This window comes from Afipia felis ATCC 53690 (genome assembly GCF_000314735.2).
Lineage (GTDB): Bacteria > Pseudomonadota > Alphaproteobacteria > Rhizobiales > Xanthobacteraceae > Afipia > Afipia felis.
Genome location: NZ_KB375270.1, coordinates 2,825,506 through 2,881,194 on the forward strand (window position 1 = coordinate 2,825,506; position 55,689 = coordinate 2,881,194).

At 63.1% G+C, this 55,689-nt stretch carries 54 protein-coding genes (2 of these 54 cut by a window edge); 24 read left to right on the plus strand and 30 right to left on the minus strand.

The features are described from left to right. The 6 genes from dapB to dnaK form a co-directional block, all read right to left on the minus strand. A protein-coding gene (gene dapB, locus HMPREF9697_RS13365; protein ID WP_002717763.1) for a 4-hydroxy-tetrahydrodipicolinate reductase crosses the window boundary here: on the minus strand, positions 1-653 show its 5' portion. The gene continues 160 nt to the left of window position 1, outside the view; 653 of the gene's 813 nt are visible here — the first part of the coding sequence; its start codon is at positions 651-653; the stop codon falls past the left edge of the window. A 101-nt stretch (positions 654-754) separates the two neighbouring features. Further along, the gene (pyrF, locus tag HMPREF9697_RS13370) at positions 755-1,462 is read right to left on the minus strand and encodes an orotidine-5'-phosphate decarboxylase (protein ID WP_002717764.1); all 708 of its coding nucleotides are present in this window, start codon (positions 1,460-1,462) and stop codon (positions 755-757) included. Between the two features lie 9 nt (positions 1,463-1,471). Then, entirely contained in the window at positions 1,472-2,041 is a 570-nt protein-coding gene (locus tag HMPREF9697_RS13375) for an NADPH-dependent FMN reductase (protein WP_002717765.1), read from the minus strand. A 57-nt stretch (positions 2,042-2,098) separates the two neighbouring features. Then, positions 2,099-2,695: a class I SAM-dependent methyltransferase gene (locus tag HMPREF9697_RS13380; protein ID WP_002717766.1), complete on the minus strand. Its 597-nt coding sequence runs from the start codon at positions 2,693-2,695 to the stop codon at positions 2,099-2,101. Between the two features lie 96 nt (positions 2,696-2,791). Then, complete coding sequence (dnaJ, locus tag HMPREF9697_RS13385) at positions 2,792-3,925, minus strand: molecular chaperone DnaJ (RefSeq protein ID WP_002717767.1); 1,134 nt, start codon at positions 3,923-3,925, stop codon at positions 2,792-2,794. Positions 3,926-4,021: 96 nt separating this feature from the next. Beyond that, positions 4,022-5,935 carry a molecular chaperone DnaK gene (gene dnaK / locus HMPREF9697_RS13390; protein WP_002717768.1) on the minus strand — a complete coding sequence of 638 codons (1,914 nt, stop codon included), beginning with the start codon at positions 5,933-5,935 and terminating at the stop codon, positions 4,022-4,024. Between the two features lie 298 nt (positions 5,936-6,233). Between dnaK and HMPREF9697_RS13395 the strand changes: the two genes are divergently transcribed. Further along, complete coding sequence (locus HMPREF9697_RS13395; RefSeq protein ID WP_002717769.1) at positions 6,234-7,193, plus strand: hypothetical protein; 960 nt, start codon at positions 6,234-6,236, stop codon at positions 7,191-7,193. A gap of 16 nt (positions 7,194-7,209) precedes the next feature. On the opposite strand, the gene grpE is transcribed toward HMPREF9697_RS13395, so the two are convergent. Then, positions 7,210-7,809 (minus strand): nucleotide exchange factor GrpE, encoded by a 600-nt coding sequence (gene grpE / locus HMPREF9697_RS13400; protein WP_002717770.1) that lies wholly within the window; start codon positions 7,807-7,809, stop codon positions 7,210-7,212. Between the two features lie 98 nt (positions 7,810-7,907). After that, on the minus strand, positions 7,908-8,999 hold the full coding sequence (hrcA, locus tag HMPREF9697_RS13405; RefSeq protein ID WP_040308276.1) for a heat-inducible transcriptional repressor HrcA: 1,092 nt from the start codon (positions 8,997-8,999) through the stop codon (positions 7,908-7,910). A gap of 155 nt (positions 9,000-9,154) precedes the next feature. Here hrcA and rph point away from each other — a divergent pair, with 155 nt between their 5' ends. Genes rph through hemW form a run of 3 tightly spaced genes read left to right on the plus strand, consistent with a single transcriptional unit; the run spans position 9,155 to position 11,656 of the window. Beyond that, positions 9,155-9,871, plus strand: coding sequence for a ribonuclease PH (rph, locus tag HMPREF9697_RS13410; RefSeq protein WP_002717772.1), 717 nt, complete (start codon positions 9,155-9,157; stop codon positions 9,869-9,871). Further along, positions 9,871-10,509, plus strand: coding sequence for an RdgB/HAM1 family non-canonical purine NTP pyrophosphatase (rdgB, locus tag HMPREF9697_RS13415; RefSeq protein WP_002717773.1), 639 nt, complete (start codon positions 9,871-9,873; stop codon positions 10,507-10,509). The genes rph and rdgB overlap by 1 nt, the downstream gene beginning before the upstream one ends. Further along, positions 10,499-11,656 (plus strand): radical SAM family heme chaperone HemW, encoded by a 1,158-nt coding sequence (gene hemW, locus HMPREF9697_RS13420; protein ID WP_002717774.1) that lies wholly within the window; start codon positions 10,499-10,501, stop codon positions 11,654-11,656. Before rdgB ends, hemW begins: the two co-directional genes overlap by 11 nt. Positions 11,657-11,664: 8 nt before the next feature. Here hemW and HMPREF9697_RS13425 read toward each other — a convergent pair whose 3' ends face one another. Next, complete coding sequence (locus HMPREF9697_RS13425; RefSeq protein ID WP_002717775.1) at positions 11,665-12,873, minus strand: penicillin-binding protein activator; 1,209 nt, start codon at positions 12,871-12,873, stop codon at positions 11,665-11,667. Positions 12,874-13,067: 194 nt separating this feature from the next. Between HMPREF9697_RS13425 and rsmI the strand changes: the two genes are divergently transcribed. From rsmI to olsB, 8 genes are all read left to right on the plus strand, one after another. Then, entirely contained in the window at positions 13,068-14,003 is a 936-nt protein-coding gene (gene rsmI, locus HMPREF9697_RS13430) for a 16S rRNA (cytidine(1402)-2'-O)-methyltransferase (RefSeq protein WP_040308277.1), read from the plus strand. Next, positions 14,000-14,395 carry a YraN family protein gene (locus tag HMPREF9697_RS13435; protein ID WP_002717777.1) on the plus strand — a complete coding sequence of 132 codons (396 nt, stop codon included), beginning with the start codon at positions 14,000-14,002 and terminating at the stop codon, positions 14,393-14,395. Before rsmI ends, HMPREF9697_RS13435 begins: the two co-directional genes overlap by 4 nt. Before the next feature lie 32 nt (positions 14,396-14,427). Further along, positions 14,428-15,369 (plus strand): glutathione synthase, encoded by a 942-nt coding sequence (gene gshB, locus HMPREF9697_RS13440; RefSeq protein WP_002717778.1) that lies wholly within the window; start codon positions 14,428-14,430, stop codon positions 15,367-15,369. 115 nt (positions 15,370-15,484) lie between these two features. Then, positions 15,485-16,303, plus strand: coding sequence for a hypothetical protein (locus HMPREF9697_RS13445; protein ID WP_002717779.1), 819 nt, complete (start codon positions 15,485-15,487; stop codon positions 16,301-16,303). A 102-nt stretch (positions 16,304-16,405) separates the two neighbouring features. Further along, positions 16,406-17,944, plus strand: coding sequence for a YifB family Mg chelatase-like AAA ATPase (locus HMPREF9697_RS13450; RefSeq protein ID WP_002717780.1), 1,539 nt, complete (start codon positions 16,406-16,408; stop codon positions 17,942-17,944). 86 nt (positions 17,945-18,030) lie between these two features. Then, complete coding sequence (locus HMPREF9697_RS13455) at positions 18,031-18,510, plus strand: hypothetical protein (protein ID WP_002717781.1); 480 nt, start codon at positions 18,031-18,033, stop codon at positions 18,508-18,510. 120 nt (positions 18,511-18,630) lie between these two features. Further along, positions 18,631-20,856: an ATP-binding protein gene (locus HMPREF9697_RS13460; protein WP_002717782.1), complete on the plus strand. Its 2,226-nt coding sequence runs from the start codon at positions 18,631-18,633 to the stop codon at positions 20,854-20,856. Between the two features lie 123 nt (positions 20,857-20,979). Continuing rightward, positions 20,980-21,942 (plus strand): l-ornithine N(alpha)-acyltransferase, encoded by a 963-nt coding sequence (gene olsB, locus HMPREF9697_RS13465; RefSeq protein ID WP_002717783.1) that lies wholly within the window; start codon positions 20,980-20,982, stop codon positions 21,940-21,942. A gap of 1 nt (position 21,943) precedes the next feature. Here the strand turns inward: olsB and coaA are convergent, their stop codons facing one another. The 7 genes from coaA to hisB form a co-directional block, all read right to left on the minus strand. Further along, positions 21,944-22,900, minus strand: coding sequence for a type I pantothenate kinase (gene coaA / locus HMPREF9697_RS13470; protein WP_002717784.1), 957 nt, complete (start codon positions 22,898-22,900; stop codon positions 21,944-21,946). A 72-nt stretch (positions 22,901-22,972) separates the two neighbouring features. Further along, positions 22,973-23,302: a phosphoribosyl-ATP diphosphatase gene (locus HMPREF9697_RS13475; protein WP_002717785.1), complete on the minus strand. Its 330-nt coding sequence runs from the start codon at positions 23,300-23,302 to the stop codon at positions 22,973-22,975. Positions 23,303-23,380: 78 nt separating this feature from the next. Further along, on the minus strand, positions 23,381-24,157 hold the full coding sequence (gene hisF / locus HMPREF9697_RS13480) for an imidazole glycerol phosphate synthase subunit HisF (protein ID WP_002717786.1): 777 nt from the start codon (positions 24,155-24,157) through the stop codon (positions 23,381-23,383). Continuing rightward, a complete protein-coding gene (gene hisA / locus HMPREF9697_RS13485) occupies positions 24,157-24,894 on the minus strand; it encodes a 1-(5-phosphoribosyl)-5-[(5-phosphoribosylamino)methylideneamino]imidazole-4-carboxamide isomerase (RefSeq protein WP_002717787.1) in 738 nt (245 codons plus the stop codon). Before hisA ends, hisF begins: the two co-directional genes overlap by 1 nt. Further along, complete coding sequence (hisH, locus tag HMPREF9697_RS13490) at positions 24,891-25,541, minus strand: imidazole glycerol phosphate synthase subunit HisH (RefSeq protein WP_002717788.1); 651 nt, start codon at positions 25,539-25,541, stop codon at positions 24,891-24,893. The genes hisA and hisH overlap by 4 nt, the downstream gene beginning before the upstream one ends. Then, positions 25,538-26,029 carry a DUF2628 domain-containing protein gene (locus tag HMPREF9697_RS13495; protein ID WP_002717789.1) on the minus strand — a complete coding sequence of 164 codons (492 nt, stop codon included), beginning with the start codon at positions 26,027-26,029 and terminating at the stop codon, positions 25,538-25,540. The genes hisH and HMPREF9697_RS13495 overlap by 4 nt, the downstream gene beginning before the upstream one ends. A gap of 29 nt (positions 26,030-26,058) precedes the next feature. After that, positions 26,059-26,652: an imidazoleglycerol-phosphate dehydratase HisB gene (hisB, locus tag HMPREF9697_RS13500; protein WP_002717790.1), complete on the minus strand. Its 594-nt coding sequence runs from the start codon at positions 26,650-26,652 to the stop codon at positions 26,059-26,061. A gap of 192 nt (positions 26,653-26,844) precedes the next feature. Between hisB and hslV the strand changes: the two genes are divergently transcribed. From hslV to hslU, 3 genes are read left to right on the plus strand one after another with little or no spacing between them, the layout of a single operon-like run. Continuing rightward, complete coding sequence (hslV, locus tag HMPREF9697_RS13505) at positions 26,845-27,396, plus strand: ATP-dependent protease subunit HslV (RefSeq protein WP_002717791.1); 552 nt, start codon at positions 26,845-26,847, stop codon at positions 27,394-27,396. Next, entirely contained in the window at positions 27,393-28,001 is a 609-nt protein-coding gene (locus HMPREF9697_RS13510; RefSeq protein ID WP_002717792.1) for a DUF2585 domain-containing protein, read from the plus strand. Before hslV ends, HMPREF9697_RS13510 begins: the two co-directional genes overlap by 4 nt. A gap of 39 nt (positions 28,002-28,040) precedes the next feature. Beyond that, positions 28,041-29,342 (plus strand): ATP-dependent protease ATPase subunit HslU, encoded by a 1,302-nt coding sequence (gene hslU / locus HMPREF9697_RS13515; RefSeq protein ID WP_002717793.1) that lies wholly within the window; start codon positions 28,041-28,043, stop codon positions 29,340-29,342. A gap of 3 nt (positions 29,343-29,345) precedes the next feature. Here the strand turns inward: hslU and HMPREF9697_RS13520 are convergent, their stop codons facing one another. The 3 genes from HMPREF9697_RS13520 to HMPREF9697_RS13530 are packed head-to-tail and all read right to left on the minus strand — an operon-like array spanning position 29,346 to position 32,024. Then, complete coding sequence (locus HMPREF9697_RS13520) at positions 29,346-29,954, minus strand: Smr/MutS family protein (RefSeq protein WP_002717794.1); 609 nt, start codon at positions 29,952-29,954, stop codon at positions 29,346-29,348. After that, positions 29,951-31,342, minus strand: a complete 1,392-nt coding sequence (mltA, locus tag HMPREF9697_RS13525) for a murein transglycosylase A (RefSeq protein WP_040307948.1) — start codon at positions 31,340-31,342, stop codon at positions 29,951-29,953. Before mltA ends, HMPREF9697_RS13520 begins: the two co-directional genes overlap by 4 nt. Continuing rightward, positions 31,320-32,024, minus strand: coding sequence for a Tim44/TimA family putative adaptor protein (locus HMPREF9697_RS13530; protein ID WP_002717796.1), 705 nt, complete (start codon positions 32,022-32,024; stop codon positions 31,320-31,322). Before HMPREF9697_RS13530 ends, mltA begins: the two co-directional genes overlap by 23 nt. A 266-nt stretch (positions 32,025-32,290) precedes the next feature. Here HMPREF9697_RS13530 and secB point away from each other — a divergent pair, with 266 nt between their 5' ends. Then, complete coding sequence (gene secB, locus HMPREF9697_RS13535) at positions 32,291-32,767, plus strand: protein-export chaperone SecB (RefSeq protein WP_002717797.1); 477 nt, start codon at positions 32,291-32,293, stop codon at positions 32,765-32,767. Positions 32,768-32,817: 50 nt separating this feature from the next. Here the strand turns inward: secB and dnaQ are convergent, their stop codons facing one another. Genes dnaQ through HMPREF9697_RS13555 form a run of 4 tightly spaced genes read right to left on the minus strand, consistent with a single transcriptional unit; the run spans position 32,818 to position 35,618 of the window. Then, the gene (gene dnaQ, locus HMPREF9697_RS13540) at positions 32,818-33,510 is read right to left on the minus strand and encodes a DNA polymerase III subunit epsilon (RefSeq protein WP_002717798.1); all 693 of its coding nucleotides are present in this window, start codon (positions 33,508-33,510) and stop codon (positions 32,818-32,820) included. Positions 33,511-33,545: 35 nt separating this feature from the next. Beyond that, positions 33,546-34,145: a dephospho-CoA kinase gene (gene coaE / locus HMPREF9697_RS13545; protein ID WP_002717799.1), complete on the minus strand. Its 600-nt coding sequence runs from the start codon at positions 34,143-34,145 to the stop codon at positions 33,546-33,548. Between the two features lie 9 nt (positions 34,146-34,154). After that, entirely contained in the window at positions 34,155-34,763 is a 609-nt protein-coding gene (locus tag HMPREF9697_RS13550) for a Maf family nucleotide pyrophosphatase (RefSeq protein ID WP_002717800.1), read from the minus strand. Between the two features lie 3 nt (positions 34,764-34,766). Continuing rightward, entirely contained in the window at positions 34,767-35,618 is an 852-nt protein-coding gene (locus HMPREF9697_RS13555; protein WP_002717801.1) for a pyruvate, water dikinase regulatory protein, read from the minus strand. Positions 35,619-36,153: 535 nt separating this feature from the next. Here HMPREF9697_RS13555 and hemJ point away from each other — a divergent pair. The 3 genes from hemJ to HMPREF9697_RS13570 all read left to right on the plus strand — a co-directional run bounded on the left by hemJ (position 36,154) and on the right by HMPREF9697_RS13570 (position 39,459). Then, a complete protein-coding gene (gene hemJ / locus HMPREF9697_RS13560; protein ID WP_040307949.1) occupies positions 36,154-36,576 on the plus strand; it encodes a protoporphyrinogen oxidase HemJ in 423 nt (140 codons plus the stop codon). Positions 36,577-36,849: 273 nt separating this feature from the next. Further along, positions 36,850-38,115, plus strand: coding sequence for a transcription termination factor Rho (gene rho, locus HMPREF9697_RS13565; RefSeq protein WP_002717803.1), 1,266 nt, complete (start codon positions 36,850-36,852; stop codon positions 38,113-38,115). Positions 38,116-38,244: 129 nt separating this feature from the next. Next, positions 38,245-39,459: a glycosyltransferase family 87 protein gene (locus tag HMPREF9697_RS13570; RefSeq protein WP_002717804.1), complete on the plus strand. Its 1,215-nt coding sequence runs from the start codon at positions 38,245-38,247 to the stop codon at positions 39,457-39,459. Here the strand turns inward: HMPREF9697_RS13570 and HMPREF9697_RS13575 are convergent. Both HMPREF9697_RS13575 and HMPREF9697_RS13580 read right to left on the minus strand, forming a co-directional pair. Further along, on the minus strand, positions 39,456-40,148 hold the full coding sequence (locus HMPREF9697_RS13575; protein ID WP_002717805.1) for a methyltransferase domain-containing protein: 693 nt from the start codon (positions 40,146-40,148) through the stop codon (positions 39,456-39,458). The genes HMPREF9697_RS13570 and HMPREF9697_RS13575 overlap by 4 nt on opposite strands. Then, a complete protein-coding gene (locus HMPREF9697_RS13580; protein WP_002717806.1) occupies positions 40,145-42,199 on the minus strand; it encodes a thioredoxin domain-containing protein in 2,055 nt (684 codons plus the stop codon). Before HMPREF9697_RS13580 ends, HMPREF9697_RS13575 begins: the two co-directional genes overlap by 4 nt. Before the next feature lie 102 nt (positions 42,200-42,301). Between HMPREF9697_RS13580 and mnmE the strand changes: the two genes are divergently transcribed. The 5 genes from mnmE to HMPREF9697_RS13605 all read left to right on the plus strand — a co-directional run bounded on the left by mnmE (position 42,302) and on the right by HMPREF9697_RS13605 (position 48,369). Further along, positions 42,302-43,624, plus strand: coding sequence for a tRNA uridine-5-carboxymethylaminomethyl(34) synthesis GTPase MnmE (gene mnmE / locus HMPREF9697_RS13585; RefSeq protein WP_002717807.1), 1,323 nt, complete (start codon positions 42,302-42,304; stop codon positions 43,622-43,624). Between the two features lie 173 nt (positions 43,625-43,797). Beyond that, positions 43,798-45,672 (plus strand): tRNA uridine-5-carboxymethylaminomethyl(34) synthesis enzyme MnmG, encoded by a 1,875-nt coding sequence (gene mnmG / locus HMPREF9697_RS13590; RefSeq protein WP_002717808.1) that lies wholly within the window; start codon positions 43,798-43,800, stop codon positions 45,670-45,672. 105 nt (positions 45,673-45,777) lie between these two features. After that, positions 45,778-46,461, plus strand: coding sequence for a 16S rRNA (guanine(527)-N(7))-methyltransferase RsmG (gene rsmG, locus HMPREF9697_RS13595; protein WP_002717809.1), 684 nt, complete (start codon positions 45,778-45,780; stop codon positions 46,459-46,461). After that, complete coding sequence (locus tag HMPREF9697_RS13600) at positions 46,458-47,306, plus strand: ParA family protein (RefSeq protein ID WP_002717810.1); 849 nt, start codon at positions 46,458-46,460, stop codon at positions 47,304-47,306. Before rsmG ends, HMPREF9697_RS13600 begins: the two co-directional genes overlap by 4 nt. A gap of 172 nt (positions 47,307-47,478) precedes the next feature. Next, positions 47,479-48,369, plus strand: coding sequence for a ParB/RepB/Spo0J family partition protein (locus HMPREF9697_RS13605; protein ID WP_002717811.1), 891 nt, complete (start codon positions 47,479-47,481; stop codon positions 48,367-48,369). 51 nt (positions 48,370-48,420) lie between these two features. Here HMPREF9697_RS13605 and HMPREF9697_RS13610 read toward each other — a convergent pair whose 3' ends face one another. The 5 genes from HMPREF9697_RS13610 to HMPREF9697_RS13630 form a co-directional block, all read right to left on the minus strand. Beyond that, positions 48,421-50,139 carry a glycosyltransferase family 39 protein gene (locus HMPREF9697_RS13610; protein WP_002717812.1) on the minus strand — a complete coding sequence of 573 codons (1,719 nt, stop codon included), beginning with the start codon at positions 50,137-50,139 and terminating at the stop codon, positions 48,421-48,423. A gap of 123 nt (positions 50,140-50,262) precedes the next feature. Further along, positions 50,263-51,291 (minus strand): DNA polymerase III subunit delta, encoded by a 1,029-nt coding sequence (gene holA, locus HMPREF9697_RS13615; protein WP_002717813.1) that lies wholly within the window; start codon positions 51,289-51,291, stop codon positions 50,263-50,265. Positions 51,292-51,299: 8 nt separating this feature from the next. After that, complete coding sequence (gene lptE / locus HMPREF9697_RS13620; RefSeq protein ID WP_002717814.1) at positions 51,300-51,854, minus strand: LPS assembly lipoprotein LptE; 555 nt, start codon at positions 51,852-51,854, stop codon at positions 51,300-51,302. Further along, complete coding sequence (leuS, locus tag HMPREF9697_RS13625) at positions 51,841-54,462, minus strand: leucine--tRNA ligase (protein WP_002717815.1); 2,622 nt, start codon at positions 54,460-54,462, stop codon at positions 51,841-51,843. Before leuS ends, lptE begins: the two co-directional genes overlap by 14 nt. A 106-nt stretch (positions 54,463-54,568) precedes the next feature. Then, a protein-coding gene (locus HMPREF9697_RS13630; protein WP_002717816.1) for a sensor domain-containing diguanylate cyclase crosses the window boundary here: on the minus strand, positions 54,569-55,689 show its 3' portion. 571 nt of this gene lie beyond the right edge of the window; only the last 1,121 of its 1,692 coding nucleotides appear in the window; the start codon falls outside the window, past its right edge — the gene reads right to left on this strand; it ends in the stop codon at positions 54,569-54,571.

Genomic DNA, 55,689 nt, shown 5'->3' on the forward strand with positions numbered 1-55,689 from the left:
TGATCACCGGTGACGGTGCCGCCACGCAGCGTCGCGAAACCGATGTCGCCGCGGTTGCGCGCGCCGGTGTAACCGTCGCGCGACCGCACGGACTTGTCATCGAGCGCGATGCCGCGCCCTTCCGCCGCCGCCTGGCCGAGCAGATAGGCCGTGCCGGACGGCGCATCGATCTTGGCGCGGTGATGCATTTCCAGAATTTCGATGTCGAAATCGTCGTCGAGCGATTTTGCGACCTGCTTCACCAAGGCGGCCAGCAGGTTTACGCCAAGGCTCATATTGCCGGACTGCACTACGATGGCACGCTGGGTCACGCTCTTGATCACCGCGTTGTCGGACGCCGACAGGCCGGTGGTGCCGATGACATGCACGATACCGCGTTCAGCTGCGATCGCGACATTGGCGATGGTCGCCGCAGGCACCGTAAAATCGAGAATGCCATCGGCATCCTTCGACAGGGTCCACAAATCGGCTGACAGCGGAATGCCGTTGGGCGCAAGCCCGGCCAGCACGCCGGAATCCTGGCCGAGCAGTTCAGAGCCCGGCGCTTCCAGCGCGCCGACAAGCGTTGCGCCTTCGGTCTCCGCCAGCGCGCGGATAAGCGTACGGCCCATCCGGCCGCCTGCACCCGCAACGATCAAACGCATATCCGACATCTTACGGCCTCACATTGCTTTCGGGGTATAGCGGGGGCGGGCTGCGGCGGCAATCCGCTATCCGGTCCAAGGACTTCCGGATCAGGGACTTCAGGATGGCCTCAGGAGGCTGCTGCGATCTCCGCAACGATGGCCTGCGCCGCCGCTTTGGGATCCGCCGCTGCAACGATGGGTCGGCCGACCACAAGGTAATCGGACCCGGCAGCGATGGCGCGGCCGGGCGTCATCACCCGCTTCTGGTCGCCGAGCACGCTGCCCGCAGGGCGGATACCCGGCGTCACCAATGCGATGTCGCGGCCCAGGATGGCACGCAGATTTTCTGCCTCCTCGGCCGAGCAGACGATGCCGTCGACGCCGAGCGCCTGCGCCTGCCGTGCGCGCTGCGCCACCATGTCGGCCACGCCGAGCGCGTAACCCGCTTCCTTGAGATCGCTCTCATTGTAGGAAGTGAGCACCGTCACCGCGAGAATCTTCAGACCGGAGCCACGGCTCGCCTCGACCGCGGCCTTCATGGTCTGCGGATAGGCATGCACGGTGAGAAACGTCGCGCCGAGTTTGGCGATACCGGCCACACCGTTCGCCACCGTGTTGCCGATGTCGTGCAGCTTGAGATCGATGAACACCTTCTTGCCGGCGCGGATGAGATCGTGCGCCATCGGAAGCCCGCCCGCATAAGCGAGCTGATAGCCGATCTTGTAGAACGTCACGCTGTCGCCGAGCGTGGCGACAAGCTTTTCCGCTTCCGCCACGCCGGGCACGTCGAGGGCCACGATCATCCGGTCACGCGGATCGGTCGGTGTCTGCGTCACGTCATCTCCTCACATCATACGTTGCGCGGCGTCGATCAACGCCCGCACCAAAGCCTGCATTCCGGCAAATTCGTTATCGTCCTGCAGACGATCCATTCGGTCGAATGCATCGTTGCCGCGCGCGACGATCAGTTGCGGCGCGATCACCTCCGCACCGAAGCCCGCCGTCAACATCTGACGCAGCGTGACGGCTGCATAGATGCCGTCAGCGCGTTCCGATATGGACGCGATGGCGAACGGCTTGCCGCGAAAGGCGTGCTGCGGCGGCTCGTTGCGTTCGCGCACCGACGCCAGCCAATCGAGCGCATTGAGAAGCAATGGCGGCGGCAGCGCATGCCGCTCCGGCGTCACCAGCATCACCGCGTGATGCGCGCCAATCATGCGCTTGAGATCGAGCGCAACGGAAGGTGTCGTGCTTTCGCCGTCCTCGTGCAGCGGCAATGCGAAATCGGCGAGTGAAATCCGCGTCGCCTCGTGGTCGGCGAGCGCGATCTCCTTGACGATGGCAGCGGCGAGGCGCACGTCGGCGGCGCTTTCGCGAACCGAGCCCGGAATGACGAGGATTTTGACTGCTGCCATGCGCGCAGTCCTAAAACGCTTTTATGGATGGGGAAAATTGAACGGAGCGCAGCCGCGTCATGCCTTGCGATAGACCCAGACGCGTGCCGGCGGCACGTTCATCCAGATACGCTCGGAAGCCTGAGTCAGAACACCCGGCAGGGATTTCGGAATCGGCGGCGCAACGGAATAAGTGAACTGCACGAAGGGCGCGCCGGGAATCAACTTCATGAAGGCTTCGCGCATCAGCCGCAGCCGCGTCAGCATCGGCTTGGTGACCAGCGGCAGACCTGACACCACCGCGCTCGCGGGTTGCGCGATCGCAGCGAGCGTCTTGTCGAGTTGATAGGCATCACCCTGCACCACAGTCGCCTGCGGATAACGCTCGCGGAGCAGCGCGCAGAAACCGGGATTGAACTCGACAAGCACGAGGCGCTTCTGCTCGACGCCGTGCGCCACCAGCGCGTCGGTGATCGCGCCGGTGCCCGGCCCAAGTTCGATGACGGGTGCCTCGGATTGTTTGTCCACGTAGCTCGCCATGGTGCGCGCAAGCATTTTGCCCGAGGGCATCACCGCGCCCATGTGCAGCGGCTTTTCGATCCACGAACGAAGGAAGCGAACCTCATCGTCGAGGCGAAGAGGTTTTTTGAGGACGCGCGCGGACTCTAAAGCCATGGCGGGGGTACCAGCGGGGAGCCCGACGAGCCCGGGCTTTTTCAATTTTTCTTCACAAAGACGTACATAGGCAAAGTTAAACGGTCAAGTTTCCGCTCAGGCCGTTCCAGCCCGGTTGCCGAAGAAGTCCTTGACCATCTTGAAGAAACCCGCAGCCTCGGGTTGGGTTTCACCGGAGGAGAGTTTTTCGAACTCCGCCAGCAATTCCCTTTGTTTTTTGGTCAGATTCTGTGGTGTTTCGACCACAACCTGGACGTACATGTCGCCGGTCTGACGGGACCGCAACACCGGCATACCCTTGCCTGAAATCCGGAACCGGCGGCCCGACTGGGTGCCGGAGGGAACCTTGACCCGGGCCTTGCTGCCGTCGATCGCGGGAACCTCAAACTCGCCGCCAATCGCCGCCGTCACCATCGAGATCGGCACCCGGCAGTGGAGGTCGGCGCCGTCGCGCTGGAAAAGCTGGTGCGAGCTGACGGACAGGAAGATGTAGAGGTCACCCGACGGGCCGCCCTGCACGCCCGCCTCGCCCTCACCGGAGAGGCGGATGCGGGTGCCGTCCTCGACACCGGCGGGAATATTCACAGACAGCGAACGGTCCTTGGTGGCGCGCCCCTGACCCCCACAGGCCGTGCACGGTGTGTCGATGCTCTGGCCGCGGCCATGACAGCTCGGGCAGGTGCGCTCCAGCGTGAAGAAACCCTGCGCCTGGCGGACCCGACCAGCGCCGCCGCAGGTCGTGCAGACCTTCGGCTTGGTGCCGGGTTTGGCGCCGGTCCCCGAACAGACCTCGCAGGCGACCGCGACCGGGATGTTGATCTGCGCGGTCTTGCCGAGGAAGGCTTCCTCGAGCGTGATTTCCATATTGTAGCGCAGGTCGGCGCCGCGCTCGCGGCCGCCGCCTCTGCCACGTCCGGCCATACCGAACAGGTCTTCGAAAATATCGGAGAAAGAGGAGGCAAAGCCCGCGCCGAAGCCGTGGCCCCCGCCGCCACCCATGCCCGGCTCGAACGCGGCATGGCCGTAGCGATCGTAGGCGGCGCGCTTGTTGCCGTCCTTGAGGACCTCATAGGCCTCGGAAATTTCCTTGAACCTGTGCTCGCACGCCGGATCACCCGGATTCTTGTCCGGATGCCATTTCATTGCGAGCTTGCGGAAGGCCGACTTCAGTCCCGCTTCGTCGACGGTGCGCTCAACTTCCAGCGTTTCGTAATAGCAAGTCTTGGACATGATCGGTCAGGGATAAATCTTTTCGAGTCCGGAAAACCTGAACGATAGCTCTTCCGCGAAGGCCCCTCCCTTGCGGGAGAGGCCCTCGTGAAGCGCTTACGCTGACTTCTTGTTGTTCTTATCGTCGTCGACTTCGGTGAATTCCGCGTCAACGACATCGTCCTGCGCGGCATCCTTCGCCGCGTCGCGGGCCGCATCACTTTCGGCCTGCTGCTGATACATCGCCTCGCCGAGCTTCATCGAAGCCTGCGCCAGCGTGTTGGACTTCGCCTTGATGGCTTCCGAATCGTCACCCTTCAGGGCTTCCTTCAGATCAGCCAGCGCGTCCTCAATGGCCTTGCGGTCACCTTCAGGCACCTTGCTGCCGTGCTCGGAGAGCGCCTTCTCGGTGGAGTGCACCAGCGCGTCGGCATGGTTCTTGGCGTCGACCGCCTCGCGGCGCTTCTTGTCCTCGGCCGCGTTCGCCTCGGCGTCCTTGACCATCTTCTCGATCTCGGATTCCGACAGACCGCCCGATGCCTGGATGCGAATCTGCTGTTCCTTGCCGGTCGCCTTGTCCTTCGCCGAAACGTTGACGATGCCGTTGGCGTCGATGTCGAAGGTGACCTCGATCTGCGGCATGCCGCGCGGTGCCGGTGGAATGCCCATCAGGTCGAACTGGCCGAGCGCCTTGTTGTCGGCCGCCATTTCGCGTTCGCCCTGGAACACGCGGATCGTCACGGCACCCTGATTGTCCTCGGCTGTCGAGAACACCTGGCTCTTCTTGGTCGGGATCGTGGTGTTGCGCTCGATGATGCGCGTGAACACGCCGCCCAGCGTTTCGATGCCGAGCGAGAGCGGGGTCACGTCGAGCAGCAGCACGTCCTTGACGTCGCCCTGCAGCACGCCGGCCTGAATGGCGGCGCCGATGGCGACGACTTCATCCGGGTTGACGCCCTTGTGCGGCTCCTTGCCGAAGAACTGCTTCACGATTTCCTGGATCTTCGGCATGCGGGTCATGCCGCCGACCAGAACCACCTCGCCGACTTCGCCAGCGGAGAGACCAGCGTCCTTCAGCGCCTTGCGGCAGGGCTCGATCGTTTTCTGCACGAGATCGTCGACCAGCGCTTCGAACTTGGCGCGGGTGAGTTTCATCGTCAGATGCTTCGGACCGGACGCATCCGCGGTGATGAAGGGCAGGTTGATTTCGGTCTGCGTGGTCGACGACAGCTCGATCTTGGCCTTTTCCGCAGCTTCCTTCAGACGCTGCAGCGCGAGCTTGTCGTTGCGCAGGTTGATGCCCTGCTCCTTCTGGAATTCATCGGCGAGATAGCCGACGAGACGCATGTCGAAGTCTTCGCCACCGAGGAAGGTGTCGCCGTTGGTCGACTTCACCTCGAACACGCCGTCGCCGATTTCCAGGATCGAAACGTCGAAGGTGCCGCCGCCGAGGTCGTAAACCGCGATGGTGCCCTGCTTCGACTTGTCGAGACCGTAGGCGAGCGCGGCAGCCGTCGGCTCGTTGATGATGCGCAGCACTTCAAGACCGGCGATCTTGCCGGCGTCCTTGGTGGCCTGACGCTGGGCGTCGTTGAAATAAGCGGGAACGGTGATGACCGCCTGATCGACCTTCTGGCCGAGATGGGCTTCAGCGGTCTCCTTCATCTTCTGAAGGATGAAAGCGGAGATCTGCGAAGGCGAATAAGTCTTGCCGTCGGCCTCGACCCAGGCATCGCCGTTCGACGCCTTGACGATCTTGTAGGGGACGAGCTTCTTGTCCTTCTCGACGGTCGGATCGTCGTAGCGGCGGCCGATGAGGCGCTTCACTGCGAAGATCGTATTTTCCGGATTGGTGACGGCCTGGCGCTTGGCCGGCTGACCGACGAGGCGCTCACCGTCGCTGGTCAGCGCGACGATCGAGGGCGTCGTGCGCATGCCTTCCGCGTTCTCGATGACTTTCGGCGATTTGCCATCCATGACGGCAACGCACGAATTGGTGGTGCCGAGATCGATCCCAATGACCTTTCCCATTGTCCCTCTATCCTTCTTTTTGCGGCGGGTTGGCCGGGCCCTGTCGGCGCACCGCACCCAACCCCCAGAGAATCCAAAGCGCCGCCCTGCGACGCTCCGCCTCATATAGGAGGGGCGGTAGGGGCCGCAAGGACCGAAGGGGCGTAAAGCCGTTATTCGGAGGCATTTGTTTTCACCGGTTAACATCCCGGACAGGCTGTTTCGGGAACGGCGCGCCGGGCCTGTCGGCGCACCCCGGAAGCTGCTATCGAACGCCCATCCATCGATCCGCCTCAATCGCGCGTCAGGGACACTAGCGATGAAGACCATTTTGAAGACCTTTCGCCGGACGGCGCTGACGCTTCTCGCTCTGGCCTTCGCCGGATTGGCACTTCCTGCACACGCCGCCGATGCGGTTTTCCCGCAGGGTGTTCGCGTCGGCCTCGTCCCGCTCGGCGGCCTTGAGCCATCGACTCAGTTTTCCGGCTTCATCAGCGCCGACCAGAAGGTTCGGGTCGGCCTGTCCGAAATCCCCGAGGCAGCCTTCACGGCCGTCGAGACCGCGGTGAAGGAAAATTCCACGCCCGCAGGCTCGCCGAAGCCGGAGGCCTTCTCCACCACCGCACGGCAGGGCTATTTGCTGACGGAAAGCGGCAAGGACGGCGACACCGAGGTTTCGAACTACACGCTGCTGCTGCCGGGCAACAAATTCACCGGCTACGTCATCGTCCAGATACGCGGCGATGCGGGTGACGCCTATTCCGACACCAACATCCGCAAGATGCTTACAAGCACGGTGACGCGGTCCGAAGTGCCGGTCGAGGAGCAACTCTCTCAGCTCAGCTTCAAACTCGGCGATCTCGCGGGCTTCAAGCATGTGCGCACCATCGCGCCGCGCTCGGCGGTGCTGCTCAGCGATGGCGACGACGATGCCAAGCTCGACAGCGCTGCCTACATCATGGTCGGCGTGATGCAGGGCGCGCCCGCCCAGCCGGACGATCGCGGCCGCTTCGCGCGCGACCTCGCCGCTAACATCGCGGGCCTGCGCGATGTCAAAATGACCAACAACGAGCCGTTGCGGATCGACGGCAGCCCGGGTTTCGAGACACGCCTGGAAGGCGTGACCGGCACCGCGAACACGCCGGTGCGGGTGGTGCAATGGCTGCGCTTCGGCTCAGGGTCCGCGACGCTGCGCATTGTCGCAAGCGCACCGCAGTCCGAATGGTCGGAGGCCTTCACGCGTTTCCGCACCGTGCGCGACAGCATCAGCGCGAAATAACGCCGAGACGCTTCGATCAGCTTGCGGATTTGGGTTCGTTCTTCGAGACCCCGACCAACGCCGGACGAAGCATGCGCTCGCCGATCATGTAGCCAGTCTGGATCACCTGCACGACGGTGCCGGGCGCGACGGAATTGTCCGGCACCTCGTACATCGCCTGATGCACGTTCGGATCGAACTTCTCGCCCATCGGATCAAACTTCTTCACGCCGTTCTTCTCGAGCGAGCGGTGCAGCGAGCGCTCGGTCAATTCGACGCCTTCGATCAGCGCCGTGAGGCCCGCATCGGCGGTGGCACGGTCCTCCGCAGGCACCGCGTCGAGCGCGCGCTGCAGATTGTCGGCAATTTCCAGAATGTCGCGCGCGAAACCGGCGATGCCGTAGGCGCGTGCGTCCGCGACCTCACGCTGGGTGCGCTTGCGCAGGTTTTCCATCTCCGCCAGCGTGCGGAGCATCTTGTCCTTGGCGTCAGCCGCTTCCTTGACGAGCGCCTCGGAGGGCGTTTCCTCCGGATCGTCGGGCATGATGTACGGCTTGGAGACGCGCGGTTCGCCGGGCTTGCTGCCCGCGTTGTCCGCCGCTTCAGAAAATTCCTTCTGGCCGTCTTTGTCGGTCATCACGCTTCCACTGTCTGATTGAACTGATTGAGGGGTGTTCTTGTTGGCATATCGTCGTTTGGCCGCCAAAATCAAGCGCAGCCGCCAGTCCAAAATACCTATTTGCCGAGCATCTGGCTGACGATGCGCGCGGCATAGTCCACCATCGGGATGACGCGCGCGTAGTTCAGCCGCGTCGGACCGATCACGCCGAGCACGCCGACGATACGGCCGGAACTATCGCGATAGGGCGCGGTGATGGTCGAGGAGCCCGACAGCGAAAACAGCTTGTTCTCCGAGCCGATGAAAATCCGCACGCCGTCGCCACGTTCGGCGAGGCCCAGCAGGTCGGCGACGCCCTTCTTGGTTTCCAGATCATCGAACAACAGGCGCACGCGCTCGAGATCTTCCATGGCGTGAAGATCTTCGAGCAGGTTGGCATGGCCGCGCACGATCAGGCGGCGTTCGTCGGTCGAGCCGCCCGACCATGAGGCGACGCCCGCCGAAATGATCTTCTGCGTGAGCTGATCGAGCTCGTTGCGGCTTTGCGCCAGCGCCGCTTCGAGATCGGCGCGCGCTTCGCTCAACGTGCGGCCGCGGATGCGGGCGTTGAGGAAGTTCGAGGCCTCCACCAAGACCGAGGACGGCACGCCCGGCGGCAGCGGCAGAATGCGGTTTTCGATCTGCCCGTCTTCCGACACCAGCACGACCAGCGCCTGTTCCGGCTCAAGCCGCACGAATTCGATGTGCTTCAGCCGCGCGTTGGACTTGCCCGTCAGCACCACGGCGGCGGCGCGGGTCAGGCCAGAGAGCCGCGTCATCGCATCGCTCAGCGTCGCCTCGATCGACTGCTGCTTGCCGATGGCGGCGAGCTGCGCCTGAATCGATTGCCGCTCGGATTCGGTGAGGTCCCCGACCTGCATCAGCGCGTCGACGAAGAAACGCAGACCGAGATCGGTCGGCAGACGGCCGGCGGAGGTGTGCGGCGCGTAGATCAGGCCGAGATGTTCGAGATCCGCCATGACGTTGCGCACCGAGGCCGGCGACAGCGGCACCGAGATCATGCGCGAAATGTTACGCGAGCCAACCGGCTCGCCGGTGGCGAGATAGTTCTCGACAATTTGCCGAAAAATATCGCGCGAGCGCTCGTTAAGCTGGGACAGCGCCGCGCTCGGCGTGATCAGCGAGTCTTTCGGGTCGTGATGCGACAACCATGTCTCCTGTGGAAGCATCAATCTAATCCGGGGCTTAATGTGTTCCCCCCGCGCGCGGCTGACAAGCACCTTGATGCCTTTCGGCCTTGCCGCGCGCGGCGCACCCTCCTAAAAGCAGCCCCAAGATCCTTCCTGCTTTTTTGGAGAGAAATATGCGTCCCAGCGGCCGCGCGCCCGACGAACTGCGCCCCGTCTCGCTCGAGCGCGGCGTGGTGAAATACGCCGAAGGTTCCTGCATGGTGAAATTCGGCGACACCCATGTGCTCGTCACCGCGACGCTGGAGGAACGGCTGCCGCCGTGGCTCAAGGGCCAGGGTCGCGGCTGGGTCACCGCCGAATACGGTATGCTGCCGCGTGCCACCCATGATCGCGTCCGCCGCGAGGCCTCCGCCGGCAAGCAGAGCGGCCGCACCGTCGAAATCCAGCGGCTGATCGGCCGTTCGCTGCGCACCACCGTCGATCTCGTTGCGCTCGGCGAACGCCAGATCACCGTTGACTGTGACGTGATCCAGGCCGACGGCGGCACCCGCACCGCCTCCATCACCGGCGCGTGGGTTGCGCTCGCCGATTGCCTGCAATGGATGAAGGCGCGCAACATGCTCAAATCCGATAACGTGCTGCGCGATAACGTCGCCGCAATCTCCTGCGGCATCTACAACGGCACGCCCGTGCTCGATCTCGACTACGCCGAGGATTCGGAAGCGGAAACCGACGCCAATTTCGTCATGACCGGCGACGGCCGCCTCGTCGAGGTGCAGGGCACCGCCGAGCGGACGCCGTTCTCGCAGGACGAGTTCCTCAAGCTGATGGCGCTCGCGCAGAACGGCATCGGCCGTCTCGTCGAGTTGCAGAAGATCGCGATGGCTTAATGTCCGACCACCGCAAGATCACAGGCCGCCTTGTCATCGCGACCCACAATTCCGGCAAGCTTGCCGAGATGCGCGAACTGCTCGCGCCTTACGGCATCGAGGCAGTGTCCGCGGGCGAACTGAATCTGCCGGAGCCAGACGAGACCGGCACGACGTTTGTTGCCAACGCGCGGATCAAGGCGGAAGCTGCTGCGAAGGCAACCGGACTTCCCGCCTTCGCCGATGATTCCGGCCTGTGCGTCGATGCGCTCGACAGCCAGCCAGGCATTTATTCGGCGCGCTGGGCCGGACCGTCCAAAGATTTCATGGCGGCGATGACACAGATCGAGCGGCTGTTGCAGGAGCGCGGCGCGACCGAGCCTACAGAACGCAAAGCGCAGTTCGTATCCGCGCTGTGCGTGGCGTGGCCGGACGGACATCTTGAAGAAGTGGAAGAGCGTGTCGAGGGCCAGATGGTCTGGCCGCCGCGCGGCGATGCGGGCTTCGGCTACGACCCGGCATTTCTGCCGGACGGCCACACCCGCACCTTTGGCGAGATGACGAGCATCGAGAAGCACGGACTGCCGCCGCTTGGCCTCGGCCTGTCGCACCGCGCGAAGGCGTTCGTGAAGCTCGCGGAGATCAGCCTTGCACGCTGACGCGCAAAATGCCTTCGGCGTTTACGTGCACTGGCCGTTCTGCCTGTCGAAATGTCCGTATTGCGACTTCAACAGCCACGTCCGCCATACCGCGATCGACGAGGAGCGTTTTGCCCGCGCCTTTGCGCGCGAGATCGCAACCACGGCGGCGCGGGTTCCCGGCCGCACCGTAACCTCGATCTTTCTCGGCGGCGGCACGCCGTCGTTGATGAAGCCGCAGACGGTCGGCGCGATTCTCGACGCCATTGGCGAGCACTGGAACGTCGCCGGCAATGTCGAGGTCTCGCTTGAAGCGAATCCGACCAGCGTCGAGGCAACCCGCTTCGCGGGCTATCGCGCGGCGGGCGTCAACCGCGTTTCGCTCGGCGTACAAGCGCTCGACGATGCTTCACTGAAGGCGCTGGGCCGTTTGCACAGCGCCCGCGAGGCGCTCGATGCGGTTGCGATCGCGCGCGGCGCCTTCGACCGTTATTCGTTCGACCTGATCTACGCGCGCCCTGACCAGAGCGCTGCTGCATGGACGCAGGAACTCAATCTCGCGATCTCGGAAGCGGCCGAGCATCTGTCGCTCTACCAACTGACCATCGAGGAAGGCACGCCGTTCTTCGGCCTGCACCGCGCGGGCAAACTCAAGACGCCCGATGAAGACCTCGCGCGCGCACTCTATGACGTGACGCAAGACGTCTGCGCAACGCACGGCCTTCCGGCCTACGAGATTTCCAACCACGCGCGCCCCGGTGCGGAGTGCCGCCACAACCTCGTTTACTGGCGCGGCCAGGAATATGCTGGCATCGGTCCCGGCGCGCATGGACGGCTCGACATCGGCGGCATCCGCCACGCGACCGCGACCGACAAGCGCCCGGAAGCATGGCTCCTGCGCGTCGAGGAGGACGGCCACGGCCTCGCCAGCGACGACCTGCTCGACAGCGAACAGCGCGCCGACGAATTTCTGCTGATGGGCCTGCGGCTCGCGGAAGGCATCGATCCGAAGCGCTATGCGGCCCTCGCCGGACGCCCGCTCGATCCGCACCGCATCGCCGCGCTGAAGGACGACGGTGCCATCGTCATGGACGACAACGGACGGCTGCGCGTGACGCAAGACGGCTTTCCGCTGCTCGACGCCGTCGTCGCCGATCTCGCGGCGTAATAGAAAAATTACGCTCCGAAACTCTTCGGCGAAGCCGATGCGATCTGACCGCCGCCCGCCGCGACGCGCAGCACGGCAAGGCCGCGCTCGTTGGTGCCGTTGGAGCGAAACCGAAACAGTCCGTCGATGCCGGTGAAGCCCGACACGTTCGTCAGGACTTCGGCTGAGAAGCGTGGGCCGCCAGAATTAACGCGTGACAATGCAGCGACGAGCGCCACCGCATCATAGGCGAGCGTCGCGGTGCGCACCGGGTCCTGCCCGTATTTGCCGCGATAGCGCTTGGCGAACGCGCGATAGCCTGACGGATCGGGCGCGGCGTAGTAGCCGCCCTGCAGATGAGAATCGGCGAACACTTTCGGATTGTCCCACAACCCGGTGCCGAGCAACTGCACGCGCTTGAGGTCCGCGCCGGCGCCAGCGAGTTGCGCGGACAATTGCACCAGCACGTCGCCGTCATCGGCGAGCAGCAGCGCGTCGGCGCCGCCGAGCCCCTGCGCGACGTTGCGCACGGCGTTCTGCATCTGGTTGGGATCGGTCGTGTATTTCTCAAAGGCGACGATCCGCGCACCCTTGCCGGCCACCGCCTGCTTGAAGGTGGCTTCGACGACATTGCCGTAGGCATTTTCCGGCAGCAGCGCCGCGAAGGATCGTTTGCCGGTACCGAAGGAGTAATCTGTAATCCGATTGACGTCGGTTTCCGGCAGGAAACTCAGCAGATAAACGCCCTGCCCGGCAACGCTGGCATCGGTGGAAAATGCGATCACCGGAATATTGCGCGCGCGAGCCTGCTGCGCCACGCCCGCGACCGAAAGTCCGAACAGCGGGCCGAGAATGATTTCCGCGCCTTCGCCGATCGCCTGTTGGGCCGCCTGCTGCGCGCCCTGTGGAGTGCCGGCGTCGTCCTTGATGAGAAGCTGGAGATCTGGGTTCTGGAATTCCGCCAGCGCCATTTCGGCGGCGTTCTTCATCGAGTTGCCCGCAATGCCGGCATTGCCAGCACCCGACAACGGCAGGATCAGGCCGACCTTGACCTGTCCCTTGCCGACGGCGACGGCCTCCTGCGGCGGGCCTGACGGACCCGGCGGCGGCTGGTCGTTGCCGGTGAGGCCCGACATCCCGGCGCATCCGGCCAGAAGCGGCGCGCCCAGAATCAACCCGACGGCGCTGCGGCGGGTGGTCAACAGACTGGCTTTCGGAGGATGGGTCGGGACCGTCATCAATTCTCTTTCGGACCGGCTCCTTGATCGGCCCGGACACCATGACGGACCGATCTGGAGGCGAATTCAGACTTCTTGACGGCCACCATAGGGGAAAACGAACAATTTGTGACCCCGCGAATTCCCGACTCTGGATGGTTCATTCCTTGCGCATGCCGCAAGACGATCGCACGCGGAGCGGCTACACTGATCCGATGCCGCCTCGTTCATCTCCGCGTCCGGATACCGACACCGCCGCAGTTCCGCGTCAGATTCTTGTGGCGGGACACGCCATCACTGTTTCAAAGGCACCGCCGGGGCTGCACATCGCCGCCACGCCGATCGGCAATCTCGGCGACATCACGCTGCGCGCGCTGGAAACACTGGCGGGCAGCGACGTGATCTGCTGCGAGGACACCCGCGTTACCCGCAAGCTGCTCGACCGCTACGGCATCACGACACCGCTGTCGCCCTATCACGAGCACAACGCAGCGGCGATGCGGCCGAAGATTCTCGCCCGTCTCGCACAAGGCGATTCGGTTGCACTAGTGTCGGATGCCGGCACGCCGCTGATTTCCGATCCCGGCTTCAAGCTGGTGCGCGAGGCCTGCGCGGTCGGCCTTGCGGTTCATGCTCTGCCGGGGCCGTCGTCGATTCTCGCGGCGCTGTCGGTCGCGGCGCTGCCAACCGACCGTTTTTTCTTCGAGGGCTTTTTGCCCGCGAAGGAAGGCGCGCGCCGCAACCGCATCAATGAGCTCGCGCGTATCGGCGTCACGCTGGTGCTGTTCGAATCCGGTGCGCGCGTGCAGGATTCGCTGCGCGACCTCGCCGAGATTCTCGGACCACGCGACATCGCGATCTGCCGCGAGATGACCAAGCTGCACGAGGACGTCCGCCGCTTCTCGCTCGCGGACGCTGCAGCACAGGCCGAGCGACTGGAGACGCGCGGCGAATTCGTGCTGGTGATCGGCCCGCCATCCGAAGAAACCGGACGCATGAGCGAGGATCAGCTCGACATGCTTCTGCGCGAGCAGCTTGCGCATGGCAGCGTCAAGGATGCCGTCGCCGCAGCCGTCGAACTGTCGGGCCACCCGCGCCGCGAGGTCTATGCCCGCGCGCTGGCGCTCGCCCACAAGGACGAGCCCGAATGAGCGCGCCTTCCGAAAACCCCGCCACGAATGCCGAGCGCGTCACCGCGTTTCAGACCGGCCTCTCCGCCGAGCGGCGCGCCTGTCTTTATCTCACCGCGAAAGGATACCGCATCCTGGCGCGGCGCTACCGCACGCCGCATGGCGAGATCGACGTGGTAGCGAAGCGGCGCGCGACGCTGGTGTTCGCCGAGGTCAAGGCACGCAACACGCTCGACGATGCCGCCCATAGCGTCACGCCGCGCCAGCAGCAGCGCATCGCCACGGCCGCTTCGCTATGGCTTGCCGCGCATCCCGACCATGCAAATCTGGATTGCCGTTTCGACGTGATATTGATTGCGCCAAGGCGGCTTCCACGCCATCTGGAAGCAGCGTTCGAGACTTCCTCTTTCTAATTCCTGATTTCCATCCCACAGCCGGACCGACCATGACCTTGAAAGTTGCCGTTCAGATGGACCCGATCGCGCGCATCAACGTGCGCGGCGATTCGACCTTCGCAATGCTGCTGGAAGCGCAAAAGCGCGGGCACCAATTGTTCTATTACACGCCCGAACGTCTCTCACTGTCGGGCAAGGATGTGGTGGCATTCGTGCAGCCGCTTACCGTACGCGATGAGCCCGGTAATCATTTCACGCTCGGCGACGCCAGGCGTACCGCACTCGAATCCTTCGATGTGGTGTTGCTGAGACAGGACCCACCGTTCGATCTCGCTTATGTCACGACGACCCATCTGCTCGAGCGCATTCACCCCAAGACACTGGTGGTGAACGATCCCGCGAGTGTGCGCGACGCTCCGGAAAAAATCTTCGTGATGGAATTTTCCGACCTGATGACGCCGACGCTGATCTCGCGCGACAAGGAGGAGATCGAACTGTTCCGCAAGGCGCATGGCGACGTGGTGTTCAAGCCGCTCTACGGCCACGGCGGCGCAGCCGTCTTCCGTATCGCCGCACAGGACATGAATTTCGGCTCGCTCTACGATCTGTTCTCGATCACCTTCCGCGAACCGTGGGTGGTGCAGAAATTCCTGCCCGGCGTGAAGGCCGGCGACAAGCGCATCATTCTGGTGGACGGCGAATTCGCCGGCGCGGTCAACCGCGTCCCCGCGCCCGACGACCTGCGCTCCAACATGGTGCGCGGCGGCGCCGCCAAGGCGACCGACCTCACCCCGCGCGAGCGTGAAATCTGCGAACGCGTCGGTCCCAGCCTGAAGGAGAAGGGCCTGTTGTTCGTCGGCCTCGACGTGATCGACGGCCACCTCACCGAGATCAACGTCACCTCGCCGACCGGCATCCGCGCCATCGCCAACCTTGGCGGGCCGGACGTCGCCGCTCACATCTGGAACGCCATCGAGGCCCGGCGACGGTAATGTTTTCCGTTCCACTTTAAGGAATTACTGACGATCGTCTGCCAAATTGACGCGGCCTTTACCCTGGTTTCATTGCAGGTAAGCGGCACCGTTTTTATTTGCAGATTGTCGGTTCATGTCCCTCGAAGTTTTCAGTGGCACATCGATCCCGCGCGAGCTCACGACAGCCGCGATGGAATTCCTGTGGGCCAAATGGAAAACCCTGCATGCCACCGGCGACCTGACGCTGCAGCGCCTGACCGAGGAATCGAGTTTTCCGCTGCGCGAGCACCTCGTCTTCCTGATGACCACGGGCGACGACTTCGTCTACACCTATGTCGGCGAAGCCGTGAAGAAGGCGATCGGCCGGGACCGTGCGGGACTGCTGTTATCCGCCAGCGGCAATCCGATGAGTTGCGAATACGCGCAGGTCTATCGCAAGGTCGCCGACAGCCTGATTCCTGCATGCCTGCGCTACACGCTGCCGACCACGCAGAACGGCAAGATCTGGCAGCGCCTGGTGTTGCCGGTGCCGATCGCCGAAGCTGCCGTCTGCATCGTGGTCTATTCCGAACTGATCGATCACCACCGGGAAGTCTACGACCAGCTTTTCAAGACCGCGCCCGATGCCATGGTGGTAGCCTGCCCGATTGCCAACGATGTTGGCCACACCAAAGACGGCTGGGTCATCATGATGAACGACCGCGCCCGCGAGATGCTGAACTTCACGGGTAGCATCGGCAATCTGCGCCTGTCGCAGGTACCCCAATTTGCCAGGATCGATGTCTGGGGCCGTCTCTACGGCCCCAAGGCCGCCCAAGGGACGGTTCCGATTTCCACGCCCGACTTCGACATCGAGCTGATGCGCTTTCCGCATGTCTTCGGCCTCAAGCTGCGGCCTCGGATGCCGGAACGCATCATCGAACATGTGACTCTGGCGCCTGCTCTGGGCTGACGCTTTCAGGCTACACAATCCCCATTTGTTCTTTTAATGTTCTTGCGTTGATCCTCCAAAAGGGTAAGGTTCCACCAGTTCTCCCGTCGAGGTGGGCTCCCGATGGTTCAGCACGTCTCCACCATGGCCTTTGAGGGCATCGAGGCACGCGCCGTCGATGTGCAGGTTCAGGTCGCGCCGGGGCTGCCGGCCTTCACTATCGTCGGGCTGCCGGACAAGGCGGTGTCGGAAGCCCGCGAACGCGTGCGCGCGGCGCTCATCGCCTCAGGCCTTGCGCTGCCGGCACGGCGCATCACCGTCAATCTCGCGCCAGCCGATCTGCCGAAGGAAGGCAGCCATTACGATTTGCCGATCGCGCTCGGCCTGATGGCGGCGATCGGCGCGATTCCCACCGACGCTTTGTCGAATTTCACCGTGCTCGGCGAGCTTGGTCTCGACGGCTCGATTGCACCGGTGGCGGGCGTCCTGCCTGCCGCGATCGGTGCCAATGCGCGCGACTACGGCCTGATCTGCCCGGCGGCCTGCGGCGCGGAAGCAGCGTGGGCCAGCCCCGATCTCGAAATTATCGCGGCAAGCTCGCTGATCCAGATCGCCAACCACTTCAAGGGCACACAGGTGCTCGCACGCCCCGAACCAAAGATCGCGGAGCAGATGGGCGAGACGCTCGATCTGCGCGACATCAAGGGCCAGGAAAGTGCCAAGCGCGCGCTGGAAATCGCCGCCGCCGGAGGACATCACCTTCTGATGATCGGCGCGCCCGGCGCGGGCAAGTCGATGCTCGCCGCGCGGCTGCCTTCGATCCTGCCGCCGCTGTCGCCATCCGAACTTCTGGACATCTCGATGATCGCCTCCGTCGCGGGGTTGCTCGACGGCGGCGCATTGACTTCAAAGCGGCCGTTCCGCACGCCGCATCACTCCGCAAGCATGGCAGCCCTGACCGGCGGTGGAATGCGCGCGAAGCCCGGCGAGATTTCGCTCGCCCATCACGGCGTGCTGTTTCTCGACGAACTGCCCGAATTCGACGCGCGCGTGCTCGATTCGCTGCGCCAGCCGCTCGAGAACGGCGAAGTCTCGGTGTCGCGCGCCAATCACCGCCTGACCTATCCCGCGCGCTTCATGCTGGTGGCAGCGATGAATCCCTGCCGCTGCGGTCACGCCTATGAACCGGGCTTTTCCTGCAAGCGCGGGCGCATCGACCGTTGCAGCGCCGATTATCAGGCGCGCTTGTCAGGGCCGCTGCTCGACCGCATCGATCTGCGCATCGAAGTGCCTGCCGTGACCGCCGCCGATCTCATTTTACCGCCGCCTGCGGAAGGATCGCGCGAGGTGGCGGCCCGCGTCACCGCCGCACGCGACATTCAGCTCAAGCGTTATGCGGCGCTCGGCCTGCCGCAGATACGCACCAACGCGGAAGCGCCCGCCTCCGTGCTGGAAGAAATCGCAACGCTCGACCAGCAGGGCAGCACACTCCTGCGCGAAGCCGCCGACAGCATGCGGCTGTCCGCGCGCGGCTATCATCGCGTATTGCGGGTGGCGCGCACGCTCGCCGACCTCGACGGCGCGGACCGGATCGGCCGCGTGCATCTCGCCGAGGCGCTGTCGTATCGCGTGCTCGCCGAAGACCTGCAGCGCGCCGCCTGATAACGCGAAAGTAACGATCGCTCTTTACACTTTGCCAACCATGGGCCGCGTTTCGGCCGGTTGTTTTGTAAGCGTTGAGTAGCGTCATGTTGCACTTCCGGATGCTGGCGTCAGCCATCCCCCTTCTCACCGTCGGCGTTCTGGCGGGCGGACAGTTCACCGCCACCTCGCAGCCCTGCATCGCGCTCGGCCGCTCCTCCGTGCAACTCGCCACAGCGCCGTGGCAGCCGCAGCAGCGCGTCTCCTTCACCGACGATGCAGGCCGCGCGACCGTGCGCGTGCAGATCGTCGATCGTCCCGAGCTTGCAGATTTCACGGTCGCCGATGATGTCGACGTCTCCGGCGACGCCGCGCCGACGCGGAAGGGCTGCCCGATCACAGCTGCGACGCGTTACGTCATCGTCGCAAGCCACGAGAAAGCATCCGAACCGATCATCTATCTGTCGGAGCAACCCGGCGATTACCGCCTTTACGTCAATTCGGCCAAGGTCTCGGTTCGCGATGCCGCGGCGCTTCTGATCGGAGCCGCGCCGCGTCCCGGCAAGCTGGTGCTGTCCCAGCTTTAAGACCTCGTTAGCCATCTTTTCATCTCGCGCAATGCGCGCCATCGGCCTCAAGCCATTCGCAAGGGAGCGGCGGCAGTCTTTCGACAGGGCGATCGGGATCACGGAAGCGGGGATGCGGCCATGAGCGGAACGAAGCGTTTGAGGGCACGATTGCGCAGGTTCTCCCGCCGTCATCGCCGGATCGCCAGCACTGTCCGCTTGACGTTGATTTTCTTTGCGACCTTCGGCGCCGGCTACGGCTTCGTGCGCGGCAGCCTTTCGCAATCGGCGGATTACGATCCGCAAGCCTTCGCCATCGGCGTCAGTTTCCTGTTCGCGCTTGCGTGCCTCGCACTCGCCGCCCTGAGCATGCGGATGCGCTGGCTGAAGAAAAGCGTGCGCAAGGTCGCGCTTCACAATGAAGCGCTGATCGACCGCAACTGGGAACTGAAGGAAGCCGAGGAGCGTGCGCGCAATCTGTTCGAATCGCAGAGCGACCTCATCGTGCTGCGCGACGCGAGCCAGCGCCTCACCTTCGTCAACGACACCTTCTGCGCCTATGCGGGCCGCGCGCGCGCGGACCTGATCGGCACAAATTATCTTCTGCCGGTGATCGAACAGGGCGACGACGCCACCGAACCCAACGGCACCCGCGTTCACGACCAGAAGACCCAGACTGCGCTCGGCCCGCGCTGGATCGCCTGGCGGGAAACCCTCGTCCGTCCCCATGCCAATGAGCCGGCGGAATTCCAGTGCGTCGGCCGCGATGTCACCGACCGCACCGAGAGCGAGCACGCACTCGGCCTTGCGCGTGACCACGCAATCTCCGCCAACCGCGCCAAGTCGAAATTTCTCGCGGTCGCCTCGCACGAGATCCGCACGCCGCTCAACGGCATTCTCGGCATGAGCACGCTGCTGCTCGACACCCCGCTTAACCCCGAACAGGCCGTCTACGCCAAAGCCGTGAAGACTTCCGGCGAGGCGCTGATGTCGCTCGTCGAGGAACTGCTCGACTTCTCCAAGATCGAGGCCGGCAAGATCGACCTCGAACACCGCTCCTTCCATCTCGGCGGAATGTTGGAAGAGATCGTCGAACTGCTGGCACCCCGCGCGCAGGCGCGGCAGATCGAGATCGCCTGCTATGTCGACGAACGCCTGCCGCTCGACGTCATGGGCGATGCCGCACGACTGCGGCAGGTGCTGCTCAATCTTGCCAGCAATGCAGTGAAGTTTACCTCGCACGGCGGCGTCGCCTTGATCGTCGAGCCGGGCATCTGGCCGAACGAAATCAGCTTCCTGGTGCGGGACACCGGCATCGGCATTCCGCCGGATGCGCAGCAGCGCATCTTCCGCGAATTCGAACAGGGCGACGAACACATCGCGCAGCAATATGGTGGCTCGGGGCTCGGCCTATCCATCAGCGAGCGCATCGTGCGCCGAATGGGCGGCCGCATCGCGCTGGAAAGCATACCCGGCGAAGGCACGACGTTCGAAGTCTCGATCCCGCTGCAAGCCTCCAACACGTCGTCCTCGACGACATGGACCGCACCGGACCTGGCCGGCAAGGCCGTGATGGTGGTGACACCGCAGACGATCGCTGCCTCGTTGGTGGCACGGCGGCTTGGCCGCTGGGGCGCGCAGATCTGCGAGACATCCGACCTCGCCGTCGCGGAGGCACTGCTGCCCGAGCGCGCCTGGCACGCGATCGTGGTCGATCACACACTCGGCGCCGATGCCGTACGGGCATTCGGCGAGCGTGCGATGTCCCACGCCACGCATCGCCTCGCGATGTTCACGCCCGCCGAGCGCCACGATTTGCGACCTGCTGAAATGGCGGCCTTCACCGGCTATCTCGTCAAGCCGGTGCGCGCGGCGTCGCTCGCCGCACGCCTCACACCGGAAGCGCCACTCGCGCCGGAACTGCCCGACGAGTCCGAGGCGACGCGCACGCCTGCCGCGCCAAAGAAGCTTTCAATCCTCGTTGCAGAGGACAACGAGATCAATGCGCTGCTGATCCGCTCGCTCCTGACCAAACTCGGCCATGAAGCCGTGATCTGCACCAATGGCCACGAGACTCTGGAATCCTGGATCGCAGCGGAAACGGCGGGTGCGCGTTACGACGTGGTGCTGATGGATGTGCAGATGCCCGAACTGAGTGGCATCGAAGCGACGCGGATGATCCGCACCCGCGAATCCGAGCGCGGGCTGTCGCGTACGAAAATCCTGGCGCTGACCGCGAATGCGCTGGTCGAGGATCGCTATGCGTGCTTCGAAGCCGGGATGGACGGCTTCCTCGTCAAGCCGCTCGATCGCGACAAGCTCGCGCAGGCTTTGAGCGAAGTCATTCCCGCACATCTTGCGGCCTGAATCGTCATCGCATTGTCGCATGCGGGCTTGTCCGCCGCTGTCATAAAACCATTGGGCTAGGCGTGCTTAATCCGCCGCGAGACCGCTTCTGATCGATTCGCAGAAGCGCCGCGGGGAAGAAGGATGCGTGGCGACAATGATGCCGGGTTGATACCCGGCCCGATGCAAAACTGGTTCAAGCCCGATCTCGCGCGCACCGCCGCTCTGGCTGCCGCAAACTGGCTGAAACCGGCACGCCGCGGCATCGATATCCTCCGGCCTGATTTCGCAACACCGCGCATCGACACGCTCGGCCGCCTCGGCTCGCTCGAAGTACGGCTCGCCACGTCGCGCGACGACATCAAGCGCGCGCAAAAACTGCGCTACAAGGTTTTCTATCGGGACGGCACGGCGATCGCGGATGCACCGACGCTACTGGCCCGGCGCGACAAGGACGTGTTCGACAAATTCTGCGACCACATCCTTGTCATCGATCACGACGCGCCGCCGACGCGGCGCGGCAAGCAGCCGGTGGTGGGCACCTATCGCCTGCTACGTCAGGAGATCGCGCGGCCTCATGGCGGCTTCTACACCGACGAGGAATTCGACATCTCCGCGCTGATGAAGCATCACGCCAGCATGCGCTTTCTCGAGCTAGGCCGTTCCTGCGTGCTGCCGCCCTATCGCACCAAGCGCACGGTCGAACTGCTCTGGCACGGCATCTGGACCTATGTCCGCCGCCACCGCATGGATGTGATGATCGGCTGCGCGAGCCTGCCCGGCACCGATCCGAACCGCCTGGCGCTGCCGCTGTCGTTCCTGCACCACTATGCAGCCGCGCCGGAGGAATGGCGTGCGCGGGCACATGCCTCACGCTATGTCGAGATGAACCGGATGGCGAAGGACGCCATCGACGCCAAGGCGGCGTTGCGCGAACTGCCGCCGCTCATCAAGGGCTATCTGCGAATCGGCGCGTTCATCGGCGATGGCGCCGTGATCGACCACCAGTTCGGTACCACCGACGTGCTGGTGGTAATGCCGGTCGCGGCCATCGCCTCGCGCTATATCGGCCATTTCGGCCAGGACGCGAGCCGCCACGCGGCCTGACTCAAAGCCGCCGCAGCGAGACTTTTTCCACCACATGCTCGCTGCCCTTCTTCAGAATCAGCGTCGCGCGCGGCCGCGTCGGCAGCACGTTTTCATGCAGATTGACGAGGTTGGTCTTGTTCCAGATCGACAGCGCCTTCTTGCGTGCGTCCTCGTCGTTCAAACTTGCGTAGCGGTTGAAGTAGGAGCGCGGGTCGTTGAACGCGGTGTCGCGCAGTTTCAGAAAGCGTTCGACATACCATTCGCGCAAAATGTCTTCATCGGCGTCGATGTAAACGGAGAAGTCGAAGAAGTCGGACACGAACGGCACCGCCTCGCCGTCAGCCGGCAGGCGGCCGGTCTGCAGCACGTTCAGCCCCTCGACGATCAGGATATCGGGCTGATCGATCTCGATGGTCTGGTTCGGCACGATATCGTAGGTCAGATGCGAATAGACCGGCGCGCGCACGCCGCGGCGTCCGGCCTTGATGTCGGACAGAAAAGCCAGCAGTGCGCCGAGATTGTAGCTTTCGGGAAAGCCCTTCTTGACCATCAGCCCTTCGCGCTCGAGATACGCGTTGGGATGCAGGAAGCCATCGGTGGTGACGAGATCGACCTTCGGCTTCGGCGACCAGCGCGCCAGCAATGCCTGCAGCACGCGCGCGGTGGTCGATTTGCCGACCGCCACCGAGCCCGCGACTCCGATGATGTAGGGCATCTTGCGGTCGCGGATGCGCAGGAAGCGCCGTTCCGACTCGAACAGCCGCTGCGCCGCGCTGACGTAATAGGAGAGCAACCGCGACAGCGGCAGATAGATTTCCTCGACCTCCTTGATGTCGAGGCGATCGAGCATCGAGTGCATCCGCTCGATCTCCGCCGCCTTCAACGTCATCGGCGTATCGTCACGCAGTTTCGCCCATTGCGCGCGCGTGAACGACCGATAAGGATCGTATTTCTGTAGTTCGGCCCCCGTCGTCATGGCCCCGGTCTCTTTTCTCTCTCATTCCGTAACGGCGAGCCGCGACGGATACGCAAACAAGTTTGGCGCGCTTCACTCAGCCTTGCGCGACGCCTTTTCTTCCAGTCCCGACATCTGCGTGCGGCGCGCGAGTTCGGCCTCGACTTCCGACAGCGCGACGCCGCGCGATTTCAACAACACCAGCAGATGGAAAATCAGATCGGCGCTTTCGGCGATCACATGCTCGCGCGCGCCGTCGCTCTCGACCGCCGCGATCACAACCTCGATCGCTTCCTCGCCGAGCTTCTTGGCGCAATGCTCAGGCCCCTTGTCCAGCAGCTTGCGCGTATAGGACACCTCTCCGCTGGAGGCGGCGCGGGCATCGATGATGCCGACCAGATCGTGAATGGTGAAACCGCTCATCGCGTTGTCCTTGGGGCTTTCCGGGCTTCCTGTTGCCTCATTATATCGCCTGCCGGTCTAGCAAAGACCCGACGGCACTTACGGGTCAAGCCGCATCGGTAGTCCGGCGCGAGCCATATGCTCCTTGGCCTGCCGGATGGTGAATTCGCCGAAATGGAAGATCGAGGCAGCAAGCACGGCCGTGGCATGACCCGAACGGACGCCCTCCACCAGATGATCGAGATTGCCGACGCCGCCAGAGGCGATCACCGGCACGGAGATGCTGTCGGCGATCTGCCGGGTGAGCGGAATATCGAATCCCTGCCGCGTGCCGTCGCGATCCATCGAGGTCAGCAGGATTTCGCCCGCGCCGAGCGATACGACTTCCTGCGCGTACTCGATCGCATCGATGCCGGTCGCCTTGCGACCACCATGCGTGAAGATTTCCCAGCGTTCGGAATTGCCCGCGCGCGGCACGCGCTTGGCGTCGATCGCGACCACGATGCACTGGTTGCCGAACTTCTCTGCCGCCTCCTTCACGAATTCGCGGCGACTGACGGCGGCGGAGTTGATCGACACCTTGTCGGCACCGTGATTGAGCAGCGTGCGGATGTCGTCCACCGTGCGCACGCCGCCACCCACCGTGACCGGCATGAAGCAGGCTTCCGCCGTGCGCTTCACCACGTCGAGAATGGTGCCGCGATTCTCGTGCGTCGCGGTGATGTCGAGAAAACAAAGCTCGTCCGCGCCCGCCGCGTCATAGGCGATTGCAGCCTCCACCGGATCGCCGGCATCGCGCAGATCGACGAAATTGACGCCCTTGACGACACGGCCGTCCTTGACGTCGAGACAGGGAATGACGCGGGCCTTGAACATCAGACCGCCTTTGCCGTCGCGATCAGGGCGAGCGCCTCTGCCGGATCGATCCGCCCGTCATAAAGAGCGCGGCCGGAAATCGCGCCTTCGAGCTTTTTTGCGCGCGGCGTGAGCAACGCCTTGACGTCATCGATGGAGGCGAGACCGCCCGAGGCAATCACCGGAATCGAAATGGCGTCTGCCAGCGCAATCGTCGCGTCGAGGTTGAGGCCCTTGAGCAGGCCGTCCCGCGCAATATCCGTGAAGATGATGGCGGCGACGCCCGCATCCTCGAACCGCTGCGCGATCTCGAGCGCAGTGACGGTCGAGGTTTCGGCCCAACCTTCCACCGCGACCTTGCCGTCGCGTGCATCGAGCCCGACCGCGACACGGCCGGGATATTTTTTCGCGGCCTCCTTGACGAAAGCCGGATCGCGCACCGCGGCAGTGCCGATGATGACGCGCGCGATGCCCTTCTCCAGCCAGGCTTCAAGCGTGGCCATGTCGCGAATGCCGCCGCCGAGCTGCACCGGCATCTTCACCACTTTGAGAATCGCCTCGACCGCCTGCGCGTTCTGCGGCTTGCCTGCAAACGCGCCGTCGAGGTCGACGATGTGCAGATATTCGAATCCCTGACGCTCGAAGGTCGCCGCCTGCGCGGCCGGATCGAGGTTGAACACGGTGGCGCGCGCCATGTCGCCCTGCTGCAGGCGGACGCACTGGCCGTTCTTAAGGTCGATGGCTGGAAAGAGGATCACGGCTTCCACTTCAGAAAATTGGCAATCAGAGCGAGACCGAAACGCTGGCTCTTCTCGGGATGAAACTGCGTGCCGAACATCGTGTCCTTGGCGACGATCGCAGTGAGCGGCCCGCCATAATCGGCGCGCGCAATCACATCGCCCTCGTTCGCGGCATTGAGGTGATAGGAGTGCACGAAATAGGCGTGGCGGCCTTTGTCTCCGAGCGGCAATTTTTCCAGCACCGGATGCTCGCGCAACAGATCCAGCGTATTCCAGCCCATGTGCGGAATCTTCAGGTTCTCATCGCGCGGCGCGATCTTTTCGACATCGCCGGAAATCCAGTCGAGCCCCGGCGTCGTCACGTATTCCTTGCCCTGCGTCGCCATCAACTGCATGCCGACGCAGATGCCGAAGAACGGCCGAGCCTTGCCGCGCACCGCCTGCGTCATCGCATCGACCATGCCGTCGAGCGCATTGAGGCCCTTGCGGCAGTCGGCGAACGCGCCGACGCCCGGCAGCACGATACGGTCGGCACGATAGACCGCCTCCGGATCGCGGGTGACGACGACCTTCTCCGGCAATTCGAGCGCGCGCGCGGCACGCTCGAAGGCTTTCGCCGCCGAGTGCAGATTGCCGGACCCGTAATCGATAAGAGCAACCGTCACCGCGAACCGTCCGGCATCGGAAAGAAACCTGCCGCATCATGCGCAACGATGGAAGACCGCGGCATCGGCACCGAAGATGATGTCTTTGCCGGATAGGCAAAACTGTCGAACGAGGCACGCTCGAAGAACCGCCGCTCGGCGGCTTCCTCGTCGTCGGCCGCAACAAGGCCGATCTGCTGCCACTTGCGCCGCGACAGCGTCCAGCGACGCAGCGAACCTGCTTCAGTCCCGAGGAACAGCGCGATCACCAGCATCACCGCGAAATGCGCAAAACTCGACGCATGCGTGAGCCGCAGCACGATTTCCGCCGCGATCTGCACCACGATATAACCGAGCAGCACCAACCACAGCCGGCGATAGATCAGCCAGATGAAGCCGAGCAGGAAAGCCCAGACGTGGAAGCCGTCGCGCACGAATACGACCTTTTCCGGCGCGGCACGGAAGTCGGCGCCGAGGCTTTTCGGGGCGTGGACGGTGTAAACCGGCATCGAACCTCTCCGGCGGCGCGCTTTTAGCGCTAGCCGCCCAACTGACCCTTGGTCGAGGGCACCGCGCCGTTGGCGCGCGGATCAATCGCGACCGCGGCACGCAGCGCACGCGCGAGCCCCTTGAAGCACGACTCCGAGATGTGATGGCTGTTCTCGCCATACAAGGTCTCGACATGCAGCGTGATGCCGGCGTTCATCGCGAACGCGTGGAACCATTCGCGCACCAGCTCGGTGTCGAACTCGCCGATCTTGTCGCGTGGAAACTCCACCCTGAACACCAGCACCGGGCGGCCGGAAATATCGATCACGACGCGCGACAACGTCTCGTCCATCGGAAGGTGCACGCCGGCATAGCGGGTGATGCCCGCCATGTCGCCCAGCGCCTGCTTCACGGCCTGACCGAGCGCGATGCCGACATCCTCGGTGGTGTGGTGGTGGTCGATGTGGAGGTCGCCCTTCGCCTTTACCGTGATGTCGATGCCCGAATGGCGCGCCAAGAGGTCCAGCATGTGGTCGAAGAAACCGATGCCGGTCGCAACGTCGGAGGTGCCGGTGCCGTCAAGATTGACGCTGACGGCGATATCGGTCTCCTTGGTCTTGCGCTTGATCGTGGCCGTGCGCATGAAATCCGCTCCAGAACCCAATTTTGAGCGCCTTTTAACAGGCAGATGACGCCTTCGCTACTGCAACAGTGGCCGGAAAACCTGCCAATCGCTCCTATGGTGACCGGATTTTTCCGGATTCCGGGGTCCCGCAGCCGCCGTTTGCATCCAGGGCGCGCCTTTCCTAAATGGGAGCAGCAGGGGACAGATCATATGCAGAATTCGCAAGCCGAGAGCTGGCACGGCACCACGATCCTCACCGTCCGCAAGGGCGGGAAGGTGGTCGTGGGCGGCGACGGCCAGGTCTCGATCGGCCAGACGATCATCAAATCCAACGCCCGCAAGGTACGGAAGCTCGGCAAGGGCGACGTGATCGGCGGCTTCGCCGGGGCGACCGCCGACGCTTTCACGCTGTTCGAGCGGCTGGAGAGCAAACTCGAGCAATATCCGGGGCAACTGACGCGCGCCTGCGTCGAGCTCGCCAAGGATTGGCGCACGGATCGCTATCTGCGACGACTCGAAGCCATGATGATCGTCGCCGACAAGGATGTCTCGCTGGTGCTCACCGGCACCGGCGACGTGCTCGAGCCCGAGGATGGCATCATCGCGATCGGCTCCGGCGGCAATTATGCACTGGCCGCCGCACGCGCTTTGGCCGATTCCGAACATGAAGCCGAGGCCATCGTGCGCCGCTCGCTCGAGATCGCAGCCGACATCTGCGTTTACACCAACCGCAACTTGACCATCGAAACACTCCTCACATGAGCGCGGCGAAAGTCGCGGCAATTCCTGCCATGGCCGGATTGTCGCCGCGTCACGGTTTCTTTCTCGGCACACTTTTGCTCCTTCTCCAGGCGGCGGCGCTTTACATGATGGGCCGCGTGCCGATCTGCACCTGCGGTTATGTCAAGCTTTGGCACGGCGTGGTGCAGAGTTCGGAGAACTCACAGCACATCGCCGACTGGTATACCTTTTCGCACATCATTCATGGCTTTCTGTTCTATGCCCTGACATGGCTGCTGCTGCCGAAGGCGTCGTGGATCGCCCGGTTGCTGATCGCAATGGTCATCGAAGGCGGCTGGGAACTTCTGGAAAATTCGCCGATCATCATCGAGCGCTACCGTGCGGGCACGATTTCACTGGACTACTACGGCGATAGCATCATCAATTCGGTGTCGGACACGCTGGCAATGGTTCTGGGCTTCGTGTCCGCACGCAAACTGCCGCTCATGGCGACAGTCGCCATCGCTATCCTGTTCGAAGTCGTGGTCGGCCTGCACATCCGGGACAATCTGACGCTGAATATCATCATGCTGATTCACCCGTTTGAGGTAATCAAACAGTGGCAAGGTGGCCCGCCGATCATCTAGCCGCTTGCGAAACCGATCATTCAACCTAATTGAAATGCCATGACCGACTTCTCCCCCCGTGAAATCGTCTCCGAACTCGACCGCTTCATCGTCGGCCAGCACGACGCCAAGCGCTCGGTCGCCATCGCGCTGCGCAATCGCTGGCGTCGGCTGCAACTGACCGGCGCGCTGCGTGAAGAAGTGCTGCCAAAAAACATCCTGATGATCGGACCTACGGGCGTAGGCAAGACCGAGATCGCGCGAAGGCTCGCAAAACTCGCGGGCGCGCCCTTCATCAAGGTGGAAGCCACGAAATTCACCGAAGTCGGCTATGTCGGCCGCGACGTTGAACAGATCGTGCGTGACCTTGTCGATGTCGCCATCGCCCAGACCCGCGAGAAGAAGCGCAAGGATGTCGAGGCGCGGGCCGAATTGGCCGCCGAGGAACGTGTGCTCGACGCGCTGGTCGGCGCCAATGCCTCTGCCAGCACGCGGGATTCATTCCGCCGCAGGCTGCGCGCGGGCGAACTCAACGACAAGGAAATCGAGGTCGAGACGCAGGCGGGCGGCGGCCCCTCGATGTTCGAAATTCCCGGCATGCCCGGCGCGCAGATGGGTGCAATCTCGCTCGGCGACATTTTCGGCAAGATGGGCGGCCGCACCAAGACACGGAAGCTCACGGTTGCCGATTCCCACGAAGTGCTGGTCAACGAGGAATCCGACAAGCTGCTCGACGACGAGGCGCTGACGCGCGACGCCATTCATGTGGTTGAGAACAACGGTATCGTGTTCCTCGACGAGATCGACAAGATCTGCGTGCGCGAAGGCGCGCGCACCGGCGACGTGTCGCGTGAAGGCGTGCAGCGTGATCTGCTGCCGCTGATCGAGGGCACTACCGTCTCCACCAAGCACGGCCCGGTGAAGACCGACCACATCCTGTTCATCGCCTCGGGCGCATTCCACATCGCCAAGCCGTCCGATCTGCTGCCGGAATTGCAGGGTCGCCTGCCGATCCGCGTCGAACTGCAGGCACTCGCGCGTGACGATCTCCGCCGCATCCTCACCGAGCCGGAAGGCTCGCTCATCAAGCAGTATGTTGCGCTGATGGCCACCGAGGGCGTGACGCTTGACATCACCGATGAGGCCATCGACGCGCTGGCCGACGTCGCCGTTGCGGTGAATGCGAGCGTGGAGAACATCGGCGCGCGCAGGCTGCAGACGGTGATGGAGCGTGTGTTGGACGAGGCTTCGTTCCACGCGCCCGACATGCAGGGACAGACCGTGACCATCGATGCGGAATACGTGCAGAAGCACATCGGCGATCTGGCGAAGAACATCGATCTGTCGCGCTTCATCCTGTGAGGTTCAGCGCGCTCGCCGCAGCCGCACATACAGCGCGCCCGCGCCGCCATGGCCGATGGAAGCTTCCTCGAAGCCGACGACAAGCGAGCGGAATTCCGGCAGGCCGAGCCATTCCGGCACCTGACGCCGCAACACACCGCGCTCGGACTCGAGCGCGCCACTGCGGCCCTTGCCGGTGATGACCAGCACGAAGGTCAGCCCGTCTTCGCTTGCGCGCGACAGAAAGCCGATCAGCGCGCGATGCGCGCGCGCCTGCGTCATCCCATGAAGATCGAGCCGCGCCTCGATCTCCTTGCGGCCGCGCGCGAGGTGAGACCGCTCGCGCCGCCCGAGCGCGACCAATGGCGGTGGTGCATTTTTCGGACGTGACGCGACCGTTATCTGTTTTGCTGGAGCGCTTGAACGAACCGAACCCGCAGTCGTTTTTTCGGCGGCAGCTTCCTCGTTCGCCTGCACAGCGATTTCTAGCGCCTCCGTCTTCGTCTTGGGCCGCCGGCGCAGCGGCTTGATCTGTTTCGTCACCGTCTCCCATAGCGCCCGCTCCTCGGAATCGAGGGCACGGCGCCGTCGTGACGGCGGCGGCGACAGATCCGGCGGGCGCACGCGCTTCATGAATTCTCCGCATGGCGGCGGCCGCGCCGTTTCGGCTTCGGCTTCTCCTCGGCCGGGCGTGCATCGGGCAGCGGCACAGTTCGGCCACGCGCGACCGGATCGAGCGATTTCGGCAGCAGGATCGTGAAGCGCGCCGCGTTCTTGATACGGCCCGCGATCTTGCCCGCCTCCTGGCCTGCGCCGAAATAAAGATCGGCGCGCGCAGGGCCGACAATCGCCGAGCCGGTATCCTGCGCGATCATCAGACGGCGGAACGGCGTGTTCGAGGTGTCGCTTTCAATCGGCAGATCGCCGTCGATGAAGAACGGTGTGCCGTAGACATGCAGCGCCTTGTCGACGGCAATCGAACGCCCTGCCGTGAGCGGCACGCCCTGCGCGCCGACGGCTTCGTCGTCCGCCTTCAGCGGCACCTCGTGGAAAAAGATGTAGGAGCGATTCTGCCGTCGCAGCTCATCGGCCGCGCCGGGATTCTGCTCCATATATTCGCGAATGCGCTGCATCGACATCTGGTCTTTGGGGATGATGTTGCGTTCGATCAGAACGCGACCGATCGGCGTATACGGAAAACCATTATGCGAATCGTAATTGATCCGCACCATCGATCCGTCCGCGAGCTTGATCCGCGCGGAGCCCTGAATCTGGATGAACAGCAGATCGGTCTGGTTTTTCAACCAGACGATCTCGAGACCGCGTCCGGCAATCGCACCATCCTCGATCTGGGCACGGTCGTAATACGGCACCAGCTTGCGGCGGCCGATCTTGCGAAACACATCGCCTTTGTTCGGCAGGCTCGGCGAGGCCTGATTGTAGCCGCGCACGAACAGGTTCGAGGGCCGGCGATAGACCGGCACGGTGTAGACATCGGTCTTGGTGCGTGAGCCTTCGACGATCGGCTCATAATAACCCGTGACGAAACCTGCATCCTCGCCGAGGCGCGAGAGCGTGACCGGCGCGAAGTGCTCCTCGAAGAACGTACGCGCGGAGGCAACGTCATGCACCTTCGCCTTGCGCGCAGCGAGGCATGGCTCGCGCAAGGCATCGCCCAGAAATTTGTCGGAGGAATCGTCCGGTTTTTTCGGCTTGCGCGCGAGAACCGGCGCACAGCTTGCCCGGAATGTCTTGAACGCCACTAACTGATCGTCGTCGGCCCAGCCGCGCAGATCGCTCCAGTTGACGGGATTGTATTGCACGCCGGGAATGGCGAGTGGCCAGTGGATGCTTTCGGGACGCGGCCTCACATGGTGGGTTGTCGCAACCTCTGGCCAGGCCGAGCGGCGGTGACTGCGAGCATCCGCGACCGCGCTGCATGTCAGAACAACCGCCGCGAACACCAGAGCCGCGGCGGAGCCGTAGGGAAAATGCCCGTCAGTGTCCGCTTTCCGTTCCAACCAGCTTCCAATTCGGATCGCGGGAGGAAACGTCACGTGAGAACGTCCAGACATCGGTGACATCCGTGAGCTTTTCAGGGTTGCCATCGATGACCGCGCCGTCCTTATCGCGCGTGGCGGTGATCATCTGCGAAACAAAGCGCACGGTGAGATGCGCGATCCTGTCACGGACACCGGCGCTGACGAGTTCGGCCTTGTCGATCGAAGCAAACTTCGTCTCGACCTTCTCGCTGCGCTGCTCGCGGCCCTTGATGACGGATTCGAACCCGTCATAGACGTCCGCCGACAACAGATCCTTCAGCGTGCGGTGATCGCCATTGGCGAAAGCCAGCACGATCATCTCGTAGGCGCTCTTGGCGCCGGAGAGGAAATGCTGCGCGTTGAACGCGGGATCGGCGGCAGCGATTTCATCGAGACCGGTCGCCAGTTGCGAATCCGGCGCCGCGATCCCCTTCCAGCGATCACGCGGCGAAACCGGTTCGGCGGAGGGTGCAAGCGTTGCCTGATCGACGGCCGTGCCCGGCATGCGGACGACATTGTTGTCGTTGCCGGTGGGCGCGACATCGCGCGTCACGCGATCATACGGCGGCCGCTCGCTGCCCGTGCGCTGCCCGAGGACGTTGCGCAGCCGCAGGAAAATAAAGACGGCCAGGGCCAAAAAGATGATGGTGTAAATGTCCACGTTACGTCACTTCCGATCTGGCGTGTTCCCGTTCGGGTCCGGGATTATGTAAGCACGAAAGATAGCCGCGCCACCGTCTTTTAAATCCTTAACGTGGCGGCCGTCGGGCTCCCGATTGCGGTAATTGTTGCGATTCTAGCTCAATCCCTCGTCCCCGGCCAAGCTTTTGGCCCCGATTCGGGCAGCCGTCCTTGTCGAGAGCGGCAGCCCTATGATAGCCACTGCGCCCAAACCAGCTTCCCGAAACGAGATTGCAGGAGAGATCGATGACTGACACCAATGCCGCGCCGGCCCAGGCCGCCGCTCCTCCGCAGCTCGGCGTTTTGACGCAATATATCAAGGATCTCTCCTTCGAGAATCCGAATGCGCCTGCCTCATTGTCGCAGCAGGACAAGCAGCCCGAAATCTCAATTCAGATCAATGTCGGCGCCACCAACCTCGGCGGCACCGATTTCGAGGTTCTGCTCGCCATCGAAGGCAAGGCGGCGAGCAACGACAAGGTGCTGTTCGCGTTCGAACTGGCCTATGCTGGCGTGTTCCGGATCGAGAACGTGCCGCAGGACAGCCTGCATCCGTTTGTGATGATCGAATGCCCCCGGCTTTTGTTCCCGTTCGCCCGCGAAATCGTTGCGACCGCGACCCGCAATGGCGGCTTCCCGCCCCTGATGCTCGATCCGGTGGATTTCGTCAGCCTCTATCGCCAGAATATGGCGCGGCAGGCCGAGCAGGCCAAGCCGAACTGAGCGGGACGATATAAGCGAGACAGCAAAAGCGGGCCCGGCGGCCCGCTTTTTTATTCCGCGTCGGAGAATTCCCGCCAGATCGGATTATCACCGAGTGTGGCGACGAAGGCGCGATGCGCTTCGATCTCGTCCGACGTCACGCGCGGCGACAGCGGCGTCTCGCGAACACGCCGCTCGACCTCGACGATTCGGATCGATGTCGTCTGCGTCTCCGCGAGAATGAGCGAGGACTGCCGCGCGCCGATCAGGTCGATATAGACTTCGGCGAGCAGTTCGGCGTCAAGCAGCGCACCGTGCTTGGTGCGGCGCGAATTGTCGATCGCATAGCGCGAGCAAAGATCGTCGAGCCGGTTGGAGACGCCGGGATGCTTGCGGCGCGCCAACAGGAGCGTGTCGACCAGGCGATCCCGCGGAATGGCCTGCCGCTTCAGCCGCTCCAGCTCCATGTTGATGAAGCCGATGTCGAACGAGGCATTGTGAATGATAAGCGGCGCGTCACCGATGAATTCAAGGAACTCGTCCGCCACCGCCACGAACAACGGCTTGTCGGAGAGGAATTCGGACGACAGACCATGCACCGCAAAGGCTTCCTGCGGCATGTCGCGTTCGGGATTGATGTAGACGTGAAAAGTCTGCCCGGTCGGCATGTGATTGAACATCTCGACACAGCCGATTTCAACCAGCCGATCGCCGCGCAGCGCATCGAGGCCGGTGGTTTCGGTATCGAGAACGATTTCGCGCATGCCGCCTATCTCTTGGAAACTTATATATTTTGGAATCAGGATCGCCGTCGCGGCATGGTAGCCACTTTTGCGAGAACGTGGCGGATTTGTTCACGCGCAGAATCAAGCCCGTTCGACGTATCCACCACAAAATCAGCCCGTGCTCGCTTATCGCTATCGCGCATCTGCCGCGCCAGGATCATCTCGAGTTTGGCTTCGGTCATGGTCGGGCGCGACAGGATGCGCTGGCGCTGCACCTCTTCTGGCGCGCTCACAACAAGCACGGCGTCGACGCGGTTTTCGCCGCCGGTCTCGAACAGCAGCGGAATATCGAGCACGGCCACCGGCGCGCCGGCCTGTTCCGCATGCGCGAGGAATTCCTTTTCATGCGCGCGCAGCATCGGATGCACGATCGCCTCGAGCCGCTTCATCGCTTCAGCATTGCCGACGACATGACCTGAAAGCTTTTCGCGGTCGACGCCTTTTGCTCCGGCAGTTCCGGGAAAGGCCTGCTCGATCGCCGCAACGGCTTCGCTCTCGTACAGACGATGCACGGTCGCGTCCGCGTCATAGACCGGCACGCCCAGTTCAGCGAACAACTGCGCCGTGGTGGACTTGCCCATCCCGATCGATCCGGTCAATCCGAGCACAAACATCGGCAAACCTTAAGGCAACGGGGCGAGGCCGATGCCCCGCAGAAAACCGAGCAGCGGCAACAACGGCAGGCCGAGGATCGTGAAGTAATCACCTTCGATCTTCTCGAACAGATGCACGCCCGCACCCTCCAGCTGATAGCCGCCGACGCTCGCGGTCACCGCTTCGCCCGCAAGATCGAGATAGGCCTCAAGCCGCACATCGCTCAAAGACCGCATGGTCATGTGCGCGGTCGAGATGGATTCGAACAGAATCTCATCGCCCTTCACGACCGCCACCGCCGAATGCAATTCGTGCGTTCGCCCGCACAGCGACTTCAATTGTTCGCGCGCCTGCGCCCGATCATCAGCCTTGGCGAAAATTTTTGTCCCGAGCGCCAGGGTTTGATCGGCTCCGATCACGTAGGCGTCGGGATGCGCACGGCCGACATGAAGCGCCTTTTCTTTTGCCAACAAGGCTGCCACCGCCGCCGCATCGCTCAGGCGCGAGGTCTGCTCGATGCCGCGCTCATCAAGATCGGCGGGTAATGCCTCGAAGTTCACTTTCGCCCGACGTAACAAAGCCTGACGCGCAGCACTCTGCGAAGCGAGGATCAAACGAGATGATGGATCGTTCGCCATGCCTTACGAGCGCTGCCGTTGCCGGTCTGCATGGAGCTTCATCACCGCGGCCGCGGTCTCTTCGATCGAACGGCGGGTGACGTCAAGCAGCGGCCAGTCATACCGGGCGCTGAGTTTGCGTGCGAACGCGACTTCTTCCGCAACCGACTGGCGTTCGACATAGGCATCTTCGCCGACCCGGCCGAGACCACCGCCAGCACCCATGCCGAGCAGCCTGTTCTGCCGTACCTGCACCAGACGCTCCGGCGTGGCGTGAAGGCTGACGACAAGCGGCTTTTTCAGCGTTTCGAGCTGCGGAGGAATCGGAATGCCGGGTACCAGCGGCACGTTGGCGGTGCGGATGCCGCGATTGGCGAGATAGATCGAGGTCGGCGTCTTCGACGTGCGCGACACCCCGACCAGCACCACGTCAGCCTCCTCCAGCCCTTCGACATGCTGCCCGTCGTCATGCATCATCGTGTAGTTCAGCGCATCGATGCGCTTGAAGTACTCAGCATTGAGTGTGTGCTGCGCGCCGGCGCGTTTGGAGGTTTCGCGGCCAAGATAGGCGCGGAATAATTCCATCACCGGCCCTATGATCGACAGGCTCGGAATATTGATTTCCTTGCACTTCGCTTCCAGCCGCTCCACCAGATCCTTTTCCAGAAGCGTGAACAGCACGATGCCTGGCGCTTCCTCGATCTCGGCCAGTACGCGGTCGAGCTGCTTCTGGCTGCGCACCAATGGATAGACATGTTCCACGGGCGTGACATTGGAATATTGAGCCGCAACCGCGCGCGCGACCATGATGATGGTCTCGCCGGTCGAATCCGAGATCATGTGCAGATGAAAATAATTATTGGTCGCGGCCGACATTACGCTTCGACCCCCTGCCCGATATTCGTTTCCAGTCTGTGCATTGTTGTGAATCCGTGTGGGCAGATTGGCCAGTTCGTCGCCTGCCTCGAACGGCCTGCGTAAAACACCCCCGGTTGTTCACATCGCTGTTTTCGGGATGCAACCAACCGACCTATAAAAAGTGTAACGGGGTTATGTGGATTTGTCTCGGACAATGGGGCTGGAAAATCCCACCAAGATCTTGCGATGAATACCGTTTTCGTAAAAGCGCAGTAGAGTGCCGGAATCGGGGATAACATTGAGCGGTGTTGAAAACAGCCCGACACAGGGGGGACGGTTTTGAACTGTCGCAATCCACCGTCACTCAGACTCAAACCTTAAGAATCTAAAAGATTGATAAGAGAAGGGGTGGATACGGAAAGCTCCCCTTTTGAAGATCTGTCCGTAACGGTCTTGCAACGGGTTCGTTCCGGAAAATCGTATGATGACCTGTTGCAGGGCGATGGGTTTTTGGCGATATCAGGCTCTCCTCTTCCGACGAAAGCTGTTTCCCATGTATGAGTGGATCAAGGCACTGCACATTCTCGCAGTGATTTCCTGGATGGCCGGGATGCTCTATCTGCCGCGGCTGATGGTCTATCACTGCGCGGCGGAGACTGGTTCGAAACAGTCCGAGACCTTCAAGGTCATGGAGTGGCGGCTTCTGAAGGTCATCATCAACCCGGCGATGGTCGTCACCTGGCTCGCCGGTTTATGGCTGGTCTGGCAGGGCGGCTGGTACATGTCGGGATGGTTTCACGCCAAATTCGCTCTCGTCATCGTGATGTCGGCGATTCATGGCATTCTGGTGCGGCGGGTGAAGGATTTCGCCGCCGACCGCAATACGCACAGCGCCAGATATTTCCGGATTATCAACGAAGTGCCCGCCGTTCTGATGATCGGCATCGTGATTTTGGTAGTGGTAAAGCCATTTTGAGGCTTTTCACGGCTTTCGCCCTGACCTTGATCAGACGACTTGTCCGATTTGCCTGAAGGATATCCTTGCGCGGCAAAGACTGATTTTCTATATTCGTCTCATCCTTCCGAACGCAGGCAGATGTGACGCGTTCCGGTTCTTCCGGTCATCGCATCAAGCTCGAAGCCGCCCGGCACCTTTCTCAGCCAAAGACCTGCGCCAACCGAGACCTTCTTTTCGCATTTCGCAGGCGAAAACCCCCTTTTTCTCTCTACTTCTCATCAGGATACTCCCATGCGGGAAATGAAACTTCAGGACCTCAAGGCCAAGACGCCGGCCGAGCTCGTCTCGTTCGCCGAAGAACTCGGGGTCGAAAACGCCAGCACCATGCGCAAGCAGGAGCTGATGTTTGCCATCCTCAAGCTGCTGGCGAGCCAGGAAACCGACATTATCGGCGAAGGCGTCGTCGAGATCCTCTCCGACGGCTTCGGGTTCCTCCGTTCCTCGGACGCAAACTATCTGCCGGGCCCGGACGACATCTACGTCTCGCCCTCGCAGATCCGCCGCTTCGGTTTGCGCACCGGTGACACCATCGAGGGCCAGATCCGTTCGCCGAAGGAAGGCGAACGCTATTTCGCGCTTCTCAAGGTCAACACCCTCAATTTCGAAGATCCGGAAAAGTCCAAGCACAAGGTCAATTTCGATAACCTGACGCCGCTCTTCCCCGACGAGCGCTTCAAGCTCGAACTCGACGACCCGACCCGTAAGGATCTGTCGCCGCGCGTGATCGACATCGTCGCGCCGATCGGCAAAGGCCAGCGCGCGCTGATCGTTGCGCCGCCACGCACCGGCAAGACGGTGTTGATGCAGAACATCGCCCACGCCATCACCACCAATCATCCGGAATGCTATCTGATCGTGCTTTTGATCGATGAGCGCCCGGAAGAAGTCACCGACATGCAGCGTTCGGTGAAGGGCGAGGTCGTGTCCTCAACGTTCGACGAGCCTGCGGTACGTCACGTTCAGGTCGCGGAAATGGTGATCGAGAAGGCCAAGCGCCTGGTCGAACATGGCCGCGACGTCGTGATCCTGCTCGACTCGATTACCCGCCTCGGCCGCGCCTACAACACGGTCGTGCCGTCTTCGGGCAAGGTGCTGACCGGTGGTGTTGACGCCAACGCCCTGCAGCGTCCGAAGCGCTTCTTCGGTGCAGCTCGTAACATCGAGGAAGGTGGTTCGCTCACGATCATCGCGACCGCGCTGGTCGATACCGGAAGCCGCATGGACGAAGTGATCTTCGAAGAGTTCAAGGGCACCGGCAACTCCGAACTCATCCTCGACCGCAAGGTTTCCGACAAGCGCACCTTTCCGGCAATCGACATCGCCCGTTCCGGCACGCGCAAGGAAGAACTCATCACCGATCCGCAGACGCTCAAGAAGATGTACGTGCTGCGGCGTATCCTCAACCCGATGGGCACGATGGATGCGATCGAGTTCCTGCTCGACAAGCTGCGTTCGACCAAGAACAATTCCGAATTCTTCGATTCGATGAATACCTGAGCGGTGTGCCATCGTTCGGTTTCAAGGCCCGGCCTCGCGCCGGGCCTTTTGTTTTGGCACGACGCATGTCTCCAAACCGCCTGTTAACGGGCCTGCCCTAGCTTTGCAGGCCCTGATCGAGGGCGCGTGGTGACAGAGATTTTAGGCGAGCCTCAGCAAAAAGTGGGCGGACATTGGCCGGTATCGGTCGATCGTGTCCGTGCGCTTGCGCACTGCTGGCTGATCGCGGCTCCCTTGATGTACGCATGGGATCTATGGGGCCAGACGCGCAACGGGCTGACCAATGGTCTTGGCCGTCCGTTCGGGGATGATTTCATCAATTATTGGTCGGGTGCGTGGCTCACCTGGCATGGCCGGATTGCAGACGTCTACAATTTCGAGGTGTTTCATCTCTTCGAGCGCGCGCTGAGCGGTCCGGATCTGCTCTACTATCATTACGGTTACCCGCCGGTGTTGCTGCTGTTGACCGCGCCGCTGGCATTGGTGCCCTATATACCCGGCCTCGCGCTCTGGCTGATCTCGAGCTGGTATGCGTTCTATCGCGCATTGCGGCTTGCCGCGCCGGATATAGCACTGCTGCTGTCGCTGGCTGTCCCGGCGCTGTTCGTCAATGCGCTCGGTGGCCAGAACGGTGCGTGGAGCGCAGCCTTTCTCGGTGGCGGGCTGATGTTGCTGGACCGTCGCCCGATTGTCGCGGGCGTATTGTTCGGCCTTCTGGTTTACAAACCGCATCTCGGCCTGTTGCTGCCGTTTGCGCTGATGGCAGGCCGGCGCTGGACGGCGTTCGCCTCCGCGACGGTTACGGTGATTGCTCTTGTCGGAGCGAGCCTTGTTCTGTTCGGCCGTGCGCCGTGGCTTGCTTACGCCGATAACCTCGCCGTCCTGAAACATTTCATCTTGGAGGACGGCACCGGGGTCTGGCACCGCATGATGTCGGTGTTCGTGATGATGCGCCACTTCGGGTTCAGCGTCGATGCGTCCTACATCGCGCAAGCTGTCAGCGCGGTGATCGCCGCGGCTGTCGTGGCGCGCTCCTGGTGGCGCGACGATCCGATGGAAATCCGTTACGGCCTGCTGGTTCTCGGTACCTGCCTCGTGACGCCTTATCTGCAGGACTACGATCTGGTGGTCGGTGCGTTCGTTGTCGTGTGGCTGCTTACACTGCAACGGCAGGGCGTGATTTCACGCGCGGTAGCGCAGCTGGCGATGGCGGCCATTCTATTGTGGCCGCTGGTCAACGGAGCCGTCGGCAAGATGACCGGATTTGCGCTTGGGCCGTTTGTGATCGCTCCGCTGTTCGTGCTGTTCGCGAGCCGCAAACAGCAGCATCCCGGCGCATTCTAGATTCTCTTTTTCAGCGCGAGATAAAGGTTCGACGAGAACGGCCCGAGATTGAGGCCCGTGGTACCGATCTTGGCGTCGATATCGGGCGCTGCCTCGGCGGCAAGACGTGCGAGTTTTGCGCGCGTCATCAAAATGAGATTGGCCTCGTCAGACCAGCTTGATTTGCCGAGCAGCGCGCAGGCAGCGCTGAAGCTGCGATCGTTGTAATGCAGCAGCGGAATCGCGGTGTGGTGCTCGACGGGAAAATAGCGATGTGGCACGCTGATGAACACACGGCGGGCGATACGTGCCAGTTCGCGCACGAAATTGATCTGGTTCACAGTACTGCCGACGTGTTCGAGCACCGCATTGGCGGTTGCAATGTCGAATGTGTTGTCGGCGAACGGCAGCGGCGCATTCGGTTCGATCTGCCTGTAATGGACCGCGGGAAACGCGCGCTGGAAATTCTCGGCGCTGCCGATGCCGCACGCGGTGACGTTTGCGAGGTGCGGATAATTCCGCTCGAGTACGTTGGCACCATCAGTCACGACATCCGAGATGCCGATGTCGGCGATGCGGCTGTCATGTGAAGGCTGCATCTGCGCAAGAAAATCGGCATAGATTTTTTCCCGCGCGGCGATCAGAAGCCGTTCGGCGAAACCTGCAGGCTTGATGACCTGATAATATTTGTCGTCGACCGTGCCGCTCATTGCAGGCGCCCTTCCGAGGCTGACGCTTCTCCGCGTAGAACGAAGGCCGCCAACGCATGCGGCTCCGTCATCGGCAGCGAACATGTTTGGCCCCGGCAGATGAAAGCGGCGGCTTCGCCACCCGGCGCGATCTTGTCCGCCGCCGGATGATGCGGCGGCAGTTTTGCCGGGTCGGGGACGTGCAAGACGATGGTGTTGGCATGGGGCAGCGCGCGCGCGGTCTTGAGCAGTGCGTCGGCCTCCTCGCCCTGACCGGTGATCACGATTTCCGCGCCTGCAAGGTAGAGATCGAGCGCGTTCAGAAGCGACAGATGGCCGAACATGTTGCGGGCTGCCGCCGAGAGCATATGCGCGAACAGCATGTCGAGTTGGCGCCGCCAGCGTTCGTCACCGGTGAGCACCGCGAGGCGCGCGAGATTCTGCGCGGTCAATCCGATGTGGTTCGGAATGGCGTCGTCCACGCTCGAATGCGGCCGCAGGATCAGCCCCTCGGCGTCGTCGGCGGTAAGGAAGTAACCGCCGTGCTGCGGATCACCGTAATGGGTGTCGAGATCGGCCTGCCACAGGATGGCCTGATCGAGGAACAGATGGTCACCGGTGGCTTCATGCAGCGCGAGCGCGGCGCGGATCATCGCGGCGTTGTCGGAGGCAAGCGCAGGCTGCAGCAGTTTTCCCGCGCGCCAGGAATGGCCAAGCCTGTCGTGGCGGCTCATGGTGGTGGTAACGAATCCGAACACGGTGCAGGCAAGCGTCAGCCAGTCCGGCCGGTTGAAGGCACCCGCCGCGTGCGCGAGCGCGGCGATCATCAATCCGTTCCAGTCGGCGAGCACCTTGTCATCGAGGCCGGGATGCACGCGCTTCTCGCGCGCGCGGAACAGAATCGCGCGCAACGCAGCCAACTGTTCGGCTTCGGTCGCGGTGTCGCTGCCATCGTCGAGGCGGTTGAGAATGTTGTGACCCTCGAAATTGCCTTCGGCGCTGACGCCATATTTCGCGGCGAAGAATGTTGCGTCATCAGGGCCGAGCAATTGCGCGATGTCCGATTGCGACCAGACGTAGAAACGTCCCTCCTCGCCCTCGCTGTCGGCGTCGAGTGATGATGAGAAACCGCCCTCTTTCGTCAGCATCTCGCGCTTGAGCCAGCCGACGGTTTCTTCCGCGCGCTGCAGATAAAGCTCATTCGGCGCGCGAGCGTGCTCCAGCGCCAGCATGTCGAGAATCTGCGCATTGTCGTAAAGCATCTTCTCGAAATGCGGCACCAGCCAGCGTTCGTCGACCGAGTAGCGCGCATAGCCGCCACCGAGATGATCGTAGATGCCGCCCTGACTCATTCGCGTCAGCGCGAGATTGGTGGTGATGAAATAACGCTCGTCGCCGGTGCGCGCGCCAGCGCGCCAGAGAAATTCCAGCATCGAACATTGCGGAAATTTCGGCGCACCGCGCAGGCCGCCATTGTCGGGATCGGTCGCGCGCGCGATCGAGCCGGCGGCGTTGTCGAGTTCGTTGAGGCCAATGGAAGCTGTGTCGGCGGAATGCCGTTCATTGAGGCTTCGCGCGATCGCCTCCTTGTTGGCGGCTATCTTGTCCGGCTCGTCGCGATAGATCCGCATGAACTGCTGCATCACATCGATGAAGGATGCGCGGCCGTATTGCGCCTGTTTCGGAAAATAAGTGCCGCCCCAGATCGGCGCGCCGTCGGGCGTCAAAAACATCGTCAGCGGCCAGCCGCCCTGCTGTCCGAGCAGGTGCAGTGCGTTCATGTAGATCTGGTCAATGTCGGGCCGCTCCTCGCGATCAACCTTGATCGCCACAAACTGCTCGTTCATCACCGCCGCGGTAGCCTCGTCCTCGAAGCTCTCGTGCGCCATCACATGACACCAATGGCAGGCCGCGTAACCGATGGAGAGCAAAATGGGCTTGCCGGTCTTCTGTGCCTCGGCCAAGGCTGGCGGCCCCCAGGGCCACCAGTCGACCGGATTGTGCTGATGCTGGAGCAGATATGGGCTGGTTTCGCCGGCCAGCCGGTTTTTGTGCGTTGCAACATCGCTCATGCTGCGGCTCCCTCAGCAATATGTTGCGCCGCAGCAATACGGCGAAACTCCCTTGAACACGGTTTTCGGTTGCCCTCGCCCGTGCTGTCGAACAAATAAGCCATGCCGTTCCAACAACCAACCATTTACGCACTCGCTTCGGGCCGTCCGCCCTCGGCCATCGCGATCGTTCGCGTCTCGGGCCCGCGCGCCGCGGCGGCGCTGGAGATTTTGTGCGGTCGCCTGCCTCGTCCGCGCCTGGCGACACTGGCGACCTTGACCTCGCCGGAGACCGGTCCGATCGACCAGGCCGTGGCGCTCTGGTTCCCGGCGCCGCATAGCGCGACCGGCGAAGACGTCGCGGAATTCCAGCTTCACGGTGGCCGCGCGGTGATCGCGGCGCTGTTCGCGGCACTGGGAAAAATCGATGGCCTGCGTCCGGCGGAGCCCGGCGAATTCACACGCCGTGCGTTCGAGAATGGCAAGCTTGATCTGACCGAGGCCGAAGGTCTCGACGACCTCATTCACGCCGACACCGACCGGCAGCGGAAGCAGGCGCTGCGGCAGTTGCAGGGATTGCTCGGCCATCGCGCGCAGAACTGGCGCAGGCAGATCATCGAGGCGATGGCGCTTGTCGAAGCGGGCATCGATTTTTCCGACGAGGGCGATGTCTCGGAAGAACTGATGGCACCGGCGCTTGCGCGTGTTGATGCGCTGAAAAACGAAATCAAAGAAACCCTTGCGGCATCGGCGCAAAGTGAGCGCCTGCGAGAAGGCCTGCAAGTTGCGATCGCGGGGCCGCCGAACGCAGGCAAGTCGACGCTGCTTAATCGTCTCGCGCGCCGTGAGGCTGCGATCGTTTCGCCGCATGCCGGCACGACGCGTGACGTGATCGAAGTGCATCTCGATCTCGACGGCTATCCGGTGACGCTGATCGACACGGCGGGTCTGCGGGAGACAATCGATCCCGTCGAGCAGGAAGGCGTGCGCCGTGCGCGGGCGCGCGCGGAATCCGCCGACCTCGTGCTGTGGATGTGTGAGGCGGACGAGGTCGCGCGGAAGTCGCCGGAGTTTGCCGGTGGCGCCGCGCCGGTCTGGGTGATCCGCAATAAGGTCGACCTGGCGCCAACGCGGGGCGAGGGTGCCTTTGCGATCTCGGCCGTGACCGGCGAGGGCGTCGATGCGCTGGTCACAGCGCTGGTCGATTACGCCCGCGATTATTTCGGTGGCGGGGAGGCAGCGCTGGTCAGCCGCGCACGGCATCGGGCCCTGCTGACTGAGGCGGTCGAGGCCCTGGAGCGGGCCGGGTCGCGGGCGGGCGAGGGTGACGAAATCGTCGCGGAGGAACTTCGAATCGCGATTCACGCGCTGGGACGACTTCTGGGACGAGTAGATGTCGAGGAGATTCTGGATTCGATCTTTCGCGAATTCTGTATTGGTAAATGAACGGTTGTTTCACGTGAAACGATATAGAGGCGTGGGCCCGTTTTAGGCCGGATAAGCCTTGGATGTTTCACGTGAAACAAATGGAACCGGGCCCTGTTTCACGTGAAACAGGCTCGTCATCCTCAATCGATATTGTTTTGGACGATTTTCAGCTCCCGCTGTAGAAGGACGCCATGCGCGAAACATTCGACGTCATCGTCGTGGGAGGGGGGCATGCCGGCTGCGAGGCCGCGGCGGCGTCCGCGCGCTTTGGCGCCAGAACCGCGCTTCTGACCCACCGTTTTGTGACCATCGGTGCGATGTCCTGCAATCCCGCCATCGGGGGACTCGGCAAGGGGCATCTGGTGCGGGAAATCGATGCACTGGACGGCGTAATGGGCCGGATGGCGGATGCCGGGGGCATCCAGTTCCGGGTTCTCAACCGCCGCAAAGGTCCAGCGGTGCGCGGCCCGCGTGCCCAGATCGACCGCGCCCTCTATGCGGCGGCGATGCAGGCGGAAATTCGCGAAACGCCCAATCTTACCGTGATCGAGGGCGAGGCCGACGCGCTTGTGCTTGAGGATGGCCGGATCGCGGGGCTGCAACTGGCCGATGGCCGGGAATTCGCCTGCGGGGCGGTGGTTATCACCACGGGCACATTCCTGCGCGGAATCATCCATCTCGGTGAAAACAACTGGCCGGCCGGGCGCATCGACGAGGCTCCGGCGATGGGCCTCTCGAACTCCTTCGAAAAAATCGGATTTACGCTCGGGCGGCTGAAAACCGGCACCCCGGCGCGCCTCAATGGCACCACCATCGACTGGAATGCGGTCGAGCGGCAGCCCGGTGACGATCCGGCCGAACCGTTTTCGACTCTCACCGACAAGATCACGACCCCGCAGGTCGAGTGCGGCATCACTCGCACCACGGCCGCGACGCATGATCTGATCCGGGCTAATGTGCACCGCTCGCCGATGTATTCGGGGCAAATCAAGAGCACCGGGCCGCGTTATTGCCCCTCGATCGAGGACAAGATCGTTCGTTTCGGCGACCGAGACAGCCACCAGATTTTCCTGGAGCCGGAAGGGCTTGAGGATACGACGGTCTATCCGAACGGGATCTCGACCTCGCTGCCGGAAGAGGTCCAGAAGGCCATTCTGACGACGATTCCGGGACTTGAACGGACCCGGATGATCCGCCCGGGCTACGCCATCGAATACGACCATGTCGATCCGCGCGAGTTGGAGCCGACGCTGGAAACCAGGCGCGTGCCGGGGCTTTTTCTGGCCGGGCAGATCAATGGCACCACGGGCTATGAGGAAGCGGCGGCGCAGGGCCTTGTTGCCGGGCTGAACGCCGCGCGGTCGGCCGGAGGCGGCGAGGGCGCGGTGTTCGACCGAGCCGACGGCTATCTCGGCGTCATGATCGATGATCTGACCTCCCGCGGCATCACCGAGCCCTATCGGATGTTCACCTCGCGGGCGGAATATCGCCTGACGCTGCGGGCGGATAATGCCGATCGTCGGCTGACGGAGCGTGGCCTCGCGCTCGGCATCGTCGGTTCAAAACGTCAGGCGAGTTTTGCCGCCAAGATGCAGGCGCTGACGGCCGCCAAGGATGCAGCGAAATCCCTGTCGCTGACGCCAACCGAGGGAATCCGCCATGGCCTTGCGCTCAACCGCGACGGTCAGCGGCGCAGCGCGTTCGAATTGCTGGCCTATCCGGAGATCGGCTGGGCCGATGTCGCGCGGATCTGGCCGCAGCTTGCGGATGTTGTGCCGGCCATCGCCGAACACGTTGAAATTGACGCGAAATACGATGTCTATCTGGCCCGTCAGGCGGCGGATGTCAGTGCCTTCCGGCGTGACGAGGCGCTGGTGCTGACCGGAGTCGATTATGCCGCCGTGCCGGGGCTGTCCAACGAGGCGCGGCAGAAACTGCAAACGGTGCAGCCGCGCACCATCGGGCAGGCCGCGCGGATCGAGGCGATGACGCCGGCTGCGCTCGGCATTCTGGCCGCATACTTGCGGCGGCAGGCGCGTCATCGGCCTGACGCCAAAGCGGGATAGGGCAAAAGGCCTCGGAATCGTTCGAGGAATTGCCGCTGCGCATTCGGACCGCTATTTTCTTTCCGCGCAACAACCGCGCGATGAGTCGATCAAGGCAGACAGACCGTGAGCAAGGCCCGGCTTCCTGAGCCCACTTCCGCTGACAAGGCTGCGGCGCTGGCGCTCGCGCCTGTTTCACGTGAAACGCTGACGCGGCTGGAAGCCTATGTCGACCTGCTGCTGCAATGGCAGGCGGTCACCAATCTGGTTGCGCCCTCGACCCTGCCGACCCTCTGGACCCGGCACATCGCCGATTCGCTGCAGCTTCTCGATCTCGTACCCGGTGCCAAGACCTTCGCTGACTTTGGTAGCGGCGGAGGCTTCCCTGGTGTGGTGCTGGCCTGCGCGCTGGCAGATCATCCCGGCGCGCGGATCGATCTTGTTGAGCGCAACGTCAAGAAGGCGGCTTTCCTGCGTGAGGCGCTGCGAGTCACCGGCGCGGCCGGCGAAGTTCATCACAGGGACATCGTGGATTACGTGGATAGTCGCACCGAGCCTGTCGATTGCGTCACCGCACGGGCGCTGGCCCCGTTACATCAGTTGTTCGGCTTCGCGGAACCCTTGGTCCGGAACGGTGCCAAAGCTTTGTTTCTCAAGGGCCAAGATGTAGAGAGTGAATTGACGGAAGCCACTAAATATTGGACAATTGAGAGCGCCTTGCATCCAAGCCGCACCGGCGGCGACGGTTGCGTGGTCGAGGTGACAGGGATTGTGCGCCGCAGCATGGCTGCGGCGGGAGGGGCGAAATGAACGGGATCGACGGGATTTTTCAGGACACGCCAGCGGATCGCGGCGGGCAGCCCCGGATCATCGCGCTTGCCAACCAGAAGGGCGGCGTTGGCAAGACCACGACCGCGATCAATCTCGGCACCGCGCTGGCCGCGATCGGTGAACGCGTGCTGATCGTCGATCTCGATCCGCAGGGCAACGCCTCGACCGGCCTCGGCATCGACCGCCGCAACCGCAGCTGCTCGACCTATGACGTGCTGATCGGCGAAGCGAAGCTGCGTGAGGCCATTGTGCCGACCGCCGTGCCGCGCCTGCATATCGCGGCCTCGACGATGGATCTGTCGGGTCTCGAGCTTGAACTCGGCACCGCGCGTGACCGCGCCTTCCGTCTGCGCGATGCGATTTCTGATCTCAACACCGACGCGTCGGAAGGCAACGACTACACCTATGTGCTGGTCGATTGCCCGCCGTCGCTCAACCTCATAACCGTCAACGCGATGGCCGCATCGCACGCGATCCTGGTGCCGTTGCAGTGTGAGTTCTTTGCGCTCGAGGGTCTGTCGCAGCTTCTACAGACGGTCGAGCAGGTGCGCTCGACGCTGAATCCGACGCTGTCGATCCACGGCATCGTGCTGACCATGTTCGACTCGCGCAACAATCTGTCGAACCAGGTCGTCGCGGACGTCCGCGAGTTCATGGGCGACAAGGTTTACGACACCATGATTCCGCGTAACGTGCGCATTTCGGAAGCGCCGTCTTACGGCAAGCCGGTGCTGGTCTACGATCTGAAATGTGTCGGCAGCGATGCGTATCTCAAGCTCGCGACCGAAGTGATCCAGCGCGAGCGCGCGCTGCGGATGCATTAGAGACGAGCGGGTTCGCTGTCATTGCGAGCAAGCGAAGCAATCCGGAGCAGCAAAGACAGGCTGGATTGCTTCGTCGCCAATGCTCCCGCAATGACAAACTGCGATGGCTTTGGAGCTGTCGCTTCGAAAAGATTGGTTTGGAGTGCGTGAGATGAGTCCGAGGGAGGCGACGATGGCCGAGGAGCGTTCGCGACTGGGTCGCGGTCTGGCAAGCCTGATCGGCGATGTCGGCGGAGAGGCCGCGCATGTCGAGCGTCCCTCCCGCACGCCGCGCAAGGTGCCGATCGAATTCATCAAGGCCAATCCGAACAATCCGCGCCGGACGTTTTCCGATGCCGAGCTCGACGAGCTGTCGGCCTCGATCAAGCAGCACGGTGTGATCCAGCCGATCGTCGTGCGCGCGGTGAAGGGCGCATCGGATCGGTTCGAGATCATCGCCGGCGAACGGCGCTGGCGCGCATCTCAACGCGCGGGTTTGCACGACGTGCCGATCGTCACGATCGAGGCGAATGACGGTGCCGCGCTCGAGATCGCGATCATCGAGAACGTGCAGCGTTCCGACCTCAATGCGATGGAAGAAGCGCTCGGCTATCACGCGCTCGCCACCACCTACAATCACAGCGCCGACGACATCGCCAGGCTTGTCGGCAAGAGCCGCAGCCATGTCGCCAATACGATGCGGCTGACAAAACTGCCCGAGAGCGTGCAGGCCTATATTTCCGAAGGCAAGCTGTCGGCCGGTCACGCCCGCGCTCTCATCAATGCGACGGATCCCGCCGCCGCCGCGAAGCAGGCAGTTGAGCAGGGCCTGTCGGTGCGTCAGGTCGAGGCGCTGTCGCATGAAGAAGGTGTGCCATCGCGCGGTGCGCAGAAGGCGCGCGGCAAATCCTCCGGCGGAGCGAAGAAGGATGCCGATACGCTGGCGCTGGAGAAACGCATCAGCGATGTGCTCGGCCTCAAGGTCAGCGTCGATCACCGCGATCCCGGCGGCAGTGTGCACATTGCCTATCGCGATCTCGAGCAGCTCGACGAAATCCTGCGCCGCCTCGAAGGCGGTCACTAAGACCTATTCAGGACGAAAATAAGAAAGGCCCGGTTTCCGGGCCTTTTCCCGTTATTGCGGTGTCGCGTCCACAATTGCGGGCCGGGTAATGCGGCGGCGGTCCTTCACCACGCCGATCAGCGTATCCTCACGCATGATGGCGGCGACGGATTGACCCTTGAGCACCTCGTCGCAATTGCCGTGGGTCGGCGCGATGAAGAAATCGGCATGGGGCCAGTCGGCTGTCCAGCGCAGGCGCTGGCTCAGACCCTGTACCTTGAGCTCGCGCTCGAAGGATTTGCGTTCGCCGCAGACTCCGACGCTATAGATCGCCGGCACTGGCTTGTGGTGACCTTCGGTGCGATCGAGAAAGCGCCCCAGTTGCGCGACCGAGGCCGGCATCACCTCGACCCAGTAATCCATCACGTAGCGCCGGGCCGCGCCGTGTATCCCGCCGACCAGCCGGTTGTAATAGAGATACTCATAAGGGTGCAGCTCATAGAGTTGCCGCGCGTTCATGCCGACATCGGCGAGCACCAGCGCGAAGGCCGCCGTGGCGAAGGCGAAATGTCTGCGGCCGAATGAGCCGATCACCGCGTTGAGCGCGACGGCGGCGAGCACCGCGAGGAGTGGCACCACGAACAGGAAATGCCGCATGCCGGTGAAGGCAGGTCCGTGTCCGATCACCTGACAGGCGAGCGGGAACAACACCATGAAAATCACCATGGCGGTTTCGCGGCGCTGAGTTTGTGGAAACAGCCGCGACATGGTTTGCGGCAGCATCACGAGTGCGAGCGAGAGCGCGGCGGCGCCGAGCAGCAACAGCGGAAGGCGGATCGCGAGATAGATCGGCACGTAAAGGCGCGGCGCGGTCGCCATTTCGTAGCGCTGGCCGTCGAGCCATGTCTGGATGTGATAGTGGAATTCCGCGAACTGAAACAAGCCGCGTACCGGATTGAGCGGCGACTGCGCCGCCCACGGCCACGCCGCGATCATGATGAGATAGGCAAGCACAAGCGCGGGCGAGAACCGCAGAATGCAGGTTCCAATGAATCGCAACGCATCGCGCATCGTTGTCGGGCGCGGGATGCGTGCGAGCACCAGCAGGCCCGCATAAACCACGAGCAGCAGCCCAAGCACCTTGATGCCGAGCGCAAGCCCGGTGAAAAGGCCGAGGCCTATCACATCACGCCAGCGCGGCCGCGGCAGGTCGCGCGCAGTGCGAATCAGGAAATAGCTCGCCGTCGTCATGGCTGCGGCGAGCGGAATATCCTTGGTGTGGTTGAACATGGTGCCGTACCACGCCCCGCAAGTCGCAAGCAGCAATGCTGCGAGGAAACCCGCGCGTGGTCCGGCGATCCGGCGCGCCAGCGCGGCTGCGGCGGCGATGCCTCCGATGCCGGCAAGGCCGGTCATCAGATGGCGCAGGTCATAGACTTCCAGCGGGACGATCGGGCTGAGCGCCGCGGCGACGATGTCAAACAGACCGCCGTAGAGATAGAGGTTATCGAACTCAAACAGTGCGCGGTCGGTGAAGCCGCTTTTGTAGTAGTCGAGGATCAACTCGCCGTAATGATGCTGCACCCATTCGTCGTTGGTGACGGCATAGACACGGAAGGTCAGCAGCACGAGAACGAAGATTGTGGCGAGCAGCGCGAGCGTGGCGAGATCGAAGCCGTGAAGCCGGGACAGATGAAATCGAAAGAAAGACGGTTTCGCGTTCGGCGATTTGTCGGTTCGCCGCAGCAACACACCATCACTCTCTTGCCGCTCTCTATCGAGAACGGTCATCGACGCACACAGGCAGGCAAGGGAATCCCCGGCAGAACTGCGATCAGGCGCGCGCAGCCAATCACAGCGAGGGAACCCTGACAATTACTTTGAATGTGCTGCGCCGCACCGTGCGACGAAAGGTTAACCGCGCTGCCGCGCGTTGACCGCAATCGCCATCAAGGCCCGTTGGCCGATGGTGGCGGCGAGGTCGGCTTGCCGGCGCATCTCGAGCGCTGCATCCGCCAGAAGCGTGATGATCCGCAAAAGCCGTTCGGAGGAGAGGTTGCGCAGTGCCGCTTCGACTGCTGTGCGGCGCGAAAAATGCAGCCGCGGGAAGCCGCCGTCGAGCGCATCGCTTTCGCTACGGCCGTCTTCGAGCGAGAGCCGCGCCTTGTGCAGTTGCGCCGCGTGGCGCTGAGCGGAGGCGATGATCTGGCCGGGATAGGTGCCAGCCGCGATCGCCTTGGCGTAGGCGCCTTCCATCACCGCGACCCTGCCGGCGAAGGCGCCGTCGATGATCGGGTCGAGCGCGAGCGCCGAGGCATCGGTGACGATGGCCGCGACATCAGCCAGCGTCACTTCCTTCGCACCATGAGCGTAGAGCGCGAGCTTGCGCACTTCGTTGCGCGAGGCCTGGCGGTCGCCGCCGAGCAGGCTGATCAAAGCGGCGCGGGCTTCGGAAGAAATGGTCGCGCCGATGGTGCGCAATTCCTCGTCGATCAGGCGGGCGAGGTCGCGCTCGGTATCGGCGTAACAGGCGATCGCGACGGCGGTGCGGGAGCGCTCGCACGCTTTTCGCAGAGGCGCGTCGGGTCGCAATTCACCCGCCTCGATGACGATGCGGCAGTCCTTCGGCGGCATGTCGGCGAGCGTATCGATGCCGCTGGCAAAATTGCGCGAGCCCGCGCGAATCCGGATCGCGCGCCGGCCGCCGAACAGCGGGACGGTCATCGCTTCGTCGACAAGGCGCGAGGGATCGGCGGCAAGTTCGTCGCCGTCCATCTTCACCATCGAGAATGGATCGTTGGGATCGTCCACCGCCGAGGCAAGCAACGCGTCCGCGCGCTCGCGCACGAGGCCCGCGTCAGGCCCGTAAAGCAGGATCACCGGGCGCGCCGGGTCTGGCTTGGCGAGAAAGGAATCGATCTCTTTGCCACGCAGCGCCGTCACGGCCGCGGTTACATGTTGGAGAAGAAGAACGAGGCGAGACGGGTGGAAATGTTGTCTGCGATTTCCTTGGCCGCGCGGTCTTCGGCGTCACGCAATCCGCGCTGCTGGGCAAAGCGCTGTTCCTGTCCCGGAATGTCGTAGGACACGCGCGCGGTGGTGCGTCCGCTGATCAGCGGCTTGTTGGTCTCGATCTCGCGGAGCTCGTAGGTGGCGTCGATGCCGTAATTCTCGATATCGGGCCGCGCGGTGGTCGGATTGATGATGATCGACAGCCGCTGGGTGGAGAGCCGAAGCGTCAGCTTGTAGCGTGGTGGCAGGCCGGTGGCGGAACCATAGGCGCTGAACATCATGGCGTTGCGGATCGCGACGCCGAGACGCGCCTCGCGCGAGCCGTTGCTGACGTTGAGCGGCACGAACTCGACTTCCTGCAGCTTTTCGCGCAGGCCGGGTCCACCATTGGGGGTATGTTCCGCATACATCGGCTGGAAACAGCCGGCGGTCAGTGCCCCGAGCAGGGCAATAGCTGCAAGCCGCACGGCGATGCGGGCATTAAACCACGACATTCACGATCCTTTGCGGAACCACGATGATCTTGCGGGGGGTCGCCCCGGCAAGGGCGGTTTTTACCGCATCAAGGGCCAAAACGGCAGCCTCAATTTCCGGATTCGGCGCATTTCGGCCGACCGTGACATCGGCGCGCTTCTTGCCGTTGATCTGGACCGGCAGCGTCATGGAGTCCTCGAGCAACAGCGTCGGATCGGCTTTCGGCCAGGCCGCCTCGGAGACCAGCCCCTCGCCGCCCATCACCTCCCAGCATTGCTCGGCGAGGTGCGGCATCATCGGCGAAATCATCCGTAGCAGGATGTCGATCGCCTCGCGGACGGCGCCGGCCCAGGCCGGGTCGGTCTTCAGCCGGGGATCGTCGATCGCCTCGGCCAGCGAGCCGACGAAGGTATAGAGCTTGGCAATGGCGGTATTGAAGCGCAGCCGCTCAATAGCCTGGGAGACGTCGGCCAGCGTGCGGTGGGCAACAGCGCGCAACGGTTTGGCATCGCCGTTGCCGCCGGAAGCGGCAGCGGCTTTCGGCAGATGCGGCGCGGCGAGATTCACCAGACGCCACACCCGCTGCACGAAGCGGTTCGCGCCCTGCACGCCTTCCTCGCTCCAGATCACGTCGCGGTCGGGCGGCGAATCGGAGAGCATGAACCAGCGCGCGGTATCGGCGCCGTAGGTACCGATGATGTCGTCGGGGTCGATGGTGTTGCGCTTCGACTTCGACATCTTCTCGATCGAGCCGATCTCGACCGGCGCGCCGCCATCGAGCAGCGTGGCGCGGCGGGCATCGCCCATGCCCTCGATGCTGATTTCGCTCGGTGCGGCCCAGCTTCCGTCGGCCTTCTTGTAGGTCTCGTGCACCACCATGCCCTGCGTGAACAGGCCGGCGAACGGCTCGTCGATGCCGACATGGCCGGTGGCCTTCATCGCGCGGGTGAAGAAGCGCGAATAGAGAAGATGCAGGATCGCGTGCTCGATGCCGCCGATATATTGGTCGACCGGCATCATCTTGTCGGCGACCGCGCGCGTGGTCGGCGCGTTCTCGTTCCACGGATCGGTGAAGCGCGCGAAGTACCATGACGAGTCGACAAACGTGTCCATCGTGTCGGTCTCGCGCCGCGCCTGGCCACCACATTGCGGGCAGGCGACGTGCTTCCACGTCGGGTGGCGGTCGAGCGGATTGCCGGGGCGGTCGAAATTGATGTCGTCCGGCAGTTGCACCGGAAGATCCTTCACCGGCACCGGCACGATGCCGCAGCTCTCGCAATGGATGATCGGGATCGGGCAGCCCCAATAGCGCTGGCGCGAAATGCCCCAGTCGCGCAGGCGATAGTTCACCTGACGTTTGGCGACCGTGCGGTTGCCGAGCGTCGCGGTCTCCAGCCGCTTTGCGACCTCTTCCTTCGCCGCCGCGATGGTCATGCCATCGAGGAAGCGCGAATTGATCATGCGGCCGTCGCCGTCATAGGCGGTGTCGGTGATGACGAAGGTTTTCGGGTCCTGTCCTTCGGGACAGACCACCGGCGTGTTGCCGAGCCCGTATTTGTTGACGAAGTCGAGGTCGCGCTGGTCGTGCGCGGGGCAGCCGAAGATCGCGCCGGTGCCGTAATCCATCAGCACGAAATTCGCGACGTACACCGGCAACTGCCAGTTCGCGTCGAACGGATGCTGTGCGCGGATGCCGGTGTCGAAGCCCATCTTCTCGGCGGTGTCGATTTCCGCCTGCGCGGTGCCGTGACGGCGGCACTCCTCGATGAAGCTTGCGAGTTCGGGATTCGATTTCGCCGCCTCGGCCGCGAGCGGATGATCCGGCGAGAGCGCTACGAATTTTGCGCCGAACAGCGTGTCGGGGCGCGTCGTGAAAATCTCAACTTCGCTTTCGCCGTTCGGAGCGGTTTTGCCGTCGAGCGCGAAACGCACCAGGAGGCCCTCGCTGCGGCCGATCCAGTTGCGCTGCATCAGCCGCACCTTGTCGGGCCAGCGGTCCAATGTGTCGAGCGCGGCGAGCAATTCTTCCGAATAGTCGCTGATCTTGAAGAACCATTGCGTCAGTTCGCGCTGCTCGACGAGTGCGCCGGACCGCCAGCCGCGGCCGTCGATCACCTGCTCGTTGGCGAGTACGGTCTGGTCGACCGGGTCCCAATTCACCTTCGACTGTTTGCGCTCGACCAGTCCCGATTTCAGGAAATCGAGAAACATCCGCTGCTGGTGCTTGTAGTATTTGGGATCGCAGGTCGCGATCTCGCGCGCCCAGTCGAGCGACAGCCCCATCGACTTGAGCTGCTTCTTCATCGTGGCGATGTTTTCGTAGGTCCATTTCGCCGGATGCGTCTTGTTCTGCATCGCGGCGTTTTCCGCCGGCATGCCGAATGCATCCCAGCCCATCGGATGCAGCACGTTGTGGCCCTTGGCGCGGCGGTAGCGCGCGACCACGTCGCCCATGGTGTAGTTGCGGACGTGGCCCATGTGGATGCGCCCCGACGGGTAGGGGAACATCTCCAGCACATAGTATTTCGGGCGAGGATCGTCGTTGCGGGAGCCGAAAACCCCTTTTTCGTCCCAGATCTGCTGCCAGCGAGGTTCGGCCTCGCGGGCGTTGTAGCGTTCAGTGCTCATAAGGATAAGACGGCCTGCATCGGAGGAGAAAAGCTGACCATCTCATAAAGGGTTTCGGCGGTTGAGGAAACTGCCTCAAAGCGCGGCGCGGGGCCGCCCTGTCGGCTCAGCTCGCCAGAGACAGCGGCTTTTCGTCCGAGCGGATCAGGGCGTGGGCGACCACATTGTTCCGTCCGCGATGCTTGGCGACATAGAGGGCCGCGTCCGCCGCCTCGATCAGGTCCTGCACCGAGGAGGCCTGGCCCGGCGCCACGGCGGCCATGCCGGCGCTGACGGTGACCCGCTGGAAAGTGCTCGTGCTGTGCGGAACATTCAGAGCCTCGACCGCGGCGCGGACACGTTCGCCGATCTCCATTGCGGCGATGCCGTCGGTCCTGGGCAGCAGCAGGCAGAATTCCTCGCCGCCGTAGCGCGCGGCGAAGCCCGCGACCTCGCCCGCGATCGCCGCCAGCACCTCGCCGACCTGACGCAGGCACTTGTCGCCTTCGAGGTGACCATAGGTGTCGTTGAACAACTTGAAGTGATCGACATCGATCATGATGAGCGACACCGGACCGCCGGTCTGCTCGGCCTTCTTCCATTCGAATTCGAGCCGGCTCTGCAGGCCGCGGCGGTTGGCGAGGCCGGAGATCATGTCGACCGAGGCCATCACGCGGAGGCGGTCGTTGGTGGCGACGAGTTCGCGCTCGCGTTCGCGCAATTGCGTTGCCATGCGGCCGAAGGCCGTTGCGAGCGGTTGGAATTCGGGCGGCAGCCGGATGTCGGATTCCGGCGATGAGAGGTCGCCTTGGCCGACCCGATCGGCGAGATTTGTGATGATGCTGATAGGACGAATGATCAGCCGTTCGCCCGCAAGCCAGCCGCCGAGCAGAGCGAACAGCACCAGCAGCCCGAGCTGCATGTAGGCGGTGTGGATGCTGCGGTCGATACTGCCGAGCATTTCGCTTTCGTTGATCGAGACGATCATGCGCGCCCGGGTGCCGTCGACGCGGGCGAAGGTGATCTCCTTCTTTCCTTCCTCGGAATGAAAGAGCAGCGATCCGGAATCCGTCGCATTGCTGTTCTCGTGATTCGTCACCGCTGTGAGCAGCTTCTGTTCCAGAAGCGGCTTGCCGATCATCTGCTCGTCTTCAAGGCGCGATGCCGCCAGGACAGTACCGTTGGTGTCGACGAGCAGGGCCGAAAGACCTTGGCGCTGGGTGCGGCGGCTCATCAATTCGGAAATCC

What these genes read in the sequence shown, in the direction of transcription:
- coaE (WP_002717799.1), bottom strand. Translation starts at nt 34,145, where the DNA reads ATGTTTGTGCTCGGATTGACCGGATCGATCGGGATGGGCAAGTCCACC.
- HMPREF9697_RS13605 (WP_002717811.1), top strand. Translation starts at nt 47,479, where the DNA reads ATGGCCGAGGAGCGTTCGCGACTGGGTCGCGGTCTGGCAAGCCTGATC.
- olsB (WP_002717783.1), top strand. Translation starts at nt 20,980, where the DNA reads ATGCGTGGCGACAATGATGCCGGGTTGATACCCGGCCCGATGCAAAAC.
- secB (WP_002717797.1), top strand. Translation starts at nt 32,291, where the DNA reads ATGACTGACACCAATGCCGCGCCGGCCCAGGCCGCCGCTCCTCCGCAG.
- HMPREF9697_RS13580 (WP_002717806.1), bottom strand. Translation starts at nt 42,199, where the DNA reads ATGAGCGATGTTGCAACGCACAAAAACCGGCTGGCCGGCGAAACCAGC.
- gshB (WP_002717778.1), top strand. Translation starts at nt 14,428, where the DNA reads ATGACCTTGAAAGTTGCCGTTCAGATGGACCCGATCGCGCGCATCAAC.
- coaA (WP_002717784.1), bottom strand. Translation starts at nt 22,900, where the DNA reads ATGACGACGGGGGCCGAACTACAGAAATACGATCCTTATCGGTCGTTC.
- HMPREF9697_RS13555 (WP_002717801.1), bottom strand. Translation starts at nt 35,618, where the DNA reads ATGTCGGCCGCGACCAATAATTATTTTCATCTGCACATGATCTCGGAT.
- HMPREF9697_RS13495 (WP_002717789.1), bottom strand. Translation starts at nt 26,029, where the DNA reads ATGCCGGTTTACACCGTCCACGCCCCGAAAAGCCTCGGCGCCGACTTC.
- hslV (WP_002717791.1), top strand. Translation starts at nt 26,845, where the DNA reads ATGCAGAATTCGCAAGCCGAGAGCTGGCACGGCACCACGATCCTCACC.
- HMPREF9697_RS13450 (WP_002717780.1), top strand. Translation starts at nt 16,406, where the DNA reads ATGGTTCAGCACGTCTCCACCATGGCCTTTGAGGGCATCGAGGCACGC.
- HMPREF9697_RS13445 (WP_002717779.1), top strand. Translation starts at nt 15,485, where the DNA reads ATGTCCCTCGAAGTTTTCAGTGGCACATCGATCCCGCGCGAGCTCACG.
- HMPREF9697_RS13520 (WP_002717794.1), bottom strand. Translation starts at nt 29,954, where the DNA reads ATGAAGCGCGTGCGCCCGCCGGATCTGTCGCCGCCGCCGTCACGACGG.
- rsmI (WP_040308277.1), top strand. Translation starts at nt 13,068, where the DNA reads ATGCCGCCTCGTTCATCTCCGCGTCCGGATACCGACACCGCCGCAGTT.
- hisB (WP_002717790.1), bottom strand. Translation starts at nt 26,652, where the DNA reads ATGCGCACGGCCACGATCAAGCGCAAGACCAAGGAGACCGATATCGCC.
- mnmE (WP_002717807.1), top strand. Translation starts at nt 42,302, where the DNA reads ATGCCGTTCCAACAACCAACCATTTACGCACTCGCTTCGGGCCGTCCG.
- HMPREF9697_RS13475 (WP_002717785.1), bottom strand. Translation starts at nt 23,302, where the DNA reads ATGAGCGGTTTCACCATTCACGATCTGGTCGGCATCATCGATGCCCGC.
- hslU (WP_002717793.1), top strand. Translation starts at nt 28,041, where the DNA reads ATGACCGACTTCTCCCCCCGTGAAATCGTCTCCGAACTCGACCGCTTC.
- HMPREF9697_RS13380 (WP_002717766.1), bottom strand. Translation starts at nt 2,695, where the DNA reads ATGGCTTTAGAGTCCGCGCGCGTCCTCAAAAAACCTCTTCGCCTCGAC.
- rdgB (WP_002717773.1), top strand. Translation starts at nt 9,871, where the DNA reads ATGTCCGACCACCGCAAGATCACAGGCCGCCTTGTCATCGCGACCCAC.
- HMPREF9697_RS13375 (WP_002717765.1), bottom strand. Translation starts at nt 2,041, where the DNA reads ATGGCAGCAGTCAAAATCCTCGTCATTCCGGGCTCGGTTCGCGAAAGC.
- dnaK (WP_002717768.1), bottom strand. Translation starts at nt 5,935, where the DNA reads ATGGGAAAGGTCATTGGGATCGATCTCGGCACCACCAATTCGTGCGTT.
- hisF (WP_002717786.1), bottom strand. Translation starts at nt 24,157, where the DNA reads ATGTTCAAGGCCCGCGTCATTCCCTGTCTCGACGTCAAGGACGGCCGT.
- rph (WP_002717772.1), top strand. Translation starts at nt 9,155, where the DNA reads ATGCGTCCCAGCGGCCGCGCGCCCGACGAACTGCGCCCCGTCTCGCTC.
- dnaJ (WP_002717767.1), bottom strand. Translation starts at nt 3,925, where the DNA reads ATGTCCAAGACTTGCTATTACGAAACGCTGGAAGTTGAGCGCACCGTC.
- dnaQ (WP_002717798.1), bottom strand. Translation starts at nt 33,510, where the DNA reads ATGCGCGAAATCGTTCTCGATACCGAAACCACCGGCCTCGATGCGCTG.
- HMPREF9697_RS13610 (WP_002717812.1), bottom strand. Translation starts at nt 50,139, where the DNA reads ATGACCGTTCTCGATAGAGAGCGGCAAGAGAGTGATGGTGTGTTGCTG.
- leuS (WP_002717815.1), bottom strand. Translation starts at nt 54,462, where the DNA reads ATGAGCACTGAACGCTACAACGCCCGCGAGGCCGAACCTCGCTGGCAG.
- rho (WP_002717803.1), top strand. Translation starts at nt 36,850, where the DNA reads ATGCGGGAAATGAAACTTCAGGACCTCAAGGCCAAGACGCCGGCCGAG.
- HMPREF9697_RS13600 (WP_002717810.1), top strand. Translation starts at nt 46,458, where the DNA reads ATGAACGGGATCGACGGGATTTTTCAGGACACGCCAGCGGATCGCGGC.
- HMPREF9697_RS13575 (WP_002717805.1), bottom strand. Translation starts at nt 40,148, where the DNA reads ATGAGCGGCACGGTCGACGACAAATATTATCAGGTCATCAAGCCTGCA.
- HMPREF9697_RS13460 (WP_002717782.1), top strand. Translation starts at nt 18,631, where the DNA reads ATGAGCGGAACGAAGCGTTTGAGGGCACGATTGCGCAGGTTCTCCCGC.
- lptE (WP_002717814.1), bottom strand. Translation starts at nt 51,854, where the DNA reads ATGTCGTGGTTTAATGCCCGCATCGCCGTGCGGCTTGCAGCTATTGCC.
- HMPREF9697_RS13510 (WP_002717792.1), top strand. Translation starts at nt 27,393, where the DNA reads ATGAGCGCGGCGAAAGTCGCGGCAATTCCTGCCATGGCCGGATTGTCG.
- hemJ (WP_040307949.1), top strand. Translation starts at nt 36,154, where the DNA reads ATGTATGAGTGGATCAAGGCACTGCACATTCTCGCAGTGATTTCCTGG.
- HMPREF9697_RS13425 (WP_002717775.1), bottom strand. Translation starts at nt 12,873, where the DNA reads ATGACGGTCCCGACCCATCCTCCGAAAGCCAGTCTGTTGACCACCCGC.
- grpE (WP_002717770.1), bottom strand. Translation starts at nt 7,809, where the DNA reads ATGACCGACAAAGACGGCCAGAAGGAATTTTCTGAAGCGGCGGACAAC.
- HMPREF9697_RS13455 (WP_002717781.1), top strand. Translation starts at nt 18,031, where the DNA reads ATGTTGCACTTCCGGATGCTGGCGTCAGCCATCCCCCTTCTCACCGTC.
- mnmG (WP_002717808.1), top strand. Translation starts at nt 43,798, where the DNA reads ATGCGCGAAACATTCGACGTCATCGTCGTGGGAGGGGGGCATGCCGGC.
- HMPREF9697_RS13550 (WP_002717800.1), bottom strand. Translation starts at nt 34,763, where the DNA reads ATGGCGAACGATCCATCATCTCGTTTGATCCTCGCTTCGCAGAGTGCT.
- HMPREF9697_RS13435 (WP_002717777.1), top strand. Translation starts at nt 14,000, where the DNA reads ATGAGCGCGCCTTCCGAAAACCCCGCCACGAATGCCGAGCGCGTCACC.
- HMPREF9697_RS13395 (WP_002717769.1), top strand. Translation starts at nt 6,234, where the DNA reads ATGAAGACCATTTTGAAGACCTTTCGCCGGACGGCGCTGACGCTTCTC.